This window comes from Bacillus sp. z60-11 (assembly GCF_046464135.1).
Lineage (GTDB): Bacteria > Bacillota > Bacilli > Bacillales > Bacillaceae > Bacillus > Bacillus sonorensis_A.
The window spans coordinates 57,672-115,342 of record NZ_JBIYSN010000006.1; the positions used below are offsets into that span (position 1 = coordinate 57,672).

The 57,671-nt window shown below is 46.9% G+C and carries 56 protein-coding genes, 1 pseudogene, 1 riboswitch and 1 other annotated feature (2 of these 59 cut by a window edge); of the genes and pseudogenes, 11 read left to right on the forward strand and 46 right to left on the reverse strand.

Translation table 11 applies throughout. From position 1 onward, the window contains the following. Positions 1-96: the beginning of a succinate dehydrogenase flavoprotein subunit gene (gene sdhA / locus ACINLD_RS16650; protein ID WP_026588166.1), read on the reverse strand. 1,668 nt of this gene lie to the left of the window's left edge; the window shows 96 of its 1,764 coding nt (coding positions 1-96); its start codon is at positions 94-96; its stop codon lies off the left edge, out of view. A gap of 33 nt (positions 97-129) precedes the next feature. Further along, the gene (locus tag ACINLD_RS16655) at positions 130-738 is read right to left on the reverse strand and encodes a succinate dehydrogenase cytochrome b558 subunit (RefSeq protein ID WP_026588167.1); all 609 of its coding nucleotides are present in this window, start codon (positions 736-738) and stop codon (positions 130-132) included. A gap of 302 nt (positions 739-1,040) precedes the next feature. Here ACINLD_RS16655 and ACINLD_RS16660 point away from each other — a divergent pair, with 302 nt between their 5' ends. Then, positions 1,041-1,484 carry a YslB family protein gene (locus ACINLD_RS16660; RefSeq protein WP_026588168.1) on the forward strand — a complete coding sequence of 148 codons (444 nt, stop codon included), beginning with the start codon at positions 1,041-1,043 and terminating at the stop codon, positions 1,482-1,484. A 111-nt stretch (positions 1,485-1,595) separates the two neighbouring features. Here ACINLD_RS16660 and ACINLD_RS16665 read toward each other — a convergent pair whose 3' ends face one another. The 14 genes from ACINLD_RS16665 to zapA all read right to left on the reverse strand — a co-directional run bounded on the left by ACINLD_RS16665 (position 1,596) and on the right by zapA (position 17,420). Beyond that, entirely contained in the window at positions 1,596-2,594 is a 999-nt protein-coding gene (locus ACINLD_RS16665) for a site-2 protease family protein (protein WP_026588169.1), read from the reverse strand. 95 nt (positions 2,595-2,689) lie between these two features. Continuing rightward, positions 2,690-3,922 (reverse strand): aspartate kinase, encoded by a 1,233-nt coding sequence (locus ACINLD_RS16670; protein WP_410207091.1) that lies wholly within the window; start codon positions 3,920-3,922, stop codon positions 2,690-2,692. Between the two features lie 151 nt (positions 3,923-4,073). Further along, a riboswitch (Lysine riboswitch) is annotated at positions 4,074-4,255 on the reverse strand. A gap of 64 nt (positions 4,256-4,319) precedes the next feature. After that, positions 4,320-6,092, reverse strand: a complete 1,773-nt coding sequence (gene uvrC, locus ACINLD_RS16675) for an excinuclease ABC subunit UvrC (RefSeq protein ID WP_026588171.1) — start codon at positions 6,090-6,092, stop codon at positions 4,320-4,322. A gap of 130 nt (positions 6,093-6,222) precedes the next feature. Continuing rightward, the gene (trxA, locus tag ACINLD_RS16680; RefSeq protein ID WP_026588172.1) at positions 6,223-6,537 is read right to left on the reverse strand and encodes a thioredoxin; all 315 of its coding nucleotides are present in this window, start codon (positions 6,535-6,537) and stop codon (positions 6,223-6,225) included. A gap of 186 nt (positions 6,538-6,723) precedes the next feature. Further along, positions 6,724-7,701: an electron transfer flavoprotein subunit alpha/FixB family protein gene (locus tag ACINLD_RS16685; RefSeq protein WP_026588173.1), complete on the reverse strand. Its 978-nt coding sequence runs from the start codon at positions 7,699-7,701 to the stop codon at positions 6,724-6,726. A gap of 39 nt (positions 7,702-7,740) precedes the next feature. Continuing rightward, positions 7,741-8,514, reverse strand: coding sequence for an electron transfer flavoprotein subunit beta/FixA family protein (locus ACINLD_RS16690; protein WP_026588174.1), 774 nt, complete (start codon positions 8,512-8,514; stop codon positions 7,741-7,743). Between the two features lie 31 nt (positions 8,515-8,545). Further along, positions 8,546-9,322, reverse strand: coding sequence for an enoyl-CoA hydratase (locus tag ACINLD_RS16695; protein ID WP_026588175.1), 777 nt, complete (start codon positions 9,320-9,322; stop codon positions 8,546-8,548). A 2-nt stretch (positions 9,323-9,324) separates the two neighbouring features. Beyond that, a complete protein-coding gene (locus tag ACINLD_RS16700; protein ID WP_026588176.1) occupies positions 9,325-9,924 on the reverse strand; it encodes a TetR/AcrR family transcriptional regulator in 600 nt (199 codons plus the stop codon). Positions 9,925-10,077: 153 nt separating this feature from the next. After that, positions 10,078-11,757 (reverse strand): long-chain-fatty-acid--CoA ligase, encoded by a 1,680-nt coding sequence (locus ACINLD_RS16705; protein WP_026588177.1) that lies wholly within the window; start codon positions 11,755-11,757, stop codon positions 10,078-10,080. Positions 11,758-11,974: 217 nt separating this feature from the next. Continuing rightward, positions 11,975-12,379 (reverse strand): DUF350 domain-containing protein, encoded by a 405-nt coding sequence (locus ACINLD_RS16710; protein WP_026588178.1) that lies wholly within the window; start codon positions 12,377-12,379, stop codon positions 11,975-11,977. A 19-nt stretch (positions 12,380-12,398) separates the two neighbouring features. After that, positions 12,399-14,756 (reverse strand): endonuclease MutS2, encoded by a 2,358-nt coding sequence (locus tag ACINLD_RS16715; protein WP_077737187.1) that lies wholly within the window; start codon positions 14,754-14,756, stop codon positions 12,399-12,401. 16 nt (positions 14,757-14,772) lie between these two features. Then, complete coding sequence (gene polX / locus ACINLD_RS16720; RefSeq protein WP_410207092.1) at positions 14,773-16,488, reverse strand: DNA polymerase/3'-5' exonuclease PolX; 1,716 nt, start codon at positions 16,486-16,488, stop codon at positions 14,773-14,775. Between the two features lie 129 nt (positions 16,489-16,617). Next, complete coding sequence (locus ACINLD_RS16725) at positions 16,618-17,154, reverse strand: CvpA family protein (RefSeq protein ID WP_026588181.1); 537 nt, start codon at positions 17,152-17,154, stop codon at positions 16,618-16,620. A gap of 8 nt (positions 17,155-17,162) precedes the next feature. Then, the gene (gene zapA, locus ACINLD_RS16730) at positions 17,163-17,420 is read right to left on the reverse strand and encodes a cell division protein ZapA (protein WP_026588182.1); all 258 of its coding nucleotides are present in this window, start codon (positions 17,418-17,420) and stop codon (positions 17,163-17,165) included. Positions 17,421-17,571: 151 nt separating this feature from the next. On the opposite strand from zapA, the gene rnhC reads away from it, so the two are divergent. Beyond that, positions 17,572-18,504 carry a ribonuclease HIII gene (gene rnhC / locus ACINLD_RS16735; RefSeq protein ID WP_026588183.1) on the forward strand — a complete coding sequence of 311 codons (933 nt, stop codon included), beginning with the start codon at positions 17,572-17,574 and terminating at the stop codon, positions 18,502-18,504. Positions 18,505-18,852: 348 nt separating this feature from the next. On the opposite strand, the gene ACINLD_RS16740 is transcribed toward rnhC, so the two are convergent. Continuing rightward, positions 18,853-19,185 carry a hypothetical protein gene (locus ACINLD_RS16740; protein WP_026588184.1) on the reverse strand — a complete coding sequence of 111 codons (333 nt, stop codon included), beginning with the start codon at positions 19,183-19,185 and terminating at the stop codon, positions 18,853-18,855. Between the two features lie 763 nt (positions 19,186-19,948). On the opposite strand from ACINLD_RS16740, the gene ACINLD_RS16745 reads away from it, so the two are divergent. Further along, complete coding sequence (locus ACINLD_RS16745; RefSeq protein ID WP_026588185.1) at positions 19,949-20,749, forward strand: zinc-dependent metalloprotease; 801 nt, start codon at positions 19,949-19,951, stop codon at positions 20,747-20,749. An 88-nt stretch (positions 20,750-20,837) separates the two neighbouring features. Here ACINLD_RS16745 and pheT read toward each other — a convergent pair whose 3' ends face one another. From pheT to ACINLD_RS16760, 3 genes are all read right to left on the reverse strand, one after another. Beyond that, on the reverse strand, positions 20,838-23,252 hold the full coding sequence (pheT, locus tag ACINLD_RS16750; RefSeq protein WP_077736227.1) for a phenylalanine--tRNA ligase subunit beta: 2,415 nt from the start codon (positions 23,250-23,252) through the stop codon (positions 20,838-20,840). A gap of 15 nt (positions 23,253-23,267) precedes the next feature. Further along, positions 23,268-24,302: a phenylalanine--tRNA ligase subunit alpha gene (pheS, locus tag ACINLD_RS16755; RefSeq protein ID WP_026588187.1), complete on the reverse strand. Its 1,035-nt coding sequence runs from the start codon at positions 24,300-24,302 to the stop codon at positions 23,268-23,270. Positions 24,303-24,666: 364 nt separating this feature from the next. Next, positions 24,667-25,413: a TrmH family RNA methyltransferase gene (locus ACINLD_RS16760; RefSeq protein ID WP_026588188.1), complete on the reverse strand. Its 747-nt coding sequence runs from the start codon at positions 25,411-25,413 to the stop codon at positions 24,667-24,669. Between the two features lie 117 nt (positions 25,414-25,530). Between ACINLD_RS16760 and sspI the strand changes: the two genes are divergently transcribed. Then, a complete protein-coding gene (gene sspI / locus ACINLD_RS16765) occupies positions 25,531-25,743 on the forward strand; it encodes a small acid-soluble spore protein SspI (RefSeq protein ID WP_026588189.1) in 213 nt (70 codons plus the stop codon). Positions 25,744-25,778: 35 nt separating this feature from the next. Here sspI and cstA read toward each other — a convergent pair whose 3' ends face one another. Next, complete coding sequence (cstA, locus tag ACINLD_RS16770; protein WP_026588190.1) at positions 25,779-27,575, reverse strand: carbon starvation protein CstA; 1,797 nt, start codon at positions 27,573-27,575, stop codon at positions 25,779-25,781. Between the two features lie 163 nt (positions 27,576-27,738). Here cstA and ACINLD_RS16775 point away from each other — a divergent pair, with 163 nt between their 5' ends. Genes ACINLD_RS16775 through ACINLD_RS16785 form a run of 3 tightly spaced genes read left to right on the forward strand, consistent with a single transcriptional unit; the run spans position 27,739 to position 29,777 of the window. After that, positions 27,739-28,335: a TetR/AcrR family transcriptional regulator gene (locus tag ACINLD_RS16775; RefSeq protein WP_026588191.1), complete on the forward strand. Its 597-nt coding sequence runs from the start codon at positions 27,739-27,741 to the stop codon at positions 28,333-28,335. Positions 28,336-28,345: 10 nt separating this feature from the next. After that, positions 28,346-28,825, forward strand: coding sequence for a PH domain-containing protein (locus ACINLD_RS16780; RefSeq protein WP_026588192.1), 480 nt, complete (start codon positions 28,346-28,348; stop codon positions 28,823-28,825). Then, positions 28,812-29,777 (forward strand): PH domain-containing protein, encoded by a 966-nt coding sequence (locus ACINLD_RS16785; protein WP_077736226.1) that lies wholly within the window; start codon positions 28,812-28,814, stop codon positions 29,775-29,777. The genes ACINLD_RS16780 and ACINLD_RS16785 overlap by 14 nt, the downstream gene beginning before the upstream one ends. A 239-nt stretch (positions 29,778-30,016) precedes the next feature. Here the strand turns inward: ACINLD_RS16785 and ACINLD_RS16790 are convergent, their stop codons facing one another. The 10 genes from ACINLD_RS16790 to ACINLD_RS16835 form a co-directional block, all read right to left on the reverse strand. After that, on the reverse strand, positions 30,017-31,525 hold the full coding sequence (locus tag ACINLD_RS16790; protein WP_077736225.1) for an alpha-N-arabinofuranosidase: 1,509 nt from the start codon (positions 31,523-31,525) through the stop codon (positions 30,017-30,019). 35 nt (positions 31,526-31,560) lie between these two features. After that, entirely contained in the window at positions 31,561-32,403 is an 843-nt protein-coding gene (locus ACINLD_RS16795; protein WP_026588196.1) for a carbohydrate ABC transporter permease, read from the reverse strand. Further along, a complete protein-coding gene (locus tag ACINLD_RS16800; RefSeq protein ID WP_026588197.1) occupies positions 32,403-33,347 on the reverse strand; it encodes a carbohydrate ABC transporter permease in 945 nt (314 codons plus the stop codon). The genes ACINLD_RS16795 and ACINLD_RS16800 overlap by 1 nt, the downstream gene beginning before the upstream one ends. A gap of 31 nt (positions 33,348-33,378) precedes the next feature. Further along, positions 33,379-34,659 (reverse strand): ABC transporter substrate-binding protein, encoded by a 1,281-nt coding sequence (locus ACINLD_RS16805; protein ID WP_372709695.1) that lies wholly within the window; start codon positions 34,657-34,659, stop codon positions 33,379-33,381. A gap of 30 nt (positions 34,660-34,689) precedes the next feature. Then, on the reverse strand, positions 34,690-35,880 hold the full coding sequence (locus ACINLD_RS16810) for a sn-glycerol-1-phosphate dehydrogenase (RefSeq protein WP_077736224.1): 1,191 nt from the start codon (positions 35,878-35,880) through the stop codon (positions 34,690-34,692). A 16-nt stretch (positions 35,881-35,896) separates the two neighbouring features. Continuing rightward, positions 35,897-36,583 (reverse strand): L-ribulose-5-phosphate 4-epimerase, encoded by a 687-nt coding sequence (araD, locus tag ACINLD_RS16815; protein WP_277691401.1) that lies wholly within the window; start codon positions 36,581-36,583, stop codon positions 35,897-35,899. A 27-nt stretch (positions 36,584-36,610) separates the two neighbouring features. Next, positions 36,611-38,290, reverse strand: coding sequence for a ribulokinase (gene araB, locus ACINLD_RS16820; protein WP_077736222.1), 1,680 nt, complete (start codon positions 38,288-38,290; stop codon positions 36,611-36,613). 11 nt (positions 38,291-38,301) lie between these two features. Then, positions 38,302-39,783, reverse strand: a complete 1,482-nt coding sequence (araA, locus tag ACINLD_RS16825) for an L-arabinose isomerase (RefSeq protein WP_026588202.1) — start codon at positions 39,781-39,783, stop codon at positions 38,302-38,304. Between the two features lie 272 nt (positions 39,784-40,055). Continuing rightward, positions 40,056-40,979, reverse strand: coding sequence for a glycoside hydrolase family 43 protein (locus ACINLD_RS16830; protein ID WP_179115754.1), 924 nt, complete (start codon positions 40,977-40,979; stop codon positions 40,056-40,058). Between the two features lie 192 nt (positions 40,980-41,171). After that, the gene (locus ACINLD_RS16835; RefSeq protein WP_026588204.1) at positions 41,172-42,257 is read right to left on the reverse strand and encodes a M42 family metallopeptidase; all 1,086 of its coding nucleotides are present in this window, start codon (positions 42,255-42,257) and stop codon (positions 41,172-41,174) included. Between the two features lie 171 nt (positions 42,258-42,428). On the opposite strand from ACINLD_RS16835, the gene ACINLD_RS16840 reads away from it, so the two are divergent. After that, on the forward strand, positions 42,429-42,830 hold the full coding sequence (locus tag ACINLD_RS16840; RefSeq protein ID WP_077736220.1) for a sigma-w pathway protein ysdB: 402 nt from the start codon (positions 42,429-42,431) through the stop codon (positions 42,828-42,830). Positions 42,831-42,843: 13 nt separating this feature from the next. Here the strand turns inward: ACINLD_RS16840 and ACINLD_RS16845 are convergent, their stop codons facing one another. From ACINLD_RS16845 to ACINLD_RS16865, 5 genes and pseudogenes are all read right to left on the reverse strand, one after another. Next, positions 42,844-43,110: a DUF1294 domain-containing protein gene (locus tag ACINLD_RS16845; RefSeq protein WP_026588206.1), complete on the reverse strand. Its 267-nt coding sequence runs from the start codon at positions 43,108-43,110 to the stop codon at positions 42,844-42,846. 99 nt (positions 43,111-43,209) lie between these two features. Further along, on the reverse strand, positions 43,210-43,569 hold the full coding sequence (rplT, locus tag ACINLD_RS16850; RefSeq protein ID WP_003222420.1) for a 50S ribosomal protein L20: 360 nt from the start codon (positions 43,567-43,569) through the stop codon (positions 43,210-43,212). Between the two features lie 33 nt (positions 43,570-43,602). Then, on the reverse strand, positions 43,603-43,803 hold the full coding sequence (gene rpmI / locus ACINLD_RS16855; protein WP_003184267.1) for a 50S ribosomal protein L35: 201 nt from the start codon (positions 43,801-43,803) through the stop codon (positions 43,603-43,605). Positions 43,804-43,820: 17 nt separating this feature from the next. Beyond that, positions 43,821-44,339 carry a translation initiation factor IF-3 gene (gene infC, locus ACINLD_RS16860; RefSeq protein ID WP_111304963.1) on the reverse strand — a complete coding sequence of 173 codons (519 nt, stop codon included), beginning with the start codon at positions 44,337-44,339 and terminating at the stop codon, positions 43,821-43,823. Between the two features lie 68 nt (positions 44,340-44,407). Then, positions 44,408-44,539 (reverse strand) — a sequence feature (ribosomal protein L20 leader region). Positions 44,540-44,679: 140 nt separating this feature from the next. Next, positions 44,680-44,834: pseudogene (locus tag ACINLD_RS16865) on the reverse strand (LrgB family protein); the annotation flags it as partial. 238 nt (positions 44,835-45,072) lie between these two features. Between ACINLD_RS16865 and ACINLD_RS16870 the strand changes: the two are divergent. Then, entirely contained in the window at positions 45,073-46,626 is a 1,554-nt protein-coding gene (locus tag ACINLD_RS16870) for an alkaline phosphatase D family protein (protein WP_077736219.1), read from the forward strand. A 177-nt stretch (positions 46,627-46,803) separates the two neighbouring features. On the opposite strand, the gene ACINLD_RS16875 is transcribed toward ACINLD_RS16870, so the two are convergent. Continuing rightward, a complete protein-coding gene (locus tag ACINLD_RS16875; RefSeq protein ID WP_163170537.1) occupies positions 46,804-46,956 on the reverse strand; it encodes a hypothetical protein in 153 nt (50 codons plus the stop codon). 131 nt (positions 46,957-47,087) lie between these two features. On the opposite strand from ACINLD_RS16875, the gene ACINLD_RS16880 reads away from it, so the two are divergent. Beyond that, a complete protein-coding gene (locus tag ACINLD_RS16880) occupies positions 47,088-47,885 on the forward strand; it encodes an HAD family hydrolase (protein ID WP_077736218.1) in 798 nt (265 codons plus the stop codon). A gap of 46 nt (positions 47,886-47,931) precedes the next feature. Here the strand turns inward: ACINLD_RS16880 and thrS are convergent, their stop codons facing one another. From thrS to ACINLD_RS16925, 9 genes are all read right to left on the reverse strand, one after another. After that, positions 47,932-49,863, reverse strand: coding sequence for a threonine--tRNA ligase (thrS, locus tag ACINLD_RS16885; RefSeq protein WP_077736217.1), 1,932 nt, complete (start codon positions 49,861-49,863; stop codon positions 47,932-47,934). Between the two features lie 345 nt (positions 49,864-50,208). After that, a complete protein-coding gene (gene ytxC, locus ACINLD_RS16890; RefSeq protein WP_026588211.1) occupies positions 50,209-51,051 on the reverse strand; it encodes a putative sporulation protein YtxC in 843 nt (280 codons plus the stop codon). 78 nt (positions 51,052-51,129) lie between these two features. Next, positions 51,130-51,762 carry a TVP38/TMEM64 family protein gene (locus ACINLD_RS16895; RefSeq protein ID WP_026588212.1) on the reverse strand — a complete coding sequence of 211 codons (633 nt, stop codon included), beginning with the start codon at positions 51,760-51,762 and terminating at the stop codon, positions 51,130-51,132. A 22-nt stretch (positions 51,763-51,784) separates the two neighbouring features. Further along, positions 51,785-52,714, reverse strand: a complete 930-nt coding sequence (dnaI, locus tag ACINLD_RS16900; RefSeq protein ID WP_026588213.1) for a primosomal protein DnaI — start codon at positions 52,712-52,714, stop codon at positions 51,785-51,787. An 18-nt stretch (positions 52,715-52,732) separates the two neighbouring features. Continuing rightward, a complete protein-coding gene (locus ACINLD_RS16905; protein WP_077736216.1) occupies positions 52,733-54,154 on the reverse strand; it encodes a replication initiation and membrane attachment family protein in 1,422 nt (473 codons plus the stop codon). A 97-nt stretch (positions 54,155-54,251) separates the two neighbouring features. After that, on the reverse strand, positions 54,252-54,710 hold the full coding sequence (gene nrdR / locus ACINLD_RS16910; RefSeq protein ID WP_026588215.1) for a transcriptional regulator NrdR: 459 nt from the start codon (positions 54,708-54,710) through the stop codon (positions 54,252-54,254). A 16-nt stretch (positions 54,711-54,726) separates the two neighbouring features. Beyond that, a complete protein-coding gene (locus ACINLD_RS16915; RefSeq protein WP_077736215.1) occupies positions 54,727-55,116 on the reverse strand; it encodes a cytosolic protein in 390 nt (129 codons plus the stop codon). Positions 55,117-55,274: 158 nt separating this feature from the next. Further along, the gene (speD, locus tag ACINLD_RS16920) at positions 55,275-55,661 is read right to left on the reverse strand and encodes an adenosylmethionine decarboxylase (protein WP_026588217.1); all 387 of its coding nucleotides are present in this window, start codon (positions 55,659-55,661) and stop codon (positions 55,275-55,277) included. A gap of 232 nt (positions 55,662-55,893) precedes the next feature. After that, positions 55,894-56,916: a glyceraldehyde-3-phosphate dehydrogenase gene (locus tag ACINLD_RS16925; protein WP_026588218.1), complete on the reverse strand. Its 1,023-nt coding sequence runs from the start codon at positions 56,914-56,916 to the stop codon at positions 55,894-55,896. A 254-nt stretch (positions 56,917-57,170) separates the two neighbouring features. Between ACINLD_RS16925 and ACINLD_RS16930 the strand changes: the two genes are divergently transcribed. Further along, positions 57,171-57,671: the start of an RICIN domain-containing protein gene (locus ACINLD_RS16930; protein ID WP_026588219.1), read on the forward strand. Its footprint extends 984 nt past the window's final position; the window shows 501 of its 1,485 coding nt (coding positions 1-501); it begins with the start codon at positions 57,171-57,173; its stop codon lies beyond the right edge, outside the window.

The following is a 57,671-nucleotide window of genomic DNA, read 5'->3' on the forward strand; positions in this document are numbered from 1 at the left end:
AAATAATTTTACATTTGTTCCTGCTTCCGCAGCTTTAATGGTCGCCATCAGACCCGCAAGTCCTCCGCCGACAACGATGATGCTTGAATTGCTCATGCCAGCCCCACTCCCTCTAGTAATCTAGTTCTTTTACACAAATGCCAAAATCGCTCTCAGCCCTACATAGGACAGCACAACAAAGACTCCCATTGTCACAAACGTAGCGATTCGCTGCGAACGCGGAGAAACGGTAATTCCCCAAGTAACCGCAAACGACCATAAACCGTTTGAAAAGTGGAAGATTGTTGAGAGGACACCTACAATGTAAAAGCCGAGCATGATCGGGGAGCTCAAAATATCAGCCATCATGTCAAAGTTTACTTCAGCCCCCATTTGGGCGGCGATCCGCGTTTCCCAGACATGCCAGCTGACGAAAATTAACGTAATGATTCCTGTGACACGCTGCAGAACGAACATCCAGTTTCTAAAAAATCCGAATCTGCCCGCATTGCTTTTCGCTGTAAACGCTATGTACACACCATAAACGGCATGGTAAATCAGCGGAAGGAAAATCACAAAGATTTCCAAAGCGTACCTAAACGGCAGGTTTTCCATAAAATGAGCGGCATTGTTAAACGCCTCTTCTCCGCTTGCCGCAAAATGGTTGACAACTAAATGCTGAATCAAAAAAATGCCCACCGGTATAACGCCAAGCAAAGAATGCAGTCTTCGATACACAAATTCTCTGTTCCCGGCCATTGCTTAACCCCCTAGTTGAAAAGTGCCGTAAAAATGAATGGTCTCCTATCCCCCGTCCTGTTTCAAATATCGCACTTTGTTAAGTTTTTATGACAATTTCATTTTACTCCTATGAGAAATAGGCGTCAAGAAAACGCGTACATAAATTGAAATTTTCTAAAATTTAATCATATTTTTGAAAATTTTATTTTATCAAAATATAAATATATCAGATTTTTTTCTTTTCAAACGCATCTCTCCGCTGTCATCTTCCCCCCCGTTTGGGCTATAATAAACGGAGGAAAGAGGGGAGACATTGGACAATGAACAAATATGAAGCAAATTTAGCGCAATTAAAAGATCTGGAAGTCTCCGCATATGGATATGAGCTGATCAGGGAAGTGCTGCTTCCCGATATGCTGGGACAAGAGTACGCAGATATGATGTATTGGGCCGGCAAAAACTTGGCCCGCAAATTCCCGCTTGATTCATGGGAGGATATCCCTGGATTTTTTCATGATGCAGGCTGGGGAACGCTTGCGATCGTCCATTCAAAAAAGCAGGAGCTCGAATTTGAACTGGAAGGCCCTTTGGTCTCCAATCGCCTCAAATATCAGAAAGAGCCCTGCTTCCAGCTTGAAGCCGGGTTTATCGCCGAGCAGGTCCAGCTGTTGAATGAGCATATTGCCGAATCGTATGAGCAGGTAAAAAAAAGAGCCGGAAAAGTTGTGTTGACAGTCAAATGGGATATGAAAGATCCGGCATGATAATCGAAAGGCTGCATTTTCAGCAGCCTTTTTCAATAAAGCCTAAATCAACGCGCGCTTATTCAATCGGCTGTTGACAATGTCCACAGTCTTCCAACAACAATGTTATCGTCATGCAGAATCTTGATTTTTGTGTATGTGTTCCCTCGCTTTCTGTATAAATTGTTCTTCAATTTTGAGAAGCAATGTATTGCGTTTAAAAATGTCAGAGCTTAATTCGTTAATATACAGATCTTTTGCCTTATCATCATGATCGATGATGGAATTGCGCTTCAGCCTGTTTAAACGGTCGTCATCTCCAGCAATCAGCTTTGAATACAGCTTCCCTGTCTCTTCTTTGTTATTTTCTATCAATAAATTGATTTCTTCCAAATAAGCAATTGCGTTCAGAACAGACCTTTTTTGTTTATTTTTAATGGAGCCGAGCCCTTCCGCTTCTAATTCATTCAAGACATTTTGAAATATCTCGAGCCTTTTGCGGCTCTCCATATCAAACTTCACTTGCATAAAATATAAATAAAAAAACAATGCATGCAGACAGGTCAGGCTCAATTTTCCAATGGAGGCATCCTTCTCTTGCTGCAGTTCTTCCTCCAATTCCTTCAGCAAAAAATCAAATTGCTTCTCCGTTTTATATGACAGCAATTCCACGTTCAGAAAATGCAGTTTTGCATACAGGCTATTGGTTAAAATCGACAATACAGCCAATCCGTCCGTAAATAACAATGTGACTGTCCCTATTACATATGAGAACATGCCAAAATATAAAGCATATTCATGATGAGGTATAAAGTTCAGAAAGATCCATCCCGTCAAAAAGCTTGTGAGTGGACCACCCAGCAGACCCGCGACGAATTTCCCCTTTTCTTTTTGATACGTTTTTTTGTTTTTAATGGATTTACCATATAAAAAAACTGCGCCGCCAAAATATTTGTGTTTCCATCGAAATGTTATTTTCTTATTTTTAAACATGATGAACGGTCCGACTGCCAGCCATTGTACATGATGCCTGACGATGCATCCGAAAAGAACGTGCCCCAGCTCATGTACAACAATGCTGGCAATAGCTGCCACGAACACTGGACCTATTGTATGTATTAATGCAGTCATAATGTAATTCCTTTCTCCGCCCTTATTATGGTAATTGTAGCACACCCCGCCCTCGGGCAAAAAAAGAAACCCTAGAGAGAGCTCTAGGATTATTTTTATTTGGCAGCCACGCTTATTTTCGATAGTTCAAACGCATCATGAAGCGCTTCAACAGCTTTCACCATGTCGCTGTCACTGATGACGGTGGAGACTTTGATCTCGGACGTGCTCACCATTTTGACCTGGATGTTCTTCTCTGCCAGCACCGCAAACATTTCCGCGGCTACGCCCGGGTTTGAGATCATGCCGGAGCCGACGATCGACACTTTGGCGAGCCTGTTTTCCGTCTCGATCTGTTCGTAGTCGAGCGCGTCTTTGTATTCTTCAAGCACTTCTACCGTTCTGGACAGGTCTTCCGTTTTCACTGAGAAAGAAATCGACGTTTTGCTTGTGGCTGTCACCGATTGAATGATGATGTCCACGTTGATGTTCTGTTTAGCGAGCGTTGTAAAAATCGTTGACAGCGTCGTCAGGCCGCTCGCCAGGCCGCATACAGTCACGCGTGTGATCTGATCTTCAAATGCAATTCCTCTTACGATTAAATTCTGCTCCATGGATGATTCCTCCTCGATTAATGTGCCTGCTTCTTTTTCCATGCTTGAGCGCACTTCCAGCGGCACCTGATAGTTCTTTGCAAATTCGACGGCTCGCGGGTGCAGGACGCCTGCTCCAAGGTTGGCAAGCTCAAGCATTTCATCATAGGAGATTCCGGCAAGCTTCCGCGCTGTTTTCACATAGCGGGGATCGGTTGTGAAAACCCCCGGTACATCGGTGTAAATATCGCATTTATCGGCTTTCAGGGCTGCTGCGAGGGCAACGGCTGTCGTATCTGATCCGCCTCTGCCGAGCGTTGTGATTTCGCCTTCCGCTGTCGTGCCCTGGAATCCGGCGACAACGGCGATTTTCCCTTCATTCAGGCGCTCTTTCAGCTTGTCTGTATCAATGTTCGTAATCCTTGCGTTACCGTGAATATTTTCGGTTTCGATGCCGGCCTGCCAGCCTGTATATGAAACCGCATCATACCCTTTTTCCTCTAAAGCCATTGTTAATAAAGAAATCGTCACCTGCTCTCCTGTGGAAAGCAGCATATCCATTTCCCGCCGGCTCGGCTGATCTGTGATTTCCCTGGCAAGTGCGACGAGGGAATCCGTCGATTTTCCCATGGCGGAAACAACGACGACGACGTTATGCCCCCGCTTTTTTTCTTCGATGACCCGATTTGCGACATTCAAAATTTTTTCCACTGATCCGACGGAAGTTCCGCCAAATTTTTGGACGATGAGACCCATCAAATACCACCCTTTTTGTTTTCGTTCGTGCACGTTTATGTATGAAGAGGAAAGCCTTGATCTTCCGGCTTGTACGGTTTTAGCGTACAAAAAAAGCAATGAGAGAATTCCCTCATTGCTTGAATCAACAAAAACAGCCGATGATCTAAAACAACGAGATAGCTCTCCAAGAAAATGACTTTCTTGACAGCCCCACATTTGTTCAATGTAAAGCCAGCAGATAAAACGAATGGATTTTTACCCGCTTCGGCGACGCTCCCCTTTCAGCTTCCTTCTTTGAAATCCATCTTTCTCCGAAAGCCTACTCTTGAAGTTCGCACCTCTATCTTCACCATATAACACGATCTTATTATGAAATTAGTACAAATTCTATCAGATTCTTTTTAAAAATTCAACGTTATTTTTTCAAGGCCTCTATAATCAGCTGTGCGGTCTTCAGCGGAATTCCGGCACTGCGGATATCTTCGACAGTCGCTTCCTTCATTTTTCTGACGGAGCCAAAATGTTTTAACAGCAGCTTTTTCCGCTGCTCGCCGACACCCGGTATCCCGTCCAGCACCGATTGAAAAGCGCTTTTTCCCCTGAGCTGCCTGTGAAAGCTGATCGCAAACCGGTGCACTTCGTCCTGGATCCGCTGCAACAGGTAAAATTCCTGGCTGTTCCGTTCAAGCTGAACGATCTCAAGCGGATCACCGATCAAGAGGTTCGATGTTCTGTGCTTGTCGTCCTTCACCAAGCCGGCCACCGGGATGTCAAGGCCAAGCTCATTTTCAAGCACGTCGACCGCTGCTGAAACCTGTCCTTTTCCCCCGTCGATCAAAATCAAATCAGGGAGCGGCAAATTTTCTTTCAGCACCCTTGTATACCTTCTTTTAACGACCTCGCGCATTGAACCGTAGTCGTCAGGCCCTTCAACCGTCTTAATCTTATATTTCCGGTACTCTTTTTTATGCGGTTTTCCGTCGAGAAAGACGATCATGGCCGAAACCGGATCCGCTCCTTGAATATTCGAATTATCAAACGCCTCAATTCTATACGGCGTGTAGATGCCCAGCGCTTTGCCGAGCTTTTCAATCGCACCGATCGTCCGCTCTTCGTCGCGTTCGATGAGCAAAAACTTTTCTTTCAGGGCGAGCTTTGCGTTTTTATGGGCGAGAAGCAGGAGGTCTTTTTTCTGTCCCCTTTTCGGCTGGTGAACTTTCACGTCCAAAAGCTCCTCGATCATGTCCCTGTCTACGCTGTCGGGCACTAAAATTTCCTTCGGAAGGAAGTGATTGTTTTTCGAGTAGAACTGGCCGATGAATGTCAAAAATTCTTCATCCGCTTCCCTATACAGCGGAAACATGCTGACGTCTCTTTCAATCAGCTTCCCTTGCCTGATAAAAAAGACCTGTACACACATCCAGCCTTTATCATACGAATAGGCAAATACGTCGCGGTCGATCATATCGTTCATCGCCATTTTCTGCTTCTCCATCGTCGATTCGATGTGGGCAATCTGGTCGCGGTATTCCTTCGCCCGTTCAAACTGGAGGTTTTCAGATGCTTCGAGCATTTTGGCTTCAAGCTCTTTCTTGACTTCGTTATAGCCGCCTTTTAAAAAGCGTGTGATTTCTTCAGTGAGCTGCCTGTTTGTCTCTTCAGACACGTCATAGACACACGGTGCCAGGCATTGCCCGAGATGATAGTACAAACAGACGCGGTCGGGCAGCTTGGCGCATTTTCTGAGCGGGTAGAGACGGTCCAGCAGCTTTTTCGTTTCCCTTGCGGCCTGAACGTTTGGATAAGGACCGAAATAGCGGCCTTTATCTTTTTTGACTTTCCGCGTCACGATCAGCTTCGGATGGCGCTCATTGGTGATTTTGATAAACGGGTAGCTTTTATCGTCTTTCAGCATCACATTGTATTTCGGGTCGTACTTTTTGATTAAATTCATTTCCAGAATGAGAGCTTCGATGTTCGAGGATGTGACGATGTATTCAAAGTCTTCGATTTCGCTGACGAGCCGCTGTGTTTTTGCATCATGGGAGCCGCTGAAATAGGAGCGGACCCTGTTTTTTAAGATTTTCGCTTTCCCGACATAGATCACGGTCTCCTGCCGGTCTTTCATCAAGTAGCAGCCCGGCTGATCCGGAAGAAGGGCAAGCTTTTCTTTGATTGTTTTGTTCATCAAAAATCCTTCCTTATTTCGGCGTTTTTCTTCTTATAGTTTATCATGACCGACCACACGTTCACTACAATTGGAGGAGCTGCTAAGAAAAAAGCGATCCCCTGGGAATCGCCTTTTCTCGTTCTATATTTTACAAATGCTTGTTGATCAGTTCTTCAAGCGCTTCTTTCGGTTTAAATCCGACAGATGTTTCAACCACTTCACCGTCTTTTAGTACGAGTAAAGTCGGGATGCTCATGACGCCGTATTTGCCGGCTGTTTCCTGGTTTTCGTCAACATCGATTTTGACGATTTTCAGTTTGTCTCCCATTTCTTGATCCAGCTCTTCAAGGACTGGCGCAATCATTTTGCAAGGTCCGCACCAAGGAGCCCAGAAGTCGGCAAGGACTACGCCTTCGCTTGTTTCAGTTGAAAAAGTTTGATCAGTTGCTTTTACGATAGCCATTCTTTCATTCCTCCAATTGTGAAATTATGCTTTTTAGTATAGCATCTCCCTTTGGTTCACGCTAACATAATGCTTGAATATACGTTTCCCCATCAGGCCGTGTTTTACACATGCACATATATCCCATTTTATTTGTCCGGCCGTCAAGATGTGCGATCAAAAAAGCCGGCGATCAGGCCGGCTTTTTTAAGTGCTGACACTCAGCTTTTTAAATTCTTCCGTCAAAAGCGGAACGACCTCAAACAGGTCTCCGACAATGCCGTAATCGGCGACTTTGAAGATGTCGGCTTCAGGATCTTTGTTGATGGCGACGATGATTTTGCTGTTTGACATCCCGGCAAGGTGCTGAATCGCTCCCGAAATGCCGCAGGCGATGTAAAGGTCCGGTGTGACGACCTTTCCGGTCTGGCCGATTTGCAGCGAATAGTCGCAGTAGTCCGCATCACACGCGCCTCTTGAAGCGCCTACAGCGCCGCCGAGCACATCGGCGAGCTCCTGAAGCGGCTTAAACCCGTCTGCGCTTTTCACACCGCGTCCGCCGGCAACGATGATTTTCGCTTCTGACAAGTCGACGCCTTCAGACGTTTTTTTGACGACATCGCGGATCACCGTTCTGATGTCCTGGATGCTGACTTCGGCTTTTTCAACAGCTCCGGTGCGCGCGTCATCTTTCGCGAGCGGTGCGATATTGTTCGGCCTGATCGTCGCAAAAATCATCTCGTCTTCAGAAATGATCCGTTCAAACGCTTTTCCAGAGTAGATCGGCCGTGTAAACACGGCGTTTCCGCCTGCCACCTCGACATCGATGGCATCTGAAATCAACCCTGTTCCCAAACGGGCCGCAAGCTTTGGAGACAGATCTTTTCCCATTGATGTATGGCCGATGATGAGCGCATCCGGTTTTTCTTTTTCCAGAATCGGCATCATCGCTTGTGCGAAGCCGTCCGATGTGTAGTGTTTCAGCATTGGATCCTCGGCTGTCAGCACTTTGTCGGCGCCGTAGCGGATCATATCATCCGCATGATTTGAAACGCTTTCACCGACCAGGATACCGATCACCTCTCCCCCTTCGGCAATCGTTTTTCCAGCGGCTATCGCTTCAAAGGTGACGTTTCTTAATGTGCCGTCCCGGCATTCTCCCAATACGATAACTTTTTTGCTCATATCATTTCCCCCTGTATGTTGATGACCGTGCTACTCCCCTTAAATCACTTTCGCTTCGCTTCTCAAAAGAGACACAAGATCTGCTGCCTGCTGCTTTGGCTCCCCTTCAAGAATCTTCCCGGCTTCTTTCTTCGGCGGTAAAAACCGTTCGATTGTTTTCGTTTTACTGGCGACATCGTCTTCATCCACATCGAGATCATCCAGCTCCAATTCTTCAAGCGGCTTTTTCTTCGCCTTCATGATTCCCGGAAGAGACGGATAGCGGGGCTCATTTAATCCCTGCTGAGCGGTGGCAACGATCGGCAGAGTCGTTTGCACCACCTCAAGATCGCCTTCTACATCGCGTTCTGCCTCAACATCCCTGCCGCTTACGGAAAGCTTAGTGATCGTTGTAAGGCACGGGATTCCAAGCAATTCAGCCAAGCGCGGCGCTACTTGTCCTGAGCCCCCGTCAATCGCCACATTTCCTCCGAGAATGATGTCGTATTCCTTCTCTTTCAAATAGTGAAAGAGGATGTGGGACGCCGTATATTGGTCGGCTTCTTCCAAATCGTCTTCGATATTGATCAGCACAGCTTTGTCACACCCCATCGCAAGCGCCGTCCTGAGCTCTTTTTCAGACTCCTCTTCACCGACCGTGACAACCGTAATCTCGCCGCCGTGCTGTTCCTTAAGCTGAAGCGCTTCTTCAATCGCGTATTCGTCGTACGGATTAATGATGAATTCCGCTCCGTCGGTTGCGATTTCCCCTTGTTCTATCTGAATTTTCTCCTCTGTGTCAAACGTGCGTTTCATTAAGACATAAATGTTCATGCTCTTTTCATCCCCTTTGTTTTCACGCTTGTTATTTCCCTTTAAAGTGCGGCTTCCGCTTTTCGAGGAACGCCTGAATCCCTTCCTTCGCATCTTCGGACTGGAAGACTTCGCCGAAATACTTGCCCTCAAGCTTCAGGCTGCCTTCATAAGAGTAAACTTTGCCGGTATTCAAAAGCTCGATGACATAAGCCATGGTTTGCGGACTTTTCTCCGCAAATTTTTGCGCCAGCTCTTTTCCTTTCGTTAGCACTTCAGCTTCATCGGCGGCCAAAATGGTGACAAGGCCGTAATCAAAAGCTTCTTTCCCGGTAATCGGTTCTGATGTTCCGATCATCTCAAGGGCTTTCGCTGTTCCTACGTATTTCGGAAGGCGCTGTGTACCGGCGAATCCCGGAATGATGCCAAGGTTCAGCTCTGGAAGGCCGAGCTTGGCATTTTCCTCGGCAATCCGGATGTGACAGGCCATTGCGAGTTCAAGCCCGCCTCCGAGGGCAGCTCCATGTATGGCGGCAATAATCGGCTTTGGAAAAGACTCCACTTTTTCAAAGATTTGCTGACCCTTATCTGCAAGACCGGCAGAATCAGATCCATCCATCAATGATGTAAATTCCTTAATATCGGCACCCGCTGAGAAAAACCTTCCTTCTCCGTGAATGATGACGCTTCTGACCTGTTGATCTTCGGCAAGTTCATCAAGAGCAGCCGAAAGATCCTCAAGGACTTTTGATGAAAGCGCATTGGCCGGCGGATGCTGGATCGTAATGACAGCGACATGTCCGTCTATGGATGTTTGTAATGTTGCCATGTTTATTCCCCCTCTTTCTTCGTTTCGCTGAAGCCATGTATCAGCAATTCATGAATGCTGTCTGCCAAATGAGGCAGATCGTATTTTTGGTCATTCATCACCCAGGTTGTCACCGTTTCATCCACTGTGCCGAAAATCATCTGTTTCGCTAAGCGGACATCGAGCGATTTTTTGAATTCGCCCGCTTCTTTTCCTTCTGTGATGATGTCTTCCAAAATCATTAAGTAGCCTTTCAATATTTCATTGATTTTCAGCCGCAGCTCGCGATGGGACTGCCTCAGCTCAAGCTGGGTGACAATCGCCAGGTGCCGGTCGCTGCTCAGCAGTTGAAAGTGCTTTTTGATGAACAAAGACAGCTTCTCTGTCGCCGAATTTTTCGCTTTCATTTCTTCGTTCATTTGCTCGATAAACTGGCCCATTTTCTCTTTAAACAGTGAGATGAGAATGTCCTCTTTGTTTTTGAAATAAAGATAGATGGTGCCGTCGGCCACACCTGCCTGCTTGGCAATCTTGGAAACCTGAGCCTGATGGTATCCGTTTTCTGCAATCACAATGACAGCTGCATCAATAATCTGCATATACTTTGGTCTCTTCTGTTTCAATTGGCTTCGTTCCTTTCACATTAATGAATGAGGATTCATTCATGATTTAATCGTAAATAAATCCGCAGGCTTTGTCAAGATCAGAACATGAAATTCCTTCTTCAGAGCCTTACATAAAAGCATGCCGCCAAAATCGACGGCAGACTCCGCTGTTCATACGTTTGCCTTTTCCTCATGGACCAGCGCTCGTCTTAAAATTTTCCCGACCGCCGTTTTCGGGAGTTCGTCCCTGAACTCATACACTTTCGGAACTTTATAGGGCGCCAGACGGGACCTGGCATATTCGTCCAATTCCTTCTCCGTTATTGTAGCATGATCTTTTAAAACAACAAAGGCTTTAACGGTTTCTCCTCTGTATTCGTCAGGGATGCCGCAGACAACGGCTTCCTGAATGGCCTCATGCTCATAGAGCACCTCTTCGATTTCGCGCGGGTAGATGTTAAACCCTCCTGCAATGATCACATCTTTCTTGCGGTCGACAATATAAAAGAAACCGTCTTTATCCATGTACCCGATGTCCCCGGTAAAAAACCATCCATCCCTGAGGGAAGCAGCGGTTTCTTCATCATTGTTCCAATAGCCTTTCATCACTTGAGGACCTTTGACGACGATTTCTCCATGCTCATAAGGCTCGAGAAAACCGGACGCATCATCCGAATAGATGGCGGCATCCGTGCCCGGCCATGGACAGCCGATGCTTCCCGCTTTATTCAGATCCCAAATAAAATTGGCATGGGTGACCGGGGATGTTTCAGATAATCCATATCCTTCAACAAGCTTTCCTCCCGTCACTTTTTCAAATTGCTGCTTGACTTCAACTGGAAGCGCGGCTGATCCGCTTAAACAGCATTTAATCGATGAAAGATCATATTGATGGATCTCGGGATGGTTCAAGAGAGCAATATAAATCGTGGGTGCGCCCGGAAATATGGTCGGCTTTTCTCTATCGATCGTCTTCAGCGCCGTACGCGCGTCAAACCTTGGCAAAAGGACCATTTCATAACCTTGCTTGATCGTGAAGTTTAAGACCGCCGTCATTCCGTATACGTGGAAAAACGGAATGATCCCGAGCACTTTTTCTTCGCCTTTTTTCAATTTGTAAAACCAGGCGGCACACATTTCCATATTGGCTAATATATTGCGGTGGGTGAGCATCACGCCTTTTGGCGTCCCTGTGGTGCCTCCGGTATACTGAAGGACGGCAATGTCGTGTGCGGGATCAATATCAATGGCTGGCGGATCGTCGGGAGCCGGGCGCTTCATGATTGTGCGAAAAAGGTGGGTCGTGTCATTTTCGAAGATTTCAACCGTCATCTGGTTCTGCTTTTTTTGGACAAACGGATACAGCAGGTTTTTAGGAAAAGGCAGATATTCTTTAATGCTTGTTGCAATGATATGCTTCAAATTTGTTAACGCTTTCATTTTATGTGCCGCCGGATACAGCACATCGAGCGTGATGATGATTTCCGCTCCGCTGTCCTGAAGCAAATGTTCAAGCTCCCTTTCTGTATAAAGAGGATTTGTCTGGACGATGATGCCTCCTGAGAAAAGCACCCCGTAATAGGCGATAACCGCCTGTGGACAGTTCGGCAGCATGATCGATACCCTGTCTCCTTTTTTCATGCCGAGGGACCATAAATAGTCTGCCATTTTTAAAGCTTCCTCGTATACCTGCCGATAGGATCGCTTCTTTCCGAGAAAGTGAATGGCTGTTTTTTCAGAAAACTGTTGGGCGGATTGCTGCAGGATGGATTGGAGCGTTTGATCATGAAACTCCAGGTCATGAGGAATTTGTTCAGGATAATGAAGCAGCCACGGTTTTTCAGTCGGCATAGGAGCCCCCCTTTAACAAATATAGTCTCAATTTCAGTATAGCAAAACAATATTCAGAAAGTAATGATTTTTTCAACTTTCAAAAAAGCCGCCCGGAAACCATGTACCGGGCGGCATTCTTCTTACATATAAAACACAATATAGATAAAGCCGATGATCATAAATATCCCTGCTGTGCAAAACAGGATTTTCGCTAATTTTTCCATGCTGATCCCCTTTAGATTCCGGAGGCTACGACAAATGACAGACCGACAGAGATGACGAATGAGATGAAGCCGACGGCGCGGTTGTCATTTTCAATCTCCTTGTCGATTTTAAAACGCGGCGTCAAAAATTCAAAAATGAAATAGCCGATGAGCAGCAGCATAAAACCAAATAATCCCCATCCCATCATTTGCAGCAGAGAATTGTGCTGACTGATCGATTTTTGCAGCACATTGGCGATGCCTAAAATTTTTCCGCCCGTGGCCATCGCCACAGCCAAGTTCCCTTTTTGAATTTGTTCCCAATTTTTATATGCGGTGACAAGCTCAAAGACAGACAAAAAGATCACCAGGCAAAGAACGGAAACACTGTAATAGGCGGCAATTTCGACGAGGTCGTTTTCCCAAAACTGTTTCATGCTTTCCAGACTCCCTTTTTTATTTTAATTCGACAATGGTGACTCCTGATCCTCCCTCTCCCGCTTCGCCGAACCGGGAGTTTTTCACATTGCGGTGGGATTTCAACAGGTCCTGAACGCCTTTTCTCAGAGCGCCTGTTCCTTTTCCATGGATGATCGACACCCTTGGATATCCGGCCAGCACCGCATCATCCAAATATTTTTCAACCCTGTGAAGCGCGTTTTCATACCGTTCTCCCCTGAGGTCGAGCTCAAGTGAGACATGATAATCCTTGCCTTTGACAGCGGCAATCGATTTTTGTTTTTCGGGCTCCGGCGCCGATTTCACAAACTCCAGATCCTTTTCCTTCACTTTCATCTTCAGGATGCCGATTTGCACATTCCATTCATCTGCACCCGTTTTTTCAAGCAGTGTCCCTTTTTGGCCAAAGGTCAAAACCTTGACTTCATCCCCCGGCTTCAAGGTGCGCTTATCCGTTGTTTTCTTCGCCGGCTTTTTCGTCTTTTCAAACGAAGGCACGGCTTCTTCAAGACGCTTTTTCGCCTCGATTAATTCATGGTCTTTAAACGCTTTATGGTCTTCTTTGATCATGCGCAGCGACTGGATGATCTCGTCTGCTTCCCGCATGGCTTCCTTGACTTTCTCGGCCGCTTTTTTCTCAGCTTCTTCATAGAGCCTGTCTTTTTGCTCCTGCCATTCGCTGAGCTGCTTCTGCAGGTCGCGGTGCAGGGCCGCGGCCTCCGTTCGGATCGCTTCGGTTTCGGCAAGCTCTGCTTCGGCGCGTTTTTTGCTGTCTTCAAGGGAGGCGATCATCGTATCGACTTCATTGTGCTCATCCGTCATCTCGGATTTGGCACGGCCGATCAAATGATCAGGCAGACCGAGGCGCTTCGAAATTTCAAAGGCATTGCTTCGGCCCGGCACACCGAGCAGCAGTTTATAGGTCGGGGACAATGTTTCAATATCAAACTCTACGCTCGCATTGATGACATCGCCGCGGTTATAGCCGTATGCTTTCAGCTCGGGATAGTGAGTCGTGGCAATCACGCGGGCGCCCGTCTGACAGACCTCGTCAAGGATGCTGATCGCAAGGGCCGCCCCCTCCTGCGGATCTGTTCCGGCCCCGAGTTCATCAAAGAGCACAAGGCTGTTTTCCGTCATGTCCTGCAATATATCGACAATGTTCACCATATGTGAAGAAAATGTACTTAAACTCTGTTCGATCGACTGTTCATCGCCGATATCGGCAAACACCTGGTCAAACACAGCGGTTTCCGAGCCTTCCCCGGCCGGCACATGCAGTCCGGACTGCGCCATAATCGTCAAGAGCCCGAGCGTTTTCAGCGTCACCGTTTTCCCCCCTGTGTTAGGTCCGGTGATCACGATGGCTGTGTATTCTCCGCCGAGCTCGATATCGTTGGGAACGACCTCACCTTGGGGCAAAAGCGGATGGCGGGCTTGGATAAGGCGCACATAGCCGTCGGCATTGACAGCCGGTTTAACCGCTTTTGTCGCTTTTGCGTATTTCGCTTTGGCGAAAATAAAGTCAAGGGTTTGCAGGATGTTCACATCGTGAAAAAGCTCGTCCGTATGCTCTGCCGTTTTTTCTGTCAGCATCCGCAGAATCCGTTCGATCTCCTGTTTTTCTTTGACCTTTGCCTGGCGAAGCGAGTTGTTCATATCCACGATCACCTGTGGTTCGATAAACAGGGTCGCCCCGGAGGATGACTGATCATGCACAATTCCCCCGTAGCTTGATCTGTACTCCTGTTTCACGGGAATGACGAAGCGGTCGTTTCGAATCGTGATAATCGTGTCCGAGAGCATTTTTTGTGCGGAAGAAGACCGCAGCATCGCTTCCAGCCGGTCCCTGATTCTTGACTCAAGGGTCCTCAGCTGCGTCCTGATTCCCCGCAGTGTTTCTGACGCATGGTCAAGCACTTCTCCGTGGTCGTCGATGCAAGAATTGATGTCTTTTTCCAACTCAGAAAGCGGAATCAGCTGTTCCGCATACTGATGCAGAAAAGGGATCTCCACGCCGTCCTCAAACAAACCTTCAAGAAAATGCTTCATCTGTTTGGCGGCATATAAAAGCCCCGAAATCTCCGTAAACTCCCCAGGGCTTAACAGACTGCCGATTTCAGCTCTCCGCAACGCTTTTCTAATGTCTGTCAGGCCGCCGAACGGGGCGCTGCCTTTTAATCGCAGCACGGTCCCCGCCTCATCGACTTCTTCCTGCAGCTTACGGACTTCTTCCAGTGAAACCGAGGGCTTGAGCTCAAAAAGCATCTCCTTCCCTAAAGAAGAGGCCGCATGCTCTGCTAGCTGTTCTTTTACTTTATGAAATTCAAGTGCTGATAGCGCTTTTTGCTGCAAAATCAATTAAACCTCCTTAAGTTCGATGGCGCGACAAAAAGGCTTGGACTTCTTCAAAGGAACGGGCATTCAAGACGTTCGCTTTCCCTGTCCATCCTTTTCTCGCTGCCGTAACGCCTGTTGTCATATCATCAAGCATCGCCGTATTGTGGGCATCCGTATTAATGACCAGTGTCACCCCTGCGGCATTCGCTTTGATCAAATGTTCCATTCTCAGATCAAGCCGCGCCGGGTTGGCGTTCAGCTCCAACGCTGTATTCGTTTTTTTCGCCAGCTCGATCAGCTGGTCAATATCCACTTCATAGCCGGCTCTTTTTCCAATCAGCCGGCCCGTCGGATGGGCGATAATGTCAACGTGCTGATTCTTCAGCGCGTTTTCGAGCCGCTTCATGATGACATGCTGCGGCTGTGAAAAGCTCGAATGGATTGATGCGATGACAAGATCCATCTCGCTCAGCAGTTCATCATCATAGTCAAGCGTCCCGTCAGGCAGGATGTCCATCTCAACGCCTTTAAAAATGTGAAAATCGCTAAATTCCTTGTTCAGTTCGTCAATTTCTTTCGCCTGCATGCGCAGCCTTTCCGGAGTCAAGCCGCCTGCCACTTTTAAATATTGCGAGTGGTCGGTGATCGCCATATAACGGTACCCTTTTGCCATGCAGGCTTCAGCCATTTCCCTGATCGAAAACGCGCCGTCGCTCCACGCCGAGTGCATATGGAGGTCTCCTTTAATATCTTCCGCACAAATCAGCCCGAGATCATCGCTGTATTCCTCGACTTCTTTTCCCGTCTCCCTCAGCTCCGGCGGAATAAACGGAAGTCCGAAATGGGCGAAAAACTCTTTTTCGCTTGAAAATGTCCGGATATCACCCGTTTCGACGTTTTCGACGCCGTATTCACTGATCCTTTCGCCTCTTTCTTTGGCGAGCTGGCGCATTTTGATATTATGATCTTTTGATCCTGTAAAATGATGGAGTGTCGTTGAAAACTGTTCTTCGGTTACAAGCCGGAAATCGGCGCTGATTTCGTTTTCGAAGGAAAAAGTCAATGACACCTTTGTATCTCCGCTGGCAATGACCTCCTTGATGTTGGAAAGCTTCAAAAGCCCGTCGCGAACAAGGGCCGGATCAGTGACAGCCATAATATAGTCAAGGTCTTTCACGGTTTCCTTAGCCCGTCTTAAACTCCCTGCCCGCGAGAATTTCACGAGGCCCGGCAGCCCTTTAAGCTGCTCTTCGATCACATCGGCGACGGCCAAAGCGACCGCGATCGGGTACCGTTCAGGGCGTTTTCCGGCTTCTCCCAAAGCTTGGAGGATTTTTTCTTCCGTTTTTTTCCCGAATCCGGCAAGCCCCTGAACCTTCTGCTGTTCGCAGGCTTCTTTTAAGGAAGCCGCATCACAGACGCCCAGCTCCTGATACAGCTTGGCGATCTTTTTACCGCCAAGGCCGGGAAGCTTCAACAGCGGCACAAGCCCTTCCGGAACCTCTTCTTGCAGCCGTTCAAGCGTGCCGGACACACCGTGGTCCATATATTCTTTGATAACGGCGTATGTCCCTTTGCCGATGCCGGAAAGAGACATCATATCATCAATTTCCGAGAGGCTGCGGTCATCCTGTTCAAGCGCCGCCGCGGCCTTTCTGAACGCTGATGTTTTAAACGGGTTGTCCCCTTTCAGTTCCATATATATCGCAATCGTTTCAAGCAATCTGATAACATCTTTTTTGTTCACTTTTTTCACCTCTTGTTTCCCCGTATACATCCTGTTTCAATCATACAAATTTTTGGCTGTTCCGACAACAAACAGCCGCCTTTCGACAACTCTTTCACTGAAAAAAACTTCCCTTAAAGCAGAGAAGTTTTACAAAGACCCGTACTCATTCATCAGATTGTTGAGCATGTTTGACAGATACGGCGTTTTATGAATAATCAAATCGGCCAATACCGAGTTCGACATCATGCTTTGCAGCGCATCAATCGGCAGCAGCGCACCGATGAACAAGACGACAAACACAAATAAATAAATCTCGGCGAAACCGAGCACAGCCCCGAGAATCTGGTTGATTTGCTTAATGATCGGAATGCTTGCCACTGCGTCCAGAAATGATGCGGCAATTCTAAGCAGGATGATCGTCAGGAAAAAGAGAATCAGAAACGCGATCATGTTGTAATAGGCGCCTTCAATACTCCCGCTCACAAATGCGAGCGCCGCCTGGCCGCCTGAAAAATCCGGAGACGGAATCCAGCCGAGCTTCGGCGCAAGATCGCCGTAATAGGTTCCGGCTACAGCGATCGCGGCGATAAACGTGATCAGACGGATAAACTGCCTGATAAACCCTCTTTTCAATCCGATAAACAGACCGGACAAAAGCAAAATGATAATGATGATATCTAACATCGTGATGTTCAATCCTTTTCTTTAATTTGTCCTTTTAATCTTTCAAGCTCTTCCTTCAGCTTCAAGTAATCGTGAACCACGTTCACAGCGGTCAGAACGGCAAGCTTATTTATATCAAGATACGGATTTTTTTCATTGATTTCTCTCATTTTATCATCCACAATTGAAGCAACGTGCCTCATATGGCTCTTCGTTTCTTCGCCGACAATTGTGAAGTGCTGACCGTAGATGTCAACTGTTGTTTTTGTTTTACGACCATCAGACAACGTTTCTCCTCCATTCCACTTGTGCGAGAATCCTAGTCTATATCATAACATGATTACAGATTGAATGGAAAGACGAGCCCTCCGCTGTTATGATACACTTATAAAAATGTTGATAAAGCCTGTTTTATCAGCTGAAAAAGGAGATTGAACCGTGTCACATTCCGTTTTAAAAGTTCCCTATCCCGTTATTGAACGAATGCAGGACCACTACCGTTCTGATTTGACCTCCCAATCGGTGCAGGGAGCGGTTTTCCAGGCCAAACCCCAAGGCTGCACCATTACAGCATATCGCTCAGGAAAGGTTTTGTTCCAAGGAAAAAACGCCGAAAAAGAAGCTGAGCGCTGGGCGGCTGCGGCCGAAGCACCGGCGGAAAAAAAGCCCGCTTCCAAAAAAAGCGCCCCGTCCGTCTATCAGCCGCCTGAAGGCATCGGCTCCATGTCTGTGATCGGCTCTGATGAAGTCGGAACAGGCGATTATTTCGGTCCGATGACAGTCGCGTGCGTATACGCCGATAAAACAAAGCTTCCTCTTTTAAAAGAGCTGGGCGTCAAAGATTCAAAGCATTTAAAGGACCCGCAGATCATCCAAATCGCACGCGATTTAATCAAGACGGTCCCCTACAGCCTGCTCGTTTTAAGAAATGAAAAATACAATGAGATGCAGCAAAAAGGCATGAGCCAGGGAAAAATGAAAGCCCTCCTGCACAACCAGGCGATCACGAATCTGCTCAAAAAAATGGACGGCATACGCCCAGAGGCCATTTTGATCGACCAGTTCGCCGAGCCGGCCGTCTATTTTAAACACTTGGCAGGCAAGACCGCCATCAAAGAACGCACATATTTCAGCACAAAAGCGGAAGGCATCCACCTCTCCGTCGCCGCGGCTTCAATCATCGCCCGCTATTCATTTTTAATGGAGATGGATAAGCTGTCAAAAGAAGCCGGATTCCCGCTTCCGAAAGGCGCCGGACCGCTCGTCGACGAAGCGGCGGCAAAGCTGATCAGAAAAAAAGGCGAAACTGCCCTGCGGCAGTTTACAAAGCTGCATTTTGCGAATACGCAGAAGGCGAAGCGGATGGTTTAGCGGTGAAAAGTACTCCTGTTGTGCAGGGGTGCTTTTTTGTTCGGCGGGAGTAACCGAGAGGGAGTGGATACGGTGCCACTTATGAAGCTGACGCCTATATTGATAAGGAAAAGGTGCGTCTTCTGGTCATTAAAACAGCGGCCGCCCATCAGTATACAACATCAATGTACAAAAGATCAGTATCTGCATTTGGACTAAATACTCACGTCGTTTTCCTTCTCTCTATCGCATGATAAAATGGAATAGAAAAAGATCCCCTTTTTGTCGGATTTGAATATCAAAAAACCTTGAAAGGCAGTAGCCAATCAAGGTAGAAGAGATGAACACTATATTCATCACCTATAAGCATTAATCATCATCACCAAATAATAACTCATCCATTTCTTCTCGATCTTTTGCAATACCTTCATAAGTTTCGATCAAGTTCTTTACCATTTCAAGTGTTATTTCTCTGTTATTTTCATTAATTTTAATGCTGGCTCCCAATGATAGTAACTGTTCTATTATGTTTACTAATGATTTTAATTCTCCCGTGTCATAGTAATCACATTCAATAACAGGTTTTCCAGATTCAATTGCCTGCTTTAGTTCCTTAATAGGTTTGGACGATGTTTTTCTTAATAACGAAATGTACTTAGTAATATTTGAATCATTGAGCACTTCCACATCAATCAAGTTCATCATAATAACTCCCTTCTAAAATAAAAATCTTTAATATCTTTAATCGGTTTTCCCGGGAGACTATCCTCCATGCTATCACTATAAATGCTCGCTTGTTGTTACTGGATATACCACTTCTCCATTATCGCTTAAGTGAGGGAATTTAGAAGTACTATAACTGTGATGTCCTTGCATGGTTTTCCCTTCAAATTTAGGTCTCTTATTATTTAAAATATCTTGTGCCTGCTCTTTTGACCAATTTCTTGTCACCGTTAGGTATTTTTGTTTTTTCTTGTTTCCAAAAAACTTAACACTTTTGTCTCGCTTAGCAAAATAATGTAGATTTAAAGATATTCAGATCACCGTAATAAACGATTTTGAATAGGAATTAATCATCCTTGTTTAGTTCAGAATGTGATGTTCAAAAACTGCCTTTAAATAATCCCAAGAGCTGTCGCCAAAAGGATGACAGCAACCTCTCCCGTCTTATCATAGACGGAGCGATCTGCTTTAAGCTTTTGATTTTTCAAATTTCTCTTTCTGCATTTGTTATGTGTGACAGCCACTAAAAGCGCAAAATTCTTTTCACTTCTCCATGTTCAAAGACCTGTCAAACGGCAGGTTTTTTTGTCTATATATTTTGTCGAAACACTGTGATTTGCAGGAATATCGAAAGAGCAACAAAAAGAACGTATGATTTATGTCCTCTTTTCGGATGAATTGAAGGAATTTTTAGATAATTCCTAGAATTCCTGATTTGTTCAAAATAAAGGAGGGGTACAAAGTGAAAAAGCGTTCTTTATTTTTATCGTTATTACTTACCGCCGGCATCATTCCCGGGGTAACGGCGGGAGCCGCGAAAGACAGCGGACACGATCACACGCATGCGGCCGAAGGGACTTATATCGATTCATTACCTAAAGCGAAAACCTTTAAAGATTTGCATGGCAAAGTTCAGATTGAAAAAACGACGAAAACGAAAATACTTAATGAAAAAGGAAATGTCGTCGGACAGAAAACCTTCAAAAAGAATACAGGCAATGGAAAGTTTTCGACACAGGCGAACACAGGCAGCCAAAAGGTGAGCGTGTTGGCGGTGGCAGACGCGCAGTACCGGGCAAAATACAGCGACTGGCAGACGAGGATCGTCCAAATTGTTGAACAGGCGGATGTGATGTTCAACCGCGATCACAGCATTGATTTTGTCGTAGAGGCAGTTGCCCCTTGGACATCCTCCGGCAGCAACAGTTCTCAGATTCTATCAAACCTTCAGCGCAATTTTAGCGGGAAAAATTATAAATTCGTCGTCGGATTTACAGCCAACAGCCATTTTGACGCCGGCGGCATCGCTTATGTATACAGCGGCAAACCGGGTGGCAGCGCCTTCAGCGTCAACCTTGATCAGGGAACGGCTAATACGGCAAAAGCAGCCACACATGAGTTCTCCCATAACTTCGGGTTACACCATGATGCGCAAGGAAGCGGCATTCGCTGCATCATGAATTACGATTACGCATACACAGTCGATGTCTGGGATTCGTCGCATAACAGCCAGATTGAAAACAATAAAGCTTGGTACAAGTAAAAAAAGGGCGTCCTGCATGAAGCGGCAGGCGCCCTTTTTGCACTTTCAAAAACACCGGCCCCCAACAGGGACCGGCCGTTTTCGTATTTTATCCTCTCAGCACAGCCTGATGTGTTTCCTCCAGCGCTTTCAACACTGTGTCGTGAACTTTCGTCACTTCTTCTTCAGTAAGCGTCTGTTCAGGATTCAAATATTGCAGGCTGAAGGCGACGGATTTTTTGCCTTCTTCCATGTGCTCGCCTTCATAGACGTCAAAGACGTGCACTTCCTTCAACAATGCGCCGCCGGCTTTTCGAATGACATCCTCAAGCTGGCCGCTGGCGATGCCTTTGTCTACGACCAGCGCGATATCGCGGGTGACGGACGGGTATTTCGGAATGGCCGTATACGTAATCTCCGGCACATCAACCGCGAAGAGCTCATGGAGATCAAGCTCGAATACATAAGTCTCATGGAGATCAAGCTCTTTTTCAACCGATGGATGAAGCTGGCCGATGAATCCGATTAAAGAGCCGTTGTACAGAATGTTGGCCGTTCTCCCCGGATGGAGCTCTTTTCTTTCAGACTGGACGAACTCAACGCCCTCTTTGATGCCGAGCTTGTCAAATAAGCCTTCGACTATGCCTTTTACAACAAAGAAATCGACCGGCTTTTTCTCCCCTTGCCAGAGGTTTTTGTGCCACAGACCTGTCACAGCTCCGGCGACGTGTTCTTTTTCGACCGGTTTTGTCTGTTCTTCGGCTTTTAAGAAAACCGAACCGATTTCATAAAATGCTGCTGAATCGGTTTGTCTTGCCAGGTTGTAGGATAACGAATCAAGCAGATTCGGCAGCAGGCTGTGCCTCAAGACGCTTCTTTCCTCACTCATCGGCAGTGAAAGGATCGTTTTAAACGATTTCTCCAGCGCGTATGCGGTCGCTTTTTTGTCGCTTGTCAGTGAGTAAGTGATCGCCTGAGAAAGCCCGGCTCCCTCCAGGAAGCGTCTGACTTTTCTCCGTTTTTCCTGATAAGGGGTCAATCCGCCGCTAAAGCCGGTCAGTTCAGGCAGTGATGACGGAATGTTGTCATATCCGTACAATCTTGCAACCTCTTCAATCAAATCTTCTTCGATCGTGATATCGCCTCTTCTTGAAGGGACGGTGACGATCAGCTCGCCGCCCGTTTCTTCAACGGAAAACCCGAGTCTTTGAAAAATGCGGACCATTTCCTCTTCACTGATGGACATCCCGAGAACTTTTGTGACTTTTTCAGCGGACAGGCTGATGACTCTGTCTTTCACGTCAAGGTGTTTTTCCTGAACCGTGCCCTCTAAAACGGTGCCCCCCGCATAGCGGCTGATCAGGTGTGCTGCACGTTCTGCGGCAGGGAGAACACGAGCTGGATCGATGCCTTTTTCAAAGCGGACGCTTGATTCACTGCGCAGTCCAAGATCTTTGGAAGCTTTGCGGACAGTCTGTCCGTTAAAATATGCCGCTTCCAGCAAAATCGTCACCGTATCTTCGCGGACTTCGGAATCCGCTCCCCCCATGACCCCTGCGACGGCTTGCGGAAGAGAGCCGTTTGTAATGACGAGATGGTCGGCTGATAGAGTTCTTTCTTCATCATCAAGCGTGACCATTTTTTCATTTTCCTCCGCTTTGCGGACGACGACCTCTTTTGAGCCGAAGCGGTCATAATCAAAAGCGTGCAGCGGCTGGCCGTATTCCAAGAGCACAAAGTTGGTAATGTCGACGACATTGTTGTGCGGCCTGATTCCGGCGTTGATCAGCTTCGTCTGCATCCACAGCGGGGACGGCCCGATTTTGACGTCTTTAATGATTTTCGCCGCGTATAAAGGATTGGCTTCTGGATCTTCAATTTTGACGGAAATATAGTCTGCCGCTTTTTCGGCGCCTGCTTGATAAGCCGTCTCAGGGAGCTTGACTTCGCGGCCGAGAATCGCAGCCACTTCATAAGCGACACCGAGCATATTCATGGCGTCGGCGCGGTTTGGCGTCAGTCCCAGCTCCAGCACCGCATCATCGAGCGCAAGGCTGGTGAGCGCATCCGTGCCGATCTCGGCATCGCTCGGAAATACGAAAATACCTTCCGCATATTCTTTTGGTACAAGCTTTCCTTGAATGCCGAGCTCCTCTAAAGAGCAGATCATGCCGTTTGAAGCTTCGCCGCGAAGCTTCGCTTTTTTGATTTTAAAATTGCCCGGCAAAACCGCGCCGACCGTTGCGACGGCTACTTTTTGCCCTCTGTCCACATTCGGGGCTCCGCAGATGATTTGCACCGGCTCCTCCGCGCCGATATCGACAAGACATTTATTTAATTTATCGGCGTTCGGATGCTGCTCGCGTTCGAGAACATGCCCGATGACAACACCTTTGATTCCTTCCCCTTTATATTCAACGCCTTCCACTTCAATCCCGCTTCTTGTGATCTTTTCAGCGAGAATATCCGGCGTCATTCCGTCTAAATCCACGTATTCTTGCAACCATTTATATGAAACAAACATCACGCGTCCTCCTCTTTAAGCCTGTTTAAATTGAGATAAAAATCTGACATCGTTTGTATAGAAATGGCGGATATCATCAATTCCGTACTTCAGCATCGCGATCCGCTCAACACCCATTCCAAAAGCGAAACCCTGATATTGTTTGGAATCGAAACCGGCCATTTCAAGCACGTTCGGATGCACCATTCCCGCGCCGAGGATTTCAATCCAGCCGGTCTGCTTACAGACTGAGCAGCCTTTTCCTCCGCATTTGAAGCAGGAGACATCGACTTCGACAGACGGTTCTGTGAACGGGAAAAAGCTTGGTCGAAGTCTGATTTCGCGATCTTCGCCAAACATTTTCTTCGCTACGGTTTCAAGCGTGCCCTTCAAATCGCTCATGCTGATGTCGCGATCGACGCAAAGCCCTTCAATCTGCATAAATTGGTGGGAGTGTGTCGCATCATCATTGTCGCGGCGGTATACTTTTCCCGGACAGATGATTTTGACCGGGCCTTTCCCTTCATGCTTCTCCATCGTACGCGTCTGAACAGGAGAGGTCTGTGTTCTCATCAGCGTATCTTCGGTGATGTAAAAGCTGTCCTGCATATCCCGGGCCGGGTGCTCCTTCGGAAGGTTGAGCGCTTCAAAGTTGTAGTAGTCCGTTTCCACTTCCGGTCCTTCTTCAACTGAATACCCCATGCTGATAAACAGGTCTTCAATATCCTCGATGACGATCGTTAACGGATGGCGCGCACCCGTTTTGACCGGACTTCCCGGAAGCGTGACATCAATCGTCTGTTCTTTCAGCTTTCTTGCCACTTCTTCTTCTTCAAGACGGGCATTTTTTTCAGCGATCGCGCTTGCAATCGTCTCCCTCACTTCGTTTGCCAAAGCGCCCATTTTCGGTCTTTCTTCAGCAGACAGCTTTCCCATCCCGCGAAGCACTTCTGTAATCGGTCCTTTTTTTCCGAGATATTGAACGCGGACATCGTTGACTTCCTTTAATGATCCTGCGGCTGCGACTTTTTCAACCGCTTCTTTTTCAAGCCGTTTCAGCTCTTCCTGCATCTTAATAATTCCTCCTTTTATGTAGCTCACATTGTTTCGCTGCAATAAAAAAAGCCCCTTTCTTCATGAAAGGGACGACTTGTGGCCCGTGGTACCACCCTTTTTTAAACAAAGCGAAAAAAAGCTTTGTTACTCACTTCATTGGCATAACGGATTTGAATCCGGTTCACCTTTACACACCTTTTAAGAAAGATGTGGTCCCGGTGACAACTCAAGAGGTGAAGCGTTTTGACACCGGCCATAAAAATGCTTTCAGTCTAAGGCATTTTCTCCCTTGATGGCGGAGTGGTCAAAACAGTCCTCTGTCACTGTTTTTAAACATATTAAATTCATTATAGTGAATTCCTTTTTCTTGTGCAACCGGTTATCCGCGGAGATGGTATAACAGCACCGCTGCGGCGGCTGCCACATTCAAGGACTCCGCTTTCCCGTAAATGGGAATGTAAAGATTTCTGTCCGTCTGTGCGAGCAGTTCGGGATCAACCCCAGAACCCTCATTTCCGATCAGCAGCGCAAACGAGTCTGACGGCTCTGCTTCTTTAAATGGAACGGCATGTTGCAGCGCAGTTCCATAGACGGGGATTTGTTTTTCCTTCAACTCTTTCATCAGCCCTGAAAGCTCAGCTTTGATAATCGGAATATGAAAATGTGATCCTTGCGCAGATCTGAGCGTTTTGGCGTTATAAGGATCAACCGTCCCATGGCCGACAACCACGGCATCGATTCCCGCGGCATCGGCCGTGCGGATGATCGTTCCTAAATTGCCGGGGTCTTGGATAGCATCTGCAAGGAGCAGTTTTTCATACTGAAAAGGACCGCTGTCGGGCATTCGGCAGACTGCGGCGACAGACTGGGGAGTCTCGGTTTCTGAAATGGCAAGAAACGCGTCGCGGCTGACAAGATAGCAGGCTATATCCGGATCCAGCCCGTCCGGCATATCAGCTTCATCTAAAATGATGATTTCCTTGACAGTGCCCGGTGTTTTCAGCGCTTCTTCAAGAAGATGCTCCCCTTCTATTAAGAAAGTATTGGTTTTTGTTCGTTCTTTTTTCGTGTGAAGTTTTTTCCAATCCTTCACTTTTTGGTTTTTGGCTGATTCAATATGTTTCAAATCGGTTTGGCTCCTTTTGTTTCGCGAATAGTCACATTATATCTCATGAATGGTACATAATAAACCCGATAGTGAGGCAGAATATAGAAAACCAGAAGATGAAATGGAGTGAAAAAGATGGATTTGAATTTGCGCCATGCGGTGATTGCCAATGTATCAGGAAATTCACAGGATGAGCTTGAACATACGATTGTCGATGCGATTCAAAGCGGTGAAGAGAAAATGCTTCCCGGTTTGGGCGTATTGTTCGAGGTCATTTGGCAGAACGCATCAGAAACAGACAAAACCGAAATGCTTGAAATGTTGGAGCAAGGGTTGAAGACGAAATAAACCGGACGGCCGAACAGGCCTCCGGTTTATTTTGATCAGCCGGGAATGGAAGGCTCCATCCTTAAGGAAGGATCGCGCCAAATCTCCGTCCACTTTTTAATGGCGGCCGCCATAATCACCAATCCCAAAACGAGCATCACAATCGATAAAATGCCGTTCAACACGCTGTAGCCGCCGGCTTCTGCATTGAAGTAAACGTGTCTGATCATCCAGTACCCCGCATAATTGACGGTCACATACAAATAGGCGAGCGGAATAAGACACGTCAGCATATATCTTCGTTTATCCGCGATTTTTAAAATGACGGTCGCCCCGATGATCAGTCCGACGGATGCCATTAGCTGATTGGATACGCCAAACAGCGCCCAAATGGAGCTGATGTCCCCGGAATAAAGCAAATACCCCCACATGAAGCAGGCAAGAGCGCTTGCTATTACTGACCCCGGCAGCCAATCCGTTTTTTTGAGCGGTTTGTACACTTCTCCGAAAAAGTCTTGAATCAAATAGCGGGCCACCCTTGTTCCGGCATCAATCGCCGTTAAGATAAAGACCGCCTCAAACATAATCACAAATTGAAAGAAATATGAGGCCAAATGGCTGAAAAACGGGATATCTGTAAAGATATAAGCCATGCCGACGGCGAGCGTAACAGCTCCGCCCGTTCTTCCTTCCAAATCAAGCCCGATCTCCCGGCTGAGCTCCGGCAGATGGACGGTATCCATGCCAAGCGTCCGAAAAACCTCAGGTGCGCTGTTGATCGCAAAATAATCGCCTGGCTGCAATGCAGTCGCCGCGATCAACGCCATAATCCCGACGAGACATTCGACAAGCATGGCGCCAAAGCCGACAAATTTCATATCGCTCCATTTGTCGAGCATTTTCGGCGTTGTGCCGGAACCGACAAAGGCGTGAAAGCCGGAAATGGCTCCGCAGGCAATCGTAATCGAAATAAACGGCCACACTGGTCCCGGCGAAACGGGGCCTCCCCCGCCCGTAAACTCGGTGAATGCCGGAAACGGGATCGCCGGATTCACGATGAATACACCGGCTATCAAAGCAATGAATACACCGATTTTCATAAAGCTGCTCAAATAGTCGCGCGGTGCGAGCAGCAGCCAGACAGGCAGGGCCGCTGCGAAAAACGCGTAGACCGGAAGCGCGATGGAGAGCGTTTTCATATCAAGCGTCAAGGCCTCTCCCAGCGGCGTATTGGCGACTGACGGTCCGATGAACACGCCGGCCATCAGCAGAATAAACCCGACCGTTGACGCGAGCTTCAGGTTTCCTGTCTTTTTATAAAATAAACCGACACCCATGGCGATCGGTATCGTGATCGCGACCGAGAACGTCCCCCACGGATTGCGCTCAAGCGCGTGGAGGACAACCATCGACAGTCCCGCCATCGTGATCGTAATAATAAACAGCATCGCCAGGCCCGTACAAAACCCGGCGACAGGTCCGAGTTCTTCTTTAGCGACTTCTGAAAGCGATTTACCATTCCTCCGCATCGACGCGAATAAAACGACAATATCGTGGACGGCTCCCCCGATGACCGCCCCGATCAACAGCCACAACAGCCCCGGCAAATAGCCGAACTGCGCAGCCAAAATCGGCCCGACGAGCGGCCCCGCGGCCGCGATCGCTGCAAAATGATGACCGAAAGACACCCATTTGTTTGTCGGCACATAATCTTTGCCGTCTTTTTGGAGATGGGCAGGAGTCGGTTTGTCGTCATCCACCTTCAGCACTTTCACCATCATAAACGTTCCGTACAAACGGTAGGCGATCGCCAATATACAGATGGAAGCGATCACAATCGTAATGGCATTCATCCAATTCCTCCCTCCTTGTTGTCCTTTTTAACATAGCTTATATTTTTTGTAAGCGCAATCATCTTTTTTCAAAAAAGACCTCCCCTCATTCTTCGATTTATATAACAGTTAAAAATGGATGTTTTAGATTGACGCTTTAGCACGATCGTACTAAAATGAGGTCATGAATACAAAAACACAAAAAAGGCGACTGCAAATTATTGAAGATGCTATTCAAGTGCTTGTGGAAGAAGGTTATGCGAATGCCTCTATCGGCAATATCGCAAAAAAGGGGGGAATCAGCAAAGGGGTTGTAACGTATCATTTTCCAAATAAATTACAGCTTATGAAGGCTGTTGTGGAGCATTCCTATGGACTTGCAGCACCTTATATGGAAAAATTCATGGACGGTTTAGACAGTGCTCCGGCCACACTCCGCGCGTATATTGAATCAAATCTCAGATTCATGTATGAACATCGAAAATACGTGACCGCAATCATTGAAGTGGTTTCCAACTTACGAACAGAAAGCGGTGATCTGTTTTATCAGAATGAAGATGAATCAATATATGAGCCGCTGATTGAAATTTTTAAGTGGGGACAGGAAATAGAAGGGAGTTTCAGAGAGTTTTCCCCGCAAATTATGGCTAGAACCGTGCGAAGCGTCATCGATTCATTGGGACCCAAAATCGCAAATCATGATATATCAGATATAGAGTGCACGATATCTGAAATTGCAGATACGTTCGATTATGCAACGAGAAAAACACCTAAATTATAGGGGGGCTATCGTGATTACTGACGAATTTAAGAAAATAGACGAAAAAATTGTTGTCGTAAGGAAGCTTGAAGGTATGATCACATTATGCGTCTATGCATGCACAATCCTTGTAGTGCTTTACTTTACTTTAACATTCGGCTGGCCGAAATGGATATTGGCTGTCATCACATGTTTCGCTATAGTCTCTGTACCGTTTGAACTTTATTTTTTACCGAAGTGGAAATATGAATTTTGGCGATATCGTCTAAGTGACTTAAGCATCCAAATCCATAAAGGAATCATTTTCAAGCGAAAAATATTAGTTCCTGTGGGGAAAGTCCAGCATGTCGAAGCAAAACAAGGTCCTATTTTAAAAAAGTACAACTTATATACAGTGACGTTATCCACGGCAGCCGGCAGCCACGAAATTTTGGGATTAGCCGAAAAAACAGCCGATTCCGTACGTAAGGATATTGAAACATATGCGAGGTTAAGCGATGAACAAGTCTGAAAAATTAATAAAACATCTCCATCCCATTTCGATTCTTTATTTTATGATGAAGGCGGGCAAGGAATCTTTATCATTTATTTGGTTATACCCGCTGCTCATTTTATTGATTCATAAACAGTTAGGCAGCCAAATTCCCGCTTTGATCATCGGCGTCTTTCTCGTTATTTTTCTCATGATGGTATTGATCATGATTGGTGTATTAAGGTGGCGGGCATTCACCTACCAGATACGCGAGAAATCGATATATATAGAATATGGTTTGTTTATAGTCAAGAAAAGATGGGTGCAGCCGGACCGCATTCAGTCCATTGATTCTACGGTCCGTCTATATGACCATTTATTTTCTACACGAACTTTAACGATTGAACTTGCCGGAGGAGATGAATCCAGCAACACACTCAGTTGTATTTCAAGAGAAGAAGAACAGCGCATTCGAACGGTTTTAAATGCAGAGTCAAAAAGCAAGCCGATCGAGCATGGCGGAGCGTCAATGTTTCAATTGTATAAAAAAGATCTCATTTTACACAGTCTGCTTTCCCCTAAATTCGGGATTGTGCTTTCATTATTATCACTAGGATTATTGAAATATTTGGATATATCGAAAGAAACAGATCGATCCGCTTTATTTACTAACTTATCAAGCTGGTTCGGTTCTAACTGGATCATCGTCGTGATGGTCATCATCGTACTTCTCTCGTTTGCACTTTCATTGTTATTAACATTTGTAAATGATTATCATTTCACATTAAAGAGGAACAGCAAAGGCGAACTCGAAATCGAACAAGGCCTGTTTGAGAAGAAAAAACGAACGATCGACGAAAACAGGATACAGGCCATTCTAATCATCGAGCATCCGCTTCACCGCCTCCTGGGATTTGCATCAATCAAAGCTGTTGTGATTCGTAATCGGCCAAATGAACAAAGCAGTAAAACGATCACCCTCCTTCCTTAGCATGCCGATAAAGATGGCGCCTCCCTTTAAAAATGAGTTGGTAAAAGGGGAGCGATCAATCACTTCCGTCATAAACAACAGCAAAAGGTATGCTAAAAATCCGTACATCAAAAAGCAGTGAGCAGCTGACATAAACGTCTTCATATATCCTCCTCCCCTTGTTGATCTTATTCTCCGGCATGAATGTGTAAACCTTTTTACACCTGAAAAAAACCGGCACAGCGGCCGGTTTTTTAAAATCATTGTTTCTTCAGTCTGATTACATTCCAGGAAAGTTTCGGAAGATGAGCTGTCAGTCTGCCGTCACATACTTTGGCGTCTCCGCCGCAATGAGGGACGACATTGTTTTTGTCTTTCTCATTTGTCGCTTTATTGTCTTCGTGCTCAAGGACGATATGCTCTGTCACAGTGTATCCCTCAAAGCTTCTCATATCAGCCTCCATTTCCAGGACGCCGTCTGTCGCGCGGTTTACAGCAAACACCGTTAGTTCCTCTGCTTCTTCATTGAAAACAGAAACGGACTCCAAATACGGAACATCTGTGAAGTCTTTACTGTCATACTTCGGTGATGAAACTGCCGTCTGCAATACGGTTCCCCGGCCGTAAACAGAGGCGTGCATGAACGGATAGAAGATCGTTTGCCGCCATGCTTCACCGCCTTTGTCTGTCATGATCGGCGCGATGACATTGACGAGCTGGGCGAGGCAGGCGATTTTGACGCGGTCGGCGTGCTTCAGCATCGTGATCAGCATGCAGCCGACAAGCAGCGCATCTTCGAAGTTATAGATATCTTCGAGGAGGTGCGGCGCTTTCGCCCAGCGCTCGGCTTCTTTGTCTTTTTCATTGGAATGATACCAGACATTCCATTCATCGTAGGAAAGATGAATCGTCTTTTTGCTGCGTTTTTTCGCCTTCATATAATCACAGACAGAGACAACCGTTTTGATGAAGTGATCCATATCAAGCGATCTCGCTAAATAGTTCGGCAGGTCATTGTCGCGATTGCCGTAGTACGAATGAAGCGAAATATACTCAACATGCTCATACGTATGGTCAAGCACTGTTGTTTCCCAGTCGATGAATGTCGCCATGCCGCTTCCGGAGCTGCCGCAGGCGACAAGCTCGATCGATGGGTCCGTCCATTTCATGACTTTTGCTGCTTCAGCGGCAATCCTTCCGTATTCTTCGGCTGTCTTGTGGCCGATTTGCCACGGACCGTCCATCTCATTGCCGAGGCACCAAGTTTTGATCTTATGCGGCTCTTTATAACCGTGCGATTTTCTCAAATCGCTGTAGTAAGAACCTGACGGGTGATTGCAATATTCAACAAGATTGCGGGCCGCATCAATTCCTCTCGTACCGAGGTTGACGGCCATATTGACTTCGGCGCCGACAAGCTTCGCCCAATCCATGAATTCATTCGTACCGATCAGATTCGGTTCTGTCGTCGCCCATGCCAAATCAAGCCTTGTCGGCCGGTTTTCAACCGGACCGACGCCATCCTCCCAATTATACCCGGATACAAAGTTGCCGCCGGGGTACCTGATAAACGGAACCTTCAGCTCTTTGACCAGTTTGATGACATCCTTGCGGAAACCCGATTCATCAGCCTCAGGGTGGTCCGGTTCATAGATTCCTTCATATACCGCTCTGCCAAGATGCTCGATAAACGAACCGTATATCCGTTTGTCAATTTCTGCAACCTTCAATTCTTTGTCAATCGTCATTTTCGCCTTTTTTTCCGTCATTAAAAAATCATTCCTTTCAAATTAAATATGTTGAATCAGCCTTTGATTCCGCCTGCGGTCAGCCCTGATACAAAATACTTCTGGAAGAACAGGAATATCAAAATCACAGGCAAAATCGCCAGCACCGACCCCGAGATCAGCATGTCGTAGTTATTTCCATAAGGACTAAGCAAAGCGGACAGCCCGATTGGAAGCGTAAACATTTCTTTTGACCGTAAAACGATCAGCGGCCATAAAAAATTGTTCCAGCTGTTTAATGACTGCAGGATGACCATCGCCCCGAACGCCGGTTTCATAAGCGGCGCCATAATCCGGAAAAAAATGCCGAATTCGGTGCAGCCGTCCATTCGCGCCGAGTCAAGCAAATCTCTCGGCAGACCGAGCGCATACTGTCTGAAAAAAAATACGGCGACAGGCGACACGATAAACGGGAGTATCACACCGGCATATGTGTCGACAATGTGCAAAGAAACCGTCATTTTAAATAAAGGCAGCATTAAAATTTCGATCGGCACCATCATGATCAAGAGCACAAACACAAACATCAGGTTTTTCCCTTTAAAATCGTATACGGCAAGACCGTAGCCGACCATCGAAGAAAACAGAAGCGTCAAAACAGTTGAAATGACAACGAGGATCAGGCTGTTCGAAAACCATTTAAAATAAATGCTTCCACCGTTAAATAAATAAGTATAGTTGTCAAGGCTCAGGATGTCAGGACTCAGCTTTAAATTCAGCCCGAAGCGCAGCAGCTCCGAAGATGGCTTAAGCGAGCCGAGCACAAGGCATAAAAGCGGGAACACAAACAAAAAGCCCAAAATAGCAAACAGCAGAAATAAAGCGATTTTTGCGATGTTTAAGCCTCTGGCAGGACGCATTAATAGCCCTCCTTTTTAAATGATCCAGACAGCTTTAATGAAATAAGGCTGGCGATGAAAATAATGATCAAGAGCACGATGCCGAGCGCCGCGCCGTAGCCCATGTTGTTGTAGGCAAGCCCCTGCTGGTAAATGTATCCGACCATCGTCAGGCCGATATTGCCAGGCGAGTTGTTCTGCCACAGCACATAGCTTTCTTCAAACATCCGAAAGCCGCCGATGATGCTGATCGTCAGCACGTAGACGGTGACCGGTTTGAGGAACGGAAGCGTGATATGAAAAAACTTTTTAAACGTGCCGGCGCCGTCGATTTCTGCCGCTTCATACAACTCTTTGGGCACGTTTTGCAAGCCGGCCAAAAAGTAAAGCACATTGATGCCCATCCATCTCCACGATGCGAGCATGACCATTAAAAACATTCCGGTATGCTCATTGTTCAGCCAGTTTTGCGGTGCAGCCCCTAGCTTCGTCAAAATCGAATTCGCCAGTGATGTATCCATTTCCCCGAAAATCAGCCGGAAAATGATGCCCGCCACAATCGTTGAAGTGAGAGCCGGGATGAATAATGCGGATTTAAACACGTTTTTAAACTTCACCAGCTTCGAATCCAAAAAGACGGCAAGGATAAGCGGAACCGGTATTAAAATCAACAATGTCCAAAAGGTATATTTCATGGTGTTAAAAAGTGCAGTATAGAAAGTAGGATTGTTTAATGCTTTATAGTTCTCCACCCCGATGAAGCGGATGTCGCCGGGGAGAATGCTTTGAAAGCTCATGATGACGACGCTGATAAGCGGATAAAGAAAAAATATGCAAAAGGAGAGTACGAAAGGTGCTGTGAAAATATAGGGTGCGGCTTTTGCTGAATATAACAAATTTCTGATCTTTCTTTTTCTCGCTACCGGCGGAAACGAATGCACTGTATCTGTTTTAACAGTCTTCAAGTTATCGCCTCGCTTTAACAGTAATGAAAGACTATGGCCCCTTCACTTCAGCGGCTGCTTTGTCCAATGCTTCTTTCGGCGTTTTACTTCCGGTTTTCAGCGCTTCATATAATACATTTTTGTTCACCAAGTCGGAAGTTTTCGCATAATCCTCGTGTAAATAAAGCGGGTTGATTTCATCTTTAATGTCAAGAAGCATCGAAAAAATATCGCTGCCGTTTTGAAAATATTTCGTGTATTGATTCGGTTTTTTCAATTCTTTAGAATCCCACACATCCCATCTGAGCGGATCGAATCCGAGCACTGTCCACAGTTTGATATTGCCTTCTTTTGATGCTTTCGCGAACTTTAAAAAGTCCTTGGCCAAATCGACGTGTTTCGCTTGTTTCGGAATGGCGGTGGCTGTGCCCCCCATGCCAGCCGACCGGTCTCCTCCTTCTTCGAAGGCAGGAAGCGGTCTGATCGCGATTTTCCCTTTTAAGTCAGGCATATAATCCAAAAACCTGCCCATATACCAGATCGGCATTAAGACGGATGCCGCCCCGCCCTGGTTCATAAATCCGTAGTATTCCTCGCTGTGATGGTTACCTCCAGGCGTGGTGATCGCGATTTTATCTTTTTCGATAAGCTCTTTCAAAAATTCAAGTGTTCTCACATTTGTTTCATTATTTAATGTCAAATTTCCGTTTTGATCAAAGTATCCTGAACCTTGCTGGGTTAGCAGCGGCAAAAAGGAATTCGGATCGGTTGTTTCGATCGTCGTCATCGGTTTGCCGACGGCTTTGACAACCTTTTTGCCCGCTTCCCTGTAATCCTCCCAGGTTTTGATGTCGTCCGGATCGACCCCGGCTTTGTTTAAAATGTCCATGTTGTAGTACATCACGGTCGTTCCGACATGCGTGCCAAGTCCATACAGCTTTTCATCCTTGCTGTAGAGGGTCAGCCTCGCTTCAACGAACTTGTCGCGCTCCTTCTCAACCAAGGAAGTTAAATCTGTCAGAGGAATATCCGATCCTTTCAAAAAATTGGAGAATCGTCCGAGTTCAATATCGGCGAGATCTGGGACGCCTTTCCCCGCCAGCAGTGAAATTGACAGGTTGTCATGCATTTGTCCATATGGATACACAACCGTATTCAGCTTAATTTTGCGCTTAGGGTATTTCTTGTTCCATTCTTTCACCATTTCTGCGTAAAACTGTTCATGGAGCCCATTAAACGTCCAAAAAGTCAGCTCGGTGGCATCCTGTGTTTGCTCAGAGGCAGGGCTTGCCCTGCACCCCGTCAAAAGCAAACTTGCGGAAAGCGTCAGCATCAGAACATATGAAAGGAACTTTTTCACGTTTTACCCCCTTTCATGGAATGGCCTCAACTCAGGTAAAAGGCCGTATTGATTGATGATTTTGAGTCCCGTATACCGATCTCTGAGGTGGTGGGCGTTCTTCAGCGCTTCATTAAGCAGATGCTGATCGACATCCAGTTCTTGAAATGATACGGGCCCGCCGATTCGCCTCATCCAGTCGGCCATTTTGTCACCGGCGGGAAGGTTTTGATAAGCAGAGGAAACGGCTTTCCCGACTTGTTCATCATCCCATGTGAGATCTTTAAGGGATCGATAAACATCGGCCAGCATAATGGCGGCGCAGCCCACTTTTGCACCGTGAAGCAACTGCCGCTTCCCATCTTCAAGCGCTTTCATTTCCAGGTAATGTGAAAGGTGATGCTCGCCGCCAGATGCCGGTCTTGAATGATCAAGCACCAGCATGACAAGGCCGGAAATAACGAGCGATTCCATCAGTTTTTCAATGCCTGCGCGCGTTTTTGCCGCAATCTCATCTATACTGGACAGACACTGTTCAAGCGCTTCTTTTGTGGCGGCGCAAGCGGCCGGACAGTGGGGCTCATCTGCAAGCAGACGGGAAATGTCCCAGTCTGCAAGCGATGTCACTTTGCCGAGCATATCGCCGAACCCCGCAGCGATCATTTTCTGCGGAGCATTTCGCAAAATCTCAAGGTCGGCAAATAATGCAAGCGGCGCAACCGTTTGAATCGTCTGCTTCTTCCCCTTCAAAATCAGCGGCGCACCGGCTGAAGTAAACCCGTCAACCGATGGCGCCGTCGGCACGGAAATAAACGGAATCCCGCGCTGGCAGGCGCAAAATCTGACGATGTCATGGATCGTGCCAGAGCCGGCGGCGATCAGCACATCCGTGTCCATCGGCACGCTGATCAGCGCACTGACCAACGTTGTTTCATCTGCCGTGACATCGCCGGCTTCATTCGCCTTCAGCTTGACCGGGACGGTTCTCACTGTGCTCTTCAGAAGATGCAGCAGCCTTTTTCCGGCGATTTGCTCAGTCGTTTCGTCGCAGATGATGGCAGCTTTTTGAAAGCCAGCCGATTTCACGTATTCCGGGAGCTCCTCGTCGACGGCATGTCCGCCAATGGCTATTTTTTCGACTGTCAGCGGATGATGAACAGATCCGCACTCGCATGAACCTAAAGTATTGTTGATATAAGAAATCAGGTCCTTCATTGAACCGTTGCCTCCTCTATTGGCCGTAATACGCGTCAGCTCCATGCTTCCGGAAAAAATGCCGATCCTGTAAAGCACTGCTGATCGGGTGAAGAGACGGATTCAGCATCAGAGAGTGATAGGCCATTTTGGCCACCTCTTCTAGAACAACGGCGTTGTGGACGGCTGTCAAAGCATCCTCCGCCCAGCAAAACGGACCGTGGTTGTTGACGAGAACCCCCGGAACATCGCGATAATCAAGGTGCTGAAATGTTTCCGCAATCACCTTTCCCGTATTCAATTCGTATTGGCCGGAGATTTCCTCGGCGTACATCTCCCTTGTACATGGAATATCACCGTAGTAATAGTCGGCATGTGTCGTACCCAATGACGGAATATCCCTGCCGGATTGCGCCCAGCTCGTCGCCCACGGGGAATGGGTATGGACAATACCGCCTATCGTCGCAAATTGTTTGTAAAGATAAAGGTGTGTCGGTGTATCGGAAGACGGCTTCAGTTTGCCTTCTACGACCTCGCCTTCCAAGTTCAAAACGACTAAATCTTCCGCTTTTAACTCGCTGTATTTCACACCGCTCGGCTTAATGACCACCAGCCCTTTCTCGCGGTCGACGCCGCTCACATTCCCCCATGTAAATGTGACGAGGCGGTGCTCCTCAAGCTGTAAATTCGCTTTTAAAACCTGTTCTTTTAACGCTTCCAGCACAAGTTTCCCCCTCCTTTTAATGATCGTTTAGCGGACGGCCGGGCTGACGGACTGGATGTTTTTTAATTTTTTGAGACGCTTCATGACATCGTTTTGTTTTCCGAAATACGTATACAGCGCCTTGTATTCCTCATATAGCTGATCATACAATGCGACGTTTTCCGGTATCGGTTTGTACGTATGCTCTTTGATTTTGCCCATATGTCTGACAGCATCTTCGATATGATCATACCCGCCGTTTTCGCTTCCGGCAGCAAGGGCTCCGAATATCGCAGATCCTAAAGCGGGAGCCTGCGGAGAGCCGGAAATTTTGATTTCCATGTTTGTCACATCAGCGTAGATCTGCATGATGAACGGATTTTTTTCGGCAATTCCGCCCGCGGCATACAGCTCTTCGATCGGTACGCCGCTTTGTCTGAACGTTTCAATGATAATTCTCGTGCCGTAGGCGGTCGCTTCCACCAATGCCCGGTATATGTCTTCCGGCTTTGTGGCGAGCGTCATCCCCAGCATCATTCCCGTCAAGTCCGCATCGACCAGTGTCGAACGGTTGCCGTTCCACCAGTCCAATGCAAGCAGCCCGCTTTCGCCGATGCGCAGCTTGTCGGCTTTCTCGCTCAACAGCTCAAAAATCGTGATCCCTTTTGCTTCCGCTTCTTTCATATAGGATTCCGGTACAAAGTGCTCAATCATCCAGTGAAAATGATCGCCGACACAGGACTGACCCGCTTCATAGCCGACATATCCCGGGAGAATGCCGTTTTCAACGACACCGCACATGCCCGGCACCATCCGGATATCCTCGCCGAGCAGCACATGGCAAGTGGATGTCCCCATGATCATCAGCATTTTTCCCGGTTCCGTGATTCCGACGGCCGGCACTGAAACGTGGGCGTCGACATTTGCGACGGCAACCGCCGTTCCCGGTAAAAGACCTGTTTTGGCCGCCATTTCCGCAGTCAATCCGCCAGCTTTTTCTCCAACCGAATAAATGTCTTCCGCTAATTTTTCCTGAACGATTGTTTCCAGCTTCGGATGCAAAGCCGCGAAAAAGTCGCCGGATGGATAGCCGGTCTTATTGTTCCAGATCGCTTTATAACCGGCTGTACAGTTGTTTCGTTTTCTGTTTCCGCAAAGGGTGAAGACGATCCAGTCGGCCGCTTCCATCATTTCGGCCGCCGCGTCATAAATGTCAGGCGCTTCTTCTGCGATTTGCATCACTTTCGGCACAAGCCATTCAGAAGAAATTTTCCCGCCGTATCTTTTCAGAAAATCTTCATTTCTCTCCTCTGCGATTTGATTGAGCCGGTTTGCGTGCTCCTGTGCAGCATGGTGCTTCCAAAGCTTCACATAGCTGTGAGGTTCTGCGGCGTATTCAGCCCTCATGCATAGCGGTGTCCCGGCTTCATCAACCGGCAGAATCGTGCATGCGGTAAAATCGATGCCGATGCCGATGATGTCTTCCGGAGCCGTTTTCGATTGCGCCAAAAGGCTTGGAATCGTTTCTTCCAGCACTTCAATATAGTCCGCCGGGTGCTGAAGCGCCCAGTCCCTCGGAAGCTTCCGTTTTGTTCCGGGCAGTTCATGGTCAATCACGCCGTGCGTGTACTCTTTTACAGCAGTCGCAACCTCCTCACCGGTCCTGACATCGACCAAGACAGCTCTCCCCGATAACGTTCCAAAGTCAACCCCGATTGTGTATGACATATGCTCACCCCTTAAAACATGCGAAGCCGATGTGCAGCTTCACTCCATTTGAGTTCGTTCCGCAGGTTTGGAATCGTTGTGCCGCGATTGATCAAAACTGCTTCAATACCTGACATTTCAGCCCAGTCGAGCAATTGTTCAGCGGTCAGCTGATAAGAAAGGCATGTATGATGCGCTCCACCTGCCAAAATCCAGGCCTCCGCAGACGTTCTGAGAGACGGCTCCGGCTTCCAAAGGACGCGGGCCACCGGAAGATTCGGCATATCATGCTCCACTTTTTGAGCTTCCACTTCATTAATCACGAGCCGGAAGCGCCCGCCCAAGTCGACGAGAGAGGCATTAACAGCGGAACCCGCGATTCCGTCAAACACGAGCCGGGCCGGATCATCTTTGCCACCCATTGACAGAGGATGGACTTCAATTCTCGGCTTGCTGTCGGCAATTGAAGGACATACCTCAAGCATGTGCGAGCCAAGAATCATTTCATTGCCCGGTTCAAAGTGATAAGTGTAATCTTCCATGAATGATGTCTCTTTTCCGTCTGCCATCACTTTCATCATGCGGACGAGAGCCGCCGTTTTCCAATCTCCTTCTCCTCCGAAGCCGTAGCCCTCAGCCATGAGCCTTTGGACAGCCAAACCCGGCAGCTGCTTCATGCCGTACAGATCTTCAAAGGTCGTCGTAAAGGCGGTGTAGCCGCCGCCTTCGAGAAAGCGCTTTAATCCAAGCTCAATCCGGGCCTGCTCTTTCACGGATTCACGGACGCCATCTCTTTTCGGCCAGTCGTAGAGCTCCTCATATTCGGCCAGCAGCTCGCTTAAGCTTTGTTCTGATACCGCGTCGATCTCCCGGACGAGATCGCCGATTCCATAGCCGTCAACAGTCCAGCCGAACTGAATTTGTGCTTCGATTTTATCCCCTTCCGTCACAGCAACATTGCGCATGTTGTCGCCGAAACGGGCCACTTTGATATGACGGCTTTCAATGTAAGCCACCGCAGCGCTCATCCAGCGATCGATCGACCGTTTCACATCCTCGTCTTCCCAGTAGCCGGCAATGACCTTACGCGGAATGCCCAGTCTTGTTCCGATAAAGCCATATTCGCGGTCGCCGTGGGCAGATTGATTGATATTCATGAAGTCCATATCGATTTGGTCCCATGGAATGTCCCTGTTGAACTGTGTATGAAAATGAAGGAGCGGTTTATTCAGCTCAGAAAGGCCCGGAATCCACATTTTTGCCGGTGAAAATGTGTGCATCCATGTGATGACGCCGGCGCATGTCTCATCCCTGTTAGCCTCTTCAAAGAGCTTTCTGATGCCATCAAGCGAGGTCGCAACCGCCTTGTACTTGATGTTGAACTTCAATTGGCCGTCATTTAATCCTTTGCAGATGATGTTTGAATGATCTTCAACTTCCCTTACGGCCTCTTCTCCATATAAATGCTGACTGCCCGTCACAAACCAAAATTCATGCGTTTTTGACTGAATCAAGATGTTGCCTCCTTTGCATTTAAGGTATTGTGGAACATTAGTAAACTATTAAAACGCTTACATAAACATCTGGCCAATCTATTCGGTACCGATGATGATGATTCTATATGTACGTACAATTAATAATAAAAAATATATTTGTACGAACAAGTTTATTATATTAATAAGACCACATACTGTCAATTTAATTTCCGGTTTGTTTGGCAATTTTTTTTGACAATTCGCAAACAAAAAACGCCAAGCAGCAGAATACCGCTTGGCTCTAAGAACGATTAATACCTCGGCCACCCTTGGGAATCCCAGTACAAATCGTTGATCAGCAATTTGGAAACCCCATTGTCAAGAGCGTCATAGCCGTGTCTGACAATAATGGAGTTGTTCAGCACATCCTGATGTCCAGGTCCTTTCCAGCGTTCGTTTCCGGCGTCCAATATCGTCCCCCCGCCGTTCAGCATGTTTCGGCCGCTCTTGTCATAATAAGGCCCCGTAATATTTTTCGAACGGCCGTAGGCAATTTTATACGTGCTGTCGATCCCCTGGCAGCAACGGTCAAATGAAACGAATAAATAATAGTAGCCGTCTTTGTACGTAATGTTCGGAGCTTCAACAGCTCCGCCATTATTCGGCCTTGAAGCGATCGAATACAGCTCCCCCGTTGGCTTCATCGTATTTTTATCAAGCTTTGTCAACTTGATGCCGCTCCAAAACGAACCGAAGGAAAGCCATGGATTCCCGTCTTTATCAACCACCAAGTCTCCATCTATCGCATTATAATTGTTTGCAGAAGTCGACCTGATGACAAGCCCGTCATCGCGCCACTGGCCGGAAGCGATCCGGTCTGTTGAAGCCAGCCCGATCGCAGAAGTGTTTGAGCCGAATGAAGAAACGGAATAGTAAAGCCAATACCGCCCGTTATAGTAACTGATATCAGGCGCCCATTGATGCGCTTCGTGATTTGGTACGTACATCTTCCACCATGACAATGGAGTTGGAAAGATGCTCGGCGCTGCGCTCCATGTGATTCCGTCAGCTGATTTGATGACGCGCAGTCCGCTGCCAAGACCGGTTCCAAAGGTGTACCATGTATTCCCTTCTTTAATGATGGAAGGGTCATGAATAAAGTTGTCTCCTTTCGTATCCCAAAATGCAGCCGAAGCTGCTTGAGGCGTTGAAAAAGCCGTGATCAAACCAATCATCAAAGCCGCCGTCAAAGAAATTCCTTTCAAAACGCGCTTCACTAAACCACACTCCTATCCATCATATTGCACGACAAAAACAAACGGTCCCCCTCCCTTGTAATTTTTTGGAACATTGTTATATATGTAAGCGTTTTCTAAAATATTCTAAAAAAAGCAGACAGCTTACAAAACTGTCTGCTTAATCACCATTCAATCAAATGTAATATGTTGAACTGTTTCTTTGTCTAACCTTTTGACGACTTCGGTAATTAATTTCACCGCATTTTCATAATCATCGCGATGGAGCATAGCCGCATGTGTGTGGATATAGCGGGTCGCAATCGTAATCGACAGAGCGGGCACTCCGTTTGCTGTCAGGTGGATTGAACCCGAATCGGTTCCTCCGCCTGAAAGAGCGTCAAATTGATATGGAATCCCGGCTTCGTCCGCTACTTTTGTGACAAAATCGCGAAGCCCTTTATGCGATACCATTGAGGCATCGTACAAAATGATCTGCGGTCCTTCGCCCATTTTACTAGTCGACTCTTTTTCTGTAATTCCCGGTGTGTCCCCGGCGATTCCGACGTCAACACCAAAGGCGATATCAGGCTTGATTGTGTGTGCGGCCGTTTTTGCGCCGCGCAGTCCGACTTCTTCCTGAACGGTGCCGACACCATAGACCACATTCGGGTGATCGGCTCCTTTCAAATTTTTCAAGACGTCGATGGCAATCGCACAGCCGATGCGGTTGTCCCATGCTTTGGCAAGCAGCATTTTCTCATTGTTCATGACCGTAAATTCGAAGTAAGGCACAATTTGGTCTCCCGGAAGAACGCCCCATTCCATCGCTTCCTCACGGCTTGAAGCGCCGATATCGATGAACATGTCTTTGATGTCGACCGGTTTTTTGCGCGCGTCAGGCGACAGGACATGCGGCGGTTTTGAACCGATCACACCGGTGATGTCCCCTTTTTTTGTTACGATCGTTACGCGCTGTGCCAGCATGACCTGGGACCACCAGCCACCTACCGTTTGAAACCGGAGATAGCCTCTGTCATCTATGCGTGTCACCATAAAACCGACTTCATCAAGATGACCGGCGATCATGATTTTCGGCCCGTCAGCTTGTCCGGTTTTTTTCGCAATCAGGCTTCCCAGTCTGTCTGTCGTTACCTCGTCTGCAAACGGCTCTATGTATGACCTCATCACTTTTCTCGGTTCTTTTTCATTTGCCGGTATTCCTTTTGCATCTGTTAATTCCTTTAGCATGGCCAGTGTTTCATCGAGTTTTGCCATCAATACATTGCCTCCTTTATTAACCCTCATTACTATTATACAAAAACATGCCTTTTCAATACGGTCAATATTGCCTCTAGCTTTTTTCATAAAAAATGAAACCTTATGTTAATCGGGTCGTATATATTCAGATATACTCATTTTCTTTCAAAAGGGAGGGCTTTTTTAAATATGTTGGTGATCGTGATAAGGCTCGCTTTGCTGGCGCTTTTGATTTATGCCGTATACAGGATCGTTCAGTTTTTAGGAAGTCCGGACCGGAGATTGAAAACAGCACAGGCAAAAAAACATTTTTACTTTTTTGATGAACGAAAAAACACGCGCAAAAATTTCAGATTAACCTTTAAAGGCGTGCTTTTCGAAGGAGAAAAACACATTCCGTCCAAAGACCATCCGTTGTTTATTCACGCGGTTTTCGTCTGGACCGAAAGCCCTGAAGAAAAGCTCGGCGCATTTACAGCCGCGGATTTCAGCGAATTGGAAGAAAAGATTAAACAGCGCTTCCCCGACTGTAAAATCGATTGGGATTCGTCCATCCTAAAGTGGCGAAACAAACAGGCAGAGCAGCAATAGCTTCTCTGCCTGTTTAGTTAAAAGTATAAAAGCCCGTCAAAACAACGTGCGCAATCAGCAAAAGAGGAACCCCGATCTTGAAGGAAAGGTGTTTCGTCTTATGCCTGAACAGGAGCATGCCGCCCCAGACACCCAGGGAGCCGAAAACAGCCGCTGTCAGCCAGATCCGGCGTTCAGACACCCTCCATTTGTTTTTGACGGCTCTTTGCTTATCGCTTTTCATCAATAAAAAACCGTATCCGTTGATGAGGATTACGTATATCAGCAAAATCGTATTCATTTTTTGACTGCTCCTTCATGTTCTTAAGAAAGACGGGACATTCGCCGCGGAAACGCCCCCCTGAAAGCATAAGAAAAAGGCCGAAACCGGCCTTTTTCATTATTTATTCAGTTGCGCTTTAGCAGCATCAGCAAGCTGATTGAATGCAGTAAGATCGTTTACAGCAAGGTCAGCAAGCATTTTGCGGTTCACTTCAATGCCGGACAGTTTAAGACCGTGCATTAAACGGCTGTAAGAAAGACCGTTCATACGTGCTGCAGCATTGATACGAGTGATCCAAAGTTTGCGGAAATCGCGCTTTTTCTGACGACGGTCGCGGAAAGCGTAGTTTCCTGACTTCATAACCTGCTGGTTAGCTACTTTATATAATGTATGTTTTGAACCAAAATAACCTTTTGCTAATTTGAGAACCTTTTTACGACGTTTGCGTGTAACAGTTCCGCCTTTTACTCTTGGCATTTGATTTCCCTCCTAATTATACCTTTTCCGAAATTACTTAATGTTGGCAAGCTGCTGCTTGATGCGTTTGAAATCGCCGGCGCTGACGACTGCGCTTTTGCGAAGCTTGCGTTTTTGTTTTTGAGATTTATTTGCGAACAAGTGACTTGTATATGCATGAGAACGTTTCAGTTTCCCGGAACCTGTCTTTTTAAAACGTTTCGCAGATCCGCGGTGAGTTTTCATTTTTGGCATGGATGTTTCCTCCTTAATTACTTTTCAGTTTTAGGTGCGAGCACCAGGAACATGCTGCGGCCGTCCATTTTCGGCTTCGTTTCAACAGTCGCCACTTCCGCACAGGCTTCTGAAAAACGGTCAAGCACGCGCTGTCCGATTTCTTTATGCGTGATCGCACGGCCTTTGAAACGGATGGATGCTTTCACTTTGTCCCCTTTTTGCAGGAACTTGATGGCGTTGCGAAGCTTTGTATTGAAGTCGTGTTCTTCAATACCAGGGCTCAGCCGAACTTCTTTTAAGTTAATGATTTTTTGATTTTTGCGTGCTTCTTTTTCCTTCTTCTGCTGCTCGAATCTGTACTTTCCGTAGTCCATGATCCGGCATACAGGCGGTTTTGCATTCGCTGCAACCAACACAAGGTCAAGATTTGCGCGACCCGCAATTTCCAGTGCTTCCTGGCGGGATTTGATCCCAAGCTGATCGCCATTTTGTCCGATCAAACGGACTTCACGCGCACGGATACCCTCATTAACCAATTGATCTTTGCTAATAATGAGCCACCTCCATAGAATCTTTGAATTGATTTCACAACTCATTTTGACCGTTTCTTTGCATTTCCACAGGCAAACAAAAAGTGTGGGCATAAAACACCCACACTGCGAACATCTGCATAAAAAATAAGAAATGTACGTTTAACCTGCCAACTACAAGAATGTGTCAATCAGGTGAGAAGCGGGTGCTTCTGCTTGTTGATATATATTCAATTCATTATCCATCTTACATAAACAAATCCTGCAAGTCAAGATATAAAATTTATCACAACATTTGCTATTATAACACGCCGGTTTTGAAATAGCAACGGTGATTTTCATATTTTTCATTCTAACCGGCGATCTGGACGAACAGCGGAATCGCAAATCCGATTGTCGCCGGCTTTAAAAAGACTTCATGATGTCCCCTTCGCTTTTGTCATCCTCATATGTAAAACCGCCTGCTCTCGGAAAGGCGATCCCGGGAATCACAGCGACGAACAAAGGTGTAACCAGAAAAGCCCGTTCGTTTTTTTCTGCTCACTTCTTTTGGCTTGCCGGCTTCATTGTATTCAAAACGATTTTACCGGCACTTGCAGGATATCGGGGCCTGCTGCAGAAAAGAGGCGCTGAAATACAAAATAGCGGAAAGTGAGATCTTTTCGCACGGCAATCAATTCCAATATGTGCTAATTAGCCAATATCAATCGTATAGTGATTAATGTGAACCACATGATGAATAAAGGAGTGGCAGTCAATGAATGATGGAAGACAGCATTTTATTCCTGCTGCGGCATTCAGCTCATCCGTCAAGCGCGGTTTGCTGCCGGAAGACGCTTCTCTCGCCGCCGAAGCGCCGAGATTTGCGGATCATCCGTTTAAGCTCGGCGTTGCCTCAGGGGACCCCCACCCGGACGGATTTGTGTTATGGACGAGGCTTGCGCCTGATCCGCTCGCTGAAGACGGCTTAGGAGGGATGCCGAGCCGGAATGTCCCGGTTCGCTGGGAGGTAGCTGAAGACGAACACTTTCACCGGATCGTCAAACGAGGAACAGCAGCCGCACTCCCTGAGCTTGCCCACTCAGTTCATGTTGAAGTACACGGTTTAAAACCGGGTCGATATTACTGGTACAGATTTAAAGCAGGCCCCGAGATCAGCCGCACAGGCAGGACAAAAACAGCGCCTTCCCCATTTGAAAATCTCAAAGGCATGTCGTTTTCTCTTGCCTCATGCCAGGCATGGTATCACGGATATTTCACCGCCTATCGGCATATGGCAAAAGACCATCCGGACGTTGTCTTTTTCCTGGGCGACTATATTTACGAATATCCCATCAATGCCAAGAACCTTTACCGGGATGTCGAACTGTCGAGCGCACACAACGCCAAAACGGTCACATTAAGCCAATACCGGCTGCGGTATTCCCTCTTCAAAACAGATCCCGACCTTCAGATGATCCATGCGTTGGCGCCTTGGATCGTCACGCCGGATGACCATGAAGTGGAAAATAATTATGCCGGCCCACATTCGCAATACAATACATCACCCGAAGCGTTTCTCCGTCAGCGCGCTTCTGCCTACCAAGCATTTTATGAAAACATTCCGATCCGCGCCGCCTCGATTCCGAACGGTCCTGATATGCTGTTGTACCGGCAGTTCTGCTACGGAAATCTGGCGGAATTTAATGTCCTCGACACCCGGCAGCACCGCGACAACTATCCGGCAAATGAAGAAGAGCGGCTTGATCCAAAAAGGTCGATCCTTGGAAGCGCCCAAGAGCGGTGGCTTTTTGACGGTCTCAGCAAGTCAGATGCGATCTGGAACCTGCTGGCACAGCAAGTCGTCGTCGCGCAAATCGATCGCGACACAGGGCCCGGGGTCGAATACAGTACCGATCAGTGGGACGGATTTCCCGCCTGCCGCGACAGGCTTTTCTCCGCATACAAAGCGTACGGCATCAAAAACCCGGTCGTATTGACGGGAGATATTCACAGACATGCAGCCGCAGACTTAAAAGCCGACTTCAATGATATTCAATCTGAGACGATCGGTACTGAATTGATCACAACATCGATCGCTTCTGACGCCGACGGGTCGGAGACGGATTCTCTGGCGCCGATCTGGCTCGGAAATCCCCATGTCAAATTGTACAATGCCCAGCGGGGGTATGTCCGCTGCACGATGACCCGGTCACACATACAAGCCGACTTTCAGGTTCTTCCTTATATCACCCGGCCAGGCGCTTCAGCCTCAACATATGCCAGCTTTGTCATTGAAGCGGGCCGGCCTGGACTGGAACGAGTACTGTAATACCGTCTGCTTCATAGCAAATGAAGCAGTTTTCAGCTCTTTTGCATAGGTGCGGCTGACCAAACCATTGAACCTTCTTTCACGAAGAGATTATGTCTCGAATGAAGGTGGTCACCAAAAAACCTTGGACTCTCTATTTGCTCCAGAGCGGCCAATGTATGATGGACGGCAGCTCTCTCATTCAGCCTCTGGCGGAAAAAAGGGGGACGTCTGAGCAGCGATTGACAGCACCCGATAGGTCTGCACAGCCTTTGCCTGCTCTTCTTTCCGAATAAAAGATTGGATGAGCGACAGAAAGATAGGCTCATTCCATTTGATCACCATCGGCAAACCGAGGCGTCCCCTTGCTTTCCTTTGATACTGCGTTACATCACAATCCTAAAATCACCGCTTTCACATCCTATTTATCTATTGTAAAATAAATGAGAGAATTCTATAAACTAAAGGCAGAGGAGAAGATCATGAAAGCCGTATTTTTTGATTTAGACGATACATTGCTCTGGGATGAAAAAAGCGTCAGTACTGCATTTTCCAAAACATGTCATAAAGCCGAAGAAAAATACGGAATCAATGCGGCTGAATTTGAAGCAGCCGTCCGCCAGGCTGCGCGCGATCTTTACACGTCTTATGAAACATATCCTTACACGGTGATGATCGGCATCAACCCGTTCGAAGGACTGTGGTCGAACTTCAGCGAACCGATCAGCGAAGGGTTTCAAAAGCTCAACAAAATCGTTCCTGAATACAGAAAGAACGCCTGGACAAACGGATTAAAGGTGTTTGGCATCGACAATCCCGCCTTCGGGGAAGAACTCGGCGAATATTTTGCGGCAGTTCGCCGAAAAAGCCCTTTTGTGTATGAAGAAACATTTGCCGTTTTGGATGAGCTGAAAGGAAACGTTGAGCTTCTGTTACTGACAAACGGCGATCCGAGCCTGCAAAAAGAAAAATTGGCTGGTGTACCGGAACTTGCTCCTTATTTTAATGAAATCGTCATTTCCGGTGATTTCGGCAAAGGAAAGCCGGACCCGAGCATTTTCGAACACTGCCTCGGTCTTCTCGGCATTACAAAGGATGAAACAGTGATGGTCGGAGATAACTTGAACACCGATATTCTCGGCGCTTCAAGAGCGGGAATTCAAACCGTCTGGGTCAACCGCAAAGGCAAAGTCAATGAAACCGATGTGAAGCCGGATTATGAAATCAGTGATTTACATGAACTGTTTGACATCCTCGCCGAAAAACAGCAGTCAAGATAAACGAAAAAAGCATGACTCCGAATGGAATCATGCTTTTTTTCATGTGTTATTTTTTCGCTTCAGCGACGGCTTTTTTCACGAAATCCTCAAGTGAAACCGTTTCTGATTTTTGCTCACCGTATTTGCGGACATTGACCGCTTCATTTTCGACTTCCTGATCCCCCACGACAAGCATGTAAGGGATCTTTTGCATCTGCGCCTCACGGATTTTGTAGCCGATTTTTTCGTCGCGGCTGTCGACTTCAACGCGCAAACCTTCACGCTGCAGGCGTTCCTGCACTTTTTTTGCATAGTCGAGGTGTGCGGACGGCGACACAGGGATGACCTGGAACTGCACCGGAGCAAGCCATGTCGGCAGCGCTCCTTTATGCTCTTCAATCAAGAAGGCGACAAAGCGTTCCATTGTCGATACGACACCTCTGTGAATGACGACCGGACGGTGCGGTTTTCCGTCTTCTCCGACATATGTCAGATCGAATTTTTCAGGTAGCAGGAAGTCAAGCTGAACAGTTGACAGTGTTTCTTCTTTGCCGATTGCTGTTTTGACCTGCACATCAAGCTTCGGTCCGTAGAACGCCGCCTCGCCTTCAGCTTCGTAATAATCATGGCCGATCTCGTCCATCGCTTCCTTCAGCATCGATTGTGCTTTGTTCCACATTTCATCGTCATCATAGTACTTCTCCGTATCCTCCGGATCGCGGTAAGACAGGCGGAATGAATACTGTTCAAGACCGAAGTCTTCATACACTTCCTGAATCAGGCGGACCGTGCGGATGAATTCGTCTTTGATTTGATCAGGGCGGACGAAAATGTGGGCATCATTTAACGTCATCCCGCGGACGCGTTGCAGACCTGAAAGAGCGCCTGACATTTCATAGCGGTGCATCGTCCCGAGCTCTGCGATCCGAATCGGCAGCTCACGGTAGCTGTGAATGTCATTTTTATAAATCATCATATGGTGCGGACAGTTCATCGGACGAAGCGTCAATGTTTCATTGTCCATTTCAATCGGCGGGAACATTGTGTCCTGGTAATGATCCCAATGTCCTGATGTTTCGTAAAGCTCTTTGCTGCCAAGCACAGGCGTATAGACATGCTCATAACCGAGAGCGAGCTCTTTATCCACAATATAGCGCTCGATGACGCGTCTGATGGTCGCGCCCTTCGGCAGCCAAAGCGGCAGCCCTTGTCCGACCTTTTGTGAAATCGCAAACAGCTTCAATTCTTTGCCCAGTTTTCTATGGTCGCGCTCTTTCGCTTCTTCCAACAGCCGGAGATGCTCTTCAAGCTCGGCTTTTTTGAAGAAAGCCGTCCCATAGATGCGCTGCAGCATCTTGTTGTTGCTGTCCCCGCGCCAGTATGCTCCCGCAAGGCTCAGCAGCTTAAATTCCTTGATTTTTCCAGTCGAAGGAACATGAACACCGCGACACAGATCGAAGAATTCGCCCTGCTCATAGATCGATACCGTCTCGCCTTCCGGAATCGCGTCAAGCAGTTCCAGTTTCAAGTCATCGCCGATTGCGGCAAACCGCTCTTTCGCTTCTTCGCGGCTGACTTCTTTTCTTTCGATCGGCAGATTTTCGCCGACGATTTTTTTCATTTCCTTTTCAATCTTTGGAAGGTCTTCCGGAGTCAGCGCTTCCTCCAGATCGACGTCATAATAGAAGCCGTTTTCGATCACCGGACCGACGCCAAGCTTGACGTTTTTATACAGTCGCTTGATCGCCTGAGCCATTAAATGCGCGGTGCTGTGGCGCATGATGTCAAGCGCTTCTTCGCTGCTTTCCGTAATGATTTCGATGGCGCCATCCTCAAGGATCGGTGCGCGCAGATCGATTTCTTTGTCGTTTAATTTTCCGGCAATCGCTTTTTTCTTTAAGCCGGGACTGATTGATGCCGCGATATCTTCTGTCGTCGTCGCTTTGGGAAACTCCTTAACCGCTCCGTCAGGAAATTTGATTTTTACCATATCTGACATCCTAGTCACTCCTTTTTTTTACAAAATAAAAAATCCCCGTCTCCCTGTGAAAGGGACGAGGATTTGATAAACGGAATTCGTGGTTCCACCCTTTTTCCCGAAAAGCGCAAAAAACCCTTGGGCGCTTTCGGCTTTAGGTTCTGTAACGGGAAGTCCCGTCAGCCATTACTTGACATTTCGTCTTTCACAACTGATGTTCAAAGGCGGTAAAAAAATGATCCTTGGTTTAAGAGACTTGCAGCCTTGGTCTCCCTCTCTGTCAAACCGGTGTTCATCTTTTCATGTCCTTATCAACACATAGATCTTTAAGTTTATACCGTATTATAAATCGTTTTTCATGCAAAATCAAGAATGCTCTTCAAAAATGTTCTCCTCAGGATGAAAGGAATCAAGTGATAAAATCCGCACCCGCTCCTGGAAAATATTTTGAATCGTCTGCACCATAGCATGCTCTCGATTCTCTGTATAAAGGTCGATTTTCCTCGGAGCTATCGATACGAGCGGCGCCAGCAGGCGGGAATCAATATACATCGGGTGTTCTCTTATGAATCGTCTGTCTATGTATTTTTTTTGTTCCCGTTCTGAAACAAATTTTAGCTCCCACAATACAAAATAATCATCATGGACAATATGAACTCGCTCAATCATCGGCTCCTTCGCCATGACATACTCTCTCAGCGACTGAATAAACGTCTGGTATTCCTGTTCCATTTTATATTCATCGATCGCCGCTTCGACATAGCCTCTCAGGCGCTCATAATATTTGCCGAGCCGAAACGTCATAAAGGAGCGGATCGACAAGACGTTTTCTTCAAGACAGATCGTTTTGAGCTCCTGGATGATGTAATGCTCACGAGGGGTATCGTCCTGATTGAGAGGCAGCCCCTCCAGTTCACCCTCCATAATGCTGTGGGCCAATTGAAGAATTTGCTGCTGCTCATCCCGATCCAAAAAGTAATAATCACCTTCAATGACCGAAAGCATATATTCATCTTCCTTGCATTCTGTAAAAAACCTCGTCAAAATCGGCTGAATAAAAGCCTGGATACTGACAGAGGAATGGGTTTTTTCAATTCCGATCTTTCCTGGCGCTTTGTGAACCTTGATATGCCGGCTTTGATCCGCATTGCGAAGCAGATGCAAAAACGCGGCTGTATCATAATCATCTTCAAATGTAATTTCGAGCATGTTTGTCCCCCCTAACAACATCTGATACATGTATATGGGCGGGACAAAAAAAATAGACTTAAAAAAAGGACTCCGTGTTCAATCAAACAGCTCCTGCACCTTTTTTCTGAACAACAAGGGAACGGTAATGAACAAAAGGTAGATGGCGGCGATGATCACAATCGCGGCGATGTCTCCGGACAAGAGGCTTGACCCGAGCGCATTTAAAATAACCGTACCAGGAATGATCCCCGCGGCAGTGGCCGCCAAAAAAGCGAGAGGCTTGACTTTCGAGACGCCGGCCGCATAGCTGACCGCATCAAAATGAATCGGTGCGAGCCGCAAGAGGAGGATGCAGAAAAAACCGTTCTTTTGCAAAAGAGCCCGAAAACTTTCAAGTTTCAGAGGCGCTTTTTTCATACCGCCGCCAAGCCTGTAAGCGAGGGCGAATGATAAAAAAGCCCCGCCGGCGGCTCCAATAAACGAATATAAAGATCCGAACAGCGGACCGAATGCCAAACCGCCGCCGACGGCAAAAACCGAGGCGGGAAGCAGCAAAAACGGCCGGATCATTAATAAACCGATGTAGATCAGCGGGGCAAAAACGCCGAAGGATAAGACGGCTTCCCTGATATGGCGCGGGCTGAGATTCAAATACTTTGTATTAAACCATATTCCGGCGGCAAGAAGCGCGGTGATCACCGCCCATTTGCCCAAGCCTTTTTTTTGCATGCTCTTCATCTCCCTGTCGTCACTAACGGCGGTTTTTCCCATTCAGCCGGACGGGTGTAGCCAAATACCGCACCCTTTCCATCAGCCTTGCCGCCTTCACGTCCTCTTTTTCTCCCCTTTGGGAATATGTGAAATGATGCTTCAGCTCGTCCGGGTCAAAATTTGATGAAAAGAACGTCGGCAGCTGCCGGCTCATTCTGTGCTGAAGGATCGTGCCGAACACTTCATCCCTGACCCAGCTGGACATCGATTCTGCTCCGATGTCATCGAGCATGAGAACCGGCGTCGATTTGACCATATCGAGTTTTTCCTCCAATGACTGATCGTGAATTGCGTTTTTCAGCTCCCTGACAAATTCGGGAACATAGACAAGGATGGACGGGTGATCCTTTGCCGCAAGTTCATTGGCGATGGCCGCCAGCATAAAGGTTTTTCCAACGCCGAACTGCCCGTGGACATAAATTCCTTTTCCTTTTCCTGTCTCGTTGTAGTCATGAAAGAATTCAGTCGCCAGCTGAATCACCTTCAACCGGCTCGGGTCGTCACCGTCAATGTCGGCAAATGTGGCATCCAGAAGATCCTCCTGAATATAGATGCTTTTGATGAGCGACCGCTGTCTCTCCCTTTCATCAGCTTTTCGTTTTTCCGGACAGGTGTCATACTGGACATCGATCGTTTTCCCGTTCAGCACAAGCTTCGGATGGTATCCCTGGATCAGGTTTTTGCATTCCATTAAACTTGGGCAGTCCCCGCAGGCTTTGCTTTGCTGTGTATACTCGTAAAGCTTGTTTAAGCTTCTCTCGATCATACGATCATCCACTACAGCCTGATGCTGGTCGATAAATTGCCGAACATCTTTGTCAGAGAGAACCTTTTCTTTCATATCTTCCAGGCGTTTCTTAAAGTCAGGCCTTTTCGTCACACCTTCGAGTGCGCGTTTAATCGGCTCCATATTCGTTCACCTCACATGTTAAAGGGCGGAATGTTTCCTCAGTTTCTTCACTTCTTCAAGCAGCTTCTGCTTCTCCAGTTCAAAATCTTCCATGCTTGCCGCAGTCTGCATTATCGGCTCAGACGAATCCTCAGCTTTGCTTTCCTTGAGCCAATCCGGCAGTTTTTCCTCTCTGATGACTTTTTTGTTCCGTGAGGTCTGCTTTTTCTTGCCTTCCGCCCACTCAAGATATTGGCGGTTTTCTGCTTTGGCGAGCTGCATGGCTTCCCTTACCGTCCGCACTTTTTTTCTGGCCCAGTGGGAAGCGATTTTTTGAATGTAGTTTTTAGAAAGCTTCATATCGGTTTTCAGCATCGCATAGTAGATCAAAACATTGATGACGCCAGGCTCCAGTTTTTGGTCAAGCATGATTTCCTCTATGATTTTCAAATCGGCTTTCGACGGCTCAGCGCCTCCCCCGATATCCTGAAGCAGCTTCCTTGGCGATACTTGTTCAAGCAGAGAGATTAAGTGATCTTCCTTCGAATTGTTGGACGGCTGTTCATTTGGATGTTCACGGAGCTTGAGAGGCTGCACTTTGTCAACAAGTTCAGGAAGCAAACCGTTTCTTTCGATTTGATACCAGTCGCTCGCCGCTTTTCTGAGCGCTTCCGATGTAATGGTATCATGCTCATCTACGGCTGACATGACAACGTTCTGCATATCGAGCGGGTCGATTCCGTATAGAAAGGCCAGTTTTTTTATCGTTTCCTTTACCTGATCTGTCAGCGCTTTTCTCGGTATAAGCGTTTCCGATAAACCGGCCAGAAACAATTGAAAATCGAATTCATCTTCAGTGACTGTGACAGACCGGCCTGTTCCCTCTTTCATGAATTCCTGTTCATCGCCAAGCTTCATCGCCTCGGCCATATCTTCTGACATCTTCCACTCATTCGGCTGAACGGATGCAAAAACTTCGTTGAACGAACGGGTAATGTCACGGGCATCTTCAGGGACTGATGCATGTACGAAATATTCTTTCAGCTGCTGATACCTCGTCTTTCCGACGCGGTTGTATAGGAACACATTCAGCATTCCGTCCTGGAAAAACTCATCCGGCCTTAAAGGCGGGATCAATTCATATATAAATAAACGTTCCTCATCTGTTTCTTTCATATATGTCTTTAACAGTCCGATTCCTTCAAGCTTTTCCTTTTCGGCGTGAATCATCTTCAGATTGGCCTGCATCGCTCCCATCAGCTGTCTGTGGGTCGAGCTTTTTCCCCATACCCTGTTTTGTTCCAGCTCTCCCCAAAGCGTAAAAAACAAGCTGAGTGAAAAGGAGCCGATTAAAGGCTGATACAATAGCGTGATAATTTGCCGGTCTAAATCCTGAAGCATGCCATAGCTTTTGACCATGTAAGGATCGACAGGAAGCAAATCTTTCCAATAATTACTCATATTTTATGTCAACCTTCCACTTTGTTTCTTGTCCTCATTTTACACCTTTTCCCGATGTTTTTGTCATGAGAAAAGAGCTGGATATATTTACAGCTCTTTACCGTTCTTTCTTTATTAAATCTTTCAGCTCGTCGATAAATACGTTGATATCTTTAAACTGACGATATACTGAAGCAAAGCGGACATATGCGACCTCATCGATTTTCGCCAAACGATCCATCACCATTTCTCCGATCATTTCGCTTTTCACTTCAGAGACGCCTTGATTTCTAAGCTCTTTTTCAATTGCAAAACAAATATCTTCAAGCTCTTTTAAAGCGACAGGCCTTTTTTCACAGGCTTTGATCAGGCCGCGGAGCATTTTCTCCCGGCTGAATTCTTCGCGTATTCCTTCTTTTTTGACGACGATCAGCGGAATTTCTTCCACTTTTTCAAATGTCGTAAACCGATAATTGCATGATTCGCATTCGCGCCTTCTGCGAATGGATCTGCCTTCGTCAACCGGGCGGGAGTCCAAAACCCTCGTCCCATTATGCTGACATGCTGGACATTTCATTTTTTCAGCTCCCTATTCAGTTGTTTGGTTTTGCCTTGGTCAGCTTTCGGTCCAGTTCCTTATAAAACGTTGAAACCATGCCGCGGCTTGAGCCAAAATCGGTCGGCAAAAACGTTTCCGTCGATACATTAAAATCGACCGCTGTTTCAAATGGACGGACGGAAACGACTGTCGCGACCACAAAAGACTTTTTCGGTTTTTTGGCTTCCGCGTTTACTTCTCCTCTTTCCTCCGACACCGAGATCACGGTGCAGCCGTCAAGCCCTTCCAGCGTGTCTAAAACAGCTTCGAGCGCCTGTTTTGCCGTCGCTTTGTAATAGCGGCTTTTCAGCTCGTCGACGGGATGGCGGTCAGATGTCTCGGCATGGGTTGAAAAAAATCCCTGAATTTTTTGCAGAACACTCATTTCCTTTGTCCCCTTTGCCTTTCTTCTCTATATTTTATTAAAAAAACAGTCCATTTCCAAGGGAAAATCAAACAGCCTGAAAATGCAGGAAAAAATCATGAAGGGAAAGAAAAAGGAGCGGATGTTCAAGCGGTATCCGCTTTTTCATCCAGCTCCCTTTAAAGTGCCTGTGCTTTGGCTTTAGCCTGTTTGATTTGAACAGGCCCCATGCCTCTCGGTATTTCAATGTTCTCTCTTGTTTCCGCTTTTAACTCTTCTGCGATATAATCCGCAGCTACGTTCGGATCTAGATCTCCGCAAGTATAAACATCAATGCTGGCATACCCGTGTTCAGGAAAACTGTGAATGGTCAGGTGAGATTCGGAAATGATCACGACCCCGCTTACACCTTGCGGAGCAAACTTATGAAAAGCAACCTCACGGACCTCAGCACCTGATTTGAGTGCCGCATTTACAAACGTTTTCTCAATAAAATCCATGTCATTCAGCTTATCAAAATCGCATCCCCACAGCTCGGAGATGACGTGACGCCCCATTGTTTCCATAGCATGGACCCCCCTTAACAAGAATTAAAAAAGTGAATTTCCAAGCAACTGAACCGGTCAATTACCACGGGGGAAAGTTAGTCCGGAGAGGTCCTAACCCTTTAAGTAATGCCGAAGCGCTCACGAACTAGAAGTTCACGAAAAATAGTATACTTTGTTTGAATATTTTTTGCAAGGCGGTTTTATCAATTGGTGGTTAAGGGGTTTTTTTTTATCCGTCCATGCTTTTATTTTATACAGCTGATGGATGTTTCATTCTTGAAGCGACAAATCTGACAAGGTCAACGACCCTGCAGGAGTATCCCCATTCATTGTCATACCATGCAAGCACTTTCATTTTTCTGTTTTCAAGAACCATTGTTGAAAGGCTGTCAATGACGGCGGAATATGGATTTGTGTTAAAATCCGCTGACACGAGAGGTTCATCGCATACATCAATGATGCCGGACATGGAGCCTGCCGCAGCCGTGCGGAACGCTTCATTGATATCCTCTGCCGATACATCGCATTTTACATCGGCGACAAGGTCAACGAGTGAAACATTTGAAACAGGAACACGCAAAGCCAATCCGTGCATTCTTCCTTTTAAATGCGGCATGACGAGAGACAACGCTTTCGCTGCGCCAGTCGTCGTCGGAATGATCGAAGATCCGCAGGCGCGCGCCCTTCTCAAGTCTTTGTGCGGATTGTCAATATTTTTTTGATCGTTTGTAAATGCGTGAACGGTCGTGACAAGCCCGTTTTCGATTCCGAATGCATCATCAAGCACTTTTGCCACAGGGGCAAGACAGTTTGTTGTACACGATGCATTTGAAATAATTGCGTGGCGCTCCGCATCGAATTGGTGTTCATTCACACCCATCACGATCGTAATATCTTCATTTTTACCGGGAGCCGTTAAAATGACCTTTTTTGCACCCGCTTCAAGATGAGCTTCCGCTTTTTCCTTCGAATTAAACTTGCCCGTCGCCTCGACGACAATGTCTATTCCATAATCGGCCCACGGAAGAAGCTTCGGTTCCCTTTGATTGGTGAGCATGACCTTTTTCCCGTTGACCAGCAAATGGTCTTCCCCTGCTTTGACATCCAGTTCATAGCGTCCGTGATTTGTGTCATACTTTATTAAATGAGCGAGTGTTTCCGCAGGATAGCTCGCATTGATCACCGCAATGTCAATCTGTTCATCAAGCATCGCTTTTCTAAATACCATTCTGCCGATGCGGCCGAATCCGTTTATGGCAACTTTCACCTTCATTAAACATACACCCCTTGTTTTTTATGTCATTCCACATCATGTTTTATTCAAAATAAGTATAACACATTATTTTAAATTAGCCATACCATTTATACCTTTTACAGCAAATTTACGCATCGTTGTGAAAAAGTGAACAAAAGACTAAAAAAAATCATCCTTAAAGCATATATTTCAAATACATCTTAAGTGCTACAATTTCCAACAGCGCTAAATTTTCACACGACAGAAGGCAGTGTCTTCAAGGAAGGACAAACATGAAACTGATCAAAAACGCATCTTTCATCATTTCTTTTTTAGCTGCGGCTGGCATTTCTTTTTTATTAGGGACAGAGGCCGCGTCTGCGGCAAGCGAAGATTATCCGAAACAGATGATCAGGCTGGAAAGCTCATCAGGCTTAAACATCACACCCGCCGGGAATCAGGACAACGCGCCGCTTACAACGAAACAAACGAGCGGGGAAAAAGAAGAAAGGTGGAGGCTTGATACATCTGACGGCAAACAATTCAAAATCAGAAACATGGATAACGGCAAAATTATCATTCCCGCCCATTATGCCCTGTCAGACAACAATCCCGCTGTGGTTTACTATGACAATTCACGGAAGGAAGAGTTGTGGAACATCATTGGGGCTGACAAAGATGCGAACGGGGATTTTATGACGTATAAAATCGTCAGCGCAGAAAACAACAACCTGGCACTGACACGGGACGGAAGCGGAGTGAAGCTTGGCAAATATACGGGAAGCTCCCTCCAA

Coding starts and splice junctions, on each gene's coding strand:
- pheT (WP_077736227.1), bottom strand. CDS start 23,252: ATGTTTGTTTCATATAAATGGTTGCAAGAATACGTGGATTTAGACGGA.
- ACINLD_RS16830 (WP_179115754.1), bottom strand. CDS start 40,979: ATGATTGGTTTGATCACGGCTTTTTCAACGCCTCAAGCAGCTTCGGCT.
- ACINLD_RS16790 (WP_077736225.1), bottom strand. CDS start 31,525: ATGACGGAAAAAAAGGCGAAAATGACGATTGACAAAGAATTGAAGGTT.
- ACINLD_RS16725 (WP_026588181.1), bottom strand. CDS start 17,154: ATGTTAGATATCATCATTATCATTTTGCTTTTGTCCGGTCTGTTTATC.
- nrdR (WP_026588215.1), bottom strand. CDS start 54,710: ATGAAATGTCCAGCATGTCAGCATAATGGGACGAGGGTTTTGGACTCC.
- ACINLD_RS16905 (WP_077736216.1), bottom strand. CDS start 54,154: ATGAGTAATTATTGGAAAGATTTGCTTCCTGTCGATCCTTACATGGTC.
- ACINLD_RS16710 (WP_026588178.1), bottom strand. CDS start 12,379: ATGAAACAGTTTTGGGAAAACGACCTCGTCGAAATTGCCGCCTATTAC.
- rpmI (WP_003184267.1), bottom strand. CDS start 43,803: ATGCCAAAAATGAAAACTCACCGCGGATCTGCGAAACGTTTTAAAAAG.
- ACINLD_RS16785 (WP_077736226.1), top strand. CDS start 28,812: ATGAACAAGTCTGAAAAATTAATAAAACATCTCCATCCCATTTCGATT.
- rplT (WP_003222420.1), bottom strand. CDS start 43,569: ATGCCAAGAGTAAAAGGCGGAACTGTTACACGCAAACGTCGTAAAAAG.
- uvrC (WP_026588171.1), bottom strand. CDS start 6,092: ATGAACAAAACAATCAAAGAAAAGCTTGCCCTTCTTCCGGATCAGCCG.
- ACINLD_RS16895 (WP_026588212.1), bottom strand. CDS start 51,762: ATGCAAAAAAAAGGCTTGGGCAAATGGGCGGTGATCACCGCGCTTCTT.
- ACINLD_RS16670 (WP_410207091.1), bottom strand. CDS start 3,922: ATGGGTCTCATCGTCCAAAAATTTGGCGGAACTTCCGTCGGATCAGTG.
- ACINLD_RS16655 (WP_026588167.1), bottom strand. CDS start 738: ATGGCCGGGAACAGAGAATTTGTGTATCGAAGACTGCATTCTTTGCTT.
- thrS (WP_077736217.1), bottom strand. CDS start 49,863: ATGTCAGATATGGTAAAAATCAAATTTCCTGACGGAGCGGTTAAGGAG.
- speD (WP_026588217.1), bottom strand. CDS start 55,661: ATGGAAACAATGGGGCGTCACGTCATCTCCGAGCTGTGGGGATGCGAT.
- ACINLD_RS16845 (WP_026588206.1), bottom strand. CDS start 43,110: ATGAATACGATTTTGCTGATATACGTAATCCTCATCAACGGATACGGT.
- ACINLD_RS16705 (WP_026588177.1), bottom strand. CDS start 11,757: ATGCCGACTGAAAAACCGTGGCTGCTTCATTATCCTGAACAAATTCCT.
- ytxC (WP_026588211.1), bottom strand. CDS start 51,051: ATGCTCGAAATTACATTTGAAGATGATTATGATACAGCCGCGTTTTTG.
- ACINLD_RS16915 (WP_077736215.1), bottom strand. CDS start 55,116: ATGAGTGTTCTGCAAAAAATTCAGGGATTTTTTTCAACCCATGCCGAG.
- dnaI (WP_026588213.1), bottom strand. CDS start 52,714: ATGGAGCCGATTAAACGCGCACTCGAAGGTGTGACGAAAAGGCCTGAC.
- ACINLD_RS16695 (WP_026588175.1), bottom strand. CDS start 9,322: ATGGCAACATTACAAACATCCATAGACGGACATGTCGCTGTCATTACG.
- ACINLD_RS16840 (WP_077736220.1), top strand. CDS start 42,429: ATGTTGGTGATCGTGATAAGGCTCGCTTTGCTGGCGCTTTTGATTTAT.
- ACINLD_RS16805 (WP_372709695.1), bottom strand. CDS start 34,659: ATGCTGACGCTTTCCGCAAGTTTGCTTTTGACGGGGTGCAGGGCAAGC.
- ACINLD_RS16795 (WP_026588196.1), bottom strand. CDS start 32,403: ATGCGTCCTGCCAGAGGCTTAAACATCGCAAAAATCGCTTTATTTCTG.
- ACINLD_RS16740 (WP_026588184.1), bottom strand. CDS start 19,185: ATGAACTTGATTGATGTGGAAGTGCTCAATGATTCAAATATTACTAAG.
- trxA (WP_026588172.1), bottom strand. CDS start 6,537: ATGGCTATCGTAAAAGCAACTGATCAAACTTTTTCAACTGAAACAAGC.
- ACINLD_RS16685 (WP_026588173.1), bottom strand. CDS start 7,701: ATGAGCAAAAAAGTTATCGTATTGGGAGAATGCCGGGACGGCACATTA.
- sspI (WP_026588189.1), top strand. CDS start 25,531: ATGGATTTGAATTTGCGCCATGCGGTGATTGCCAATGTATCAGGAAAT.
- pheS (WP_026588187.1), bottom strand. CDS start 24,302: ATGCAGGAAGAGCTGAAACGGCTTGAAAAAGAAGCGGTTGAAAAAGTC.
- ACINLD_RS16810 (WP_077736224.1), bottom strand. CDS start 35,880: ATGAAGGACCTGATTTCTTATATCAACAATACTTTAGGTTCATGCGAG.
- araB (WP_077736222.1), bottom strand. CDS start 38,290: ATGTCATACACAATCGGGGTTGACTTTGGAACGTTATCGGGGAGAGCT.
- ACINLD_RS16690 (WP_026588174.1), bottom strand. CDS start 8,514: ATGAACATTTATGTCTTAATGAAACGCACGTTTGACACAGAGGAGAAA.
- ACINLD_RS16660 (WP_026588168.1), top strand. CDS start 1,041: ATGAACAAATATGAAGCAAATTTAGCGCAATTAAAAGATCTGGAAGTC.
- cstA (WP_026588190.1), bottom strand. CDS start 27,575: ATGAATGCCATTACGATTGTGATCGCTTCCATCTGTATATTGGCGATC.
- ACINLD_RS16775 (WP_026588191.1), top strand. CDS start 27,739: ATGAATACAAAAACACAAAAAAGGCGACTGCAAATTATTGAAGATGCT.
- ACINLD_RS16835 (WP_026588204.1), bottom strand. CDS start 42,257: ATGGCAAAACTCGATGAAACACTGGCCATGCTAAAGGAATTAACAGAT.
- ACINLD_RS16880 (WP_077736218.1), top strand. CDS start 47,088: ATGAAAGCCGTATTTTTTGATTTAGACGATACATTGCTCTGGGATGAA.
- ACINLD_RS16870 (WP_077736219.1), top strand. CDS start 45,073: ATGAATGATGGAAGACAGCATTTTATTCCTGCTGCGGCATTCAGCTCA.
- ACINLD_RS16925 (WP_026588218.1), bottom strand. CDS start 56,916: ATGAAGGTGAAAGTTGCCATAAACGGATTCGGCCGCATCGGCAGAATG.
- ACINLD_RS16665 (WP_026588169.1), bottom strand. CDS start 2,594: ATGACTGCATTAATACATACAATAGGTCCAGTGTTCGTGGCAGCTATT.